Below are 56,515 nucleotides of genomic sequence, written 5' to 3'. Positions count from 1 at the left end.
GCAAGCCGAGACGGCTGCGGAGTTGGGCCCCTTAGCTCCGGTAACCATAGAGACTTGGCCGCTGGCCATGTTGGCGATCATCATCGGGATAAAGAACGGGCTTACGCGGCGCGGACCCTTCTCCATTAAGACCGTATGCTGATCTTCCCAAGTACCCAAACCGCCGATACCTGAGCCAACGACGACGCCCACGCGCTCAGGGTCGGCGTTCTCGCCGATAACGAGCTTGGCGTCTTCGATCGCAAGCTTGCTGGCCGCGACTCCGAATTGCACGAAGCGGTCCATCTTGCGGGTTTCCTTCTTGTCGATGTAGACGCTTGGATCGAAGTCTTTGATCTCCGCGGCTATTTTCGTTGTATATTCAGTCGTATCGAATGCTTCTATGAGACTAATTCCGGATTTGCCGTTTAGAATATTATTCCAGAACGTAGGCAAATCGGATCCGAGGGACGTTACGACCCCCATTCCTGTGACGACAACACGCTGTGTCAAAACCCATTCACCTCTTCAGGGTATTTCAATCCACGCTCCCGTTTCAATCCACGCTCCGGAATGTGAAGCGACGCTTAAATGTGCAGAAGTCCCGTCGCAATAACGGGACTTGGTCGATCATTACGCATGAGATTGTATGTATTTAACGACTTCTCCCACGGTTGTGATCTTCTCTGCATCCTCGTCTGAAATCTCCAAGTCGAATTCGTCTTCGAGTTCCATAACGAGTTCTACCACATCGAGAGAGTCAGCGCCTAAGTCGTCTTTGAAGGATGCTTCGGCTGTTACCTCTGCCTCTTCAACCCCTAGGCGTTCGATAACGATGCGTTTAACACGTTCTTGTACATCGGACATCCGGTTCACCTCCCTTAACGTATTATACGTGAATCATGGACAAAAAGCCAGAGTCGCATCGCACGGAAACCGTGCCAATCCGTACATTCGAGAAGCTGCTTTCAACGCTGCCGATCGATTGCACGGGGCCTTCCTACATATACATCCCGCCATCGACGTGAATCGTTTGGCCGGTCATATAAGACGCCGCGTCAGAAGCCAGGTAAACGACGGCCGCCGCGATGTCCTCGGGACGGCCCATTCTGCCGATCGGAATTTCCGCAAGCAGCTTCTCCCGATATTCGGCAGGAAGCTTATCGGTCATATCCGATTCGATAAAACCGGGAGCCACAGCATTCACCGTAATGCCCCGTGACGCCAATTCCTTGGCCGCGGACTTCGTCAAGCCGATGACGCCCGCTTTAGCCGCAACATAGTTAGCTTGTCCGGCATTGCCTAGAACGCCGACGACGGACGAAATGTTGATAATGCGGCCGGAACGCTGCTTCATCATGGAACGGGTCACGGCTTTCAAGCCGTTGAATACGCCCTTCAGGTTCGTCTCGATTACTTCGTCGAATTCCGATTCCTTCATTCGCATGATTAGGTTATCACGGGTGATGCCCGCATTATTCACGAGTATATCCAGCTTGCCGAAAGCTTCGATCGCCGCGGATACCATCTCGTCGAATTCCGCGGCTTTGCCGACGTTCGCTTTAACCATGATCGCTTTGCGTCCAAGCGCTTCCACCGCTTTGACGGTTTCCGCCGCCGCCGCCTCGCTGCCGGAATAGTTAACGGCTACATCCGCGCCGGCTTCCGCAAGACCGATCGCGATTGCCCGGCCGATTCCCCGGGACGCTCCGGTTACGAGAGCGCTCTTGCCGTTCAGATCCCATTTCGCCATATTGCCGATCACCCTCTCGTCCATTGTCGCTGTTTCAGCTTCATTGTGCAACTTCCGCCGCGGCCGTTGCCGATGTCGCGCTATTCACCGAGATCACTTGCACGGATTTGTCTATTTTTTTGATCAGACCCGCCAATACGGTTCCCGATCCGATCTCGACGAACGTATCGACCCCTTCGCCGATCAAATACTTAATCGTATCCTCCCATTGCACCGGCGATACGACTTGTTTCACGAGCAGCTCGCGAAGCTCGTCTCCCGAAGTAACGGGCAAAGCATGAACGTTAGCGATAACGGGAATCTGCGCATTGCGGAAATCTACTTTCGCAAGCTCGGCCGCCAAAGCATCCGCCGCCGGCTGCATAAGAGAGGAATGAAACGGCCCGCTCACGTCTAATGGAATAACTCTTTTGGCACCTGCTTCTTTGCCTCGTTCGGCTATGGCGGCAACGCCTTCAGCCGTTCCGGACACCACGATCTGACCTGGGCAATTGACATTGGCCAACTCGACGAGCCCTGCCGAAGCCGTAACGTCCGCGCATAGCGTTTGCAACGGTTCGCGTTCGGCGCCTAACACGGCCGCCATCGCGCCTTGGCCGCTCGGAACGGCTTGCTCCATAAATTGGCCGCGCGCCCTTACGAGCCGGATCGCATCTTCGAAAGAGAGCACTCCCGCCGCGACCAATGCGCTGTATTCTCCCAAGGAATGTCCAGCCACGAAATCGGGCTTAACTTGCTGATGAGCTTTATAGGTCTCGAGCAAAGCAATGCTCGTTGCAAGCAAAGCCGGCTGCGTATTAGCCGTTTGGCGCAGCTGTTCGTCCGGCCCTTCGAAAGCCAGCGTCGATAACGCGAAACCTAGCGCCGCATCGGCTTGATCGAAAATTCCGCGAGCAGCGGCATTGCTTTCATAAGCATCCTTCCCCATTCCGACGGCTTGCGCGCCTTGGCCGGGAAATACAAATGCGATTTTACCCAATGTGATCCCTCCTAAGTGCGGCAATCATGAAACGCCTGAGTAGCCATTTGTCGTCACGACTTACCAGACTAAGACGGACGCGCCCCAGGTCAATCCGCCGCCGAATCCGACGAGCACCAGGTGATCGCCTTCCTTCACGCGACCTTCCTCAACCGCTTCGGCAAGCGCTACCGGAATCGATGCCGCGGACATGTTGCCGTAACGATCCAAGTTGATCATACATTTGTCTTCCGACAGGTTCAATCTCTCCAACGCCGATTGAATGATCCGGATATTGGCTTGATGAGGAATGAGCAGATCGATATCGGATTTCTCGATACCTGCCATCGACAATGCTTCCTCCGCCGCGCTTCCCATGACGCGAACGGCGAACTTAAACACGTCGCGGCCGTTCATCTCGATGTAATGGCGACGGTCCGATACGGTTTGCTCCGTTGAAGGCAAGCGAGAACCGCCTCCGCAAATGCGCAGCAATTCTCCCCCCGCCCCATCGGCGCCGAGTTTAAACGACTGAAAGCCGCGGCCTGACGGAACTTCGCCCAGAACGACCGCACCCGAGCCGTCTCCGAAAAGAATGGAAGTATTGCGGTCCGTGTAATCCGTAATCCGGGATAGGCATTCCGCGCCGACAACGAGCACGTGGCGGTACATCCCCATCTTAATGAATCCTGTCGCATTAGCTAAACCGTAAATAAATCCCGAACAAGCGGCCGACAAATCGAATGCTGCGGCCTTCTTGGCTCCAAGCTTTTCTTGCAGCAAACAGGCCGTCGATGGGAAAAACATATCCGGAGTAATCGTTGCCACGATGATCAGGTCCAACTGATCCGCTGTAATACCGGCAGCATCCAACGCCCGAATCGACGCTTCATAGGCGAGATCGGACGTTGCTTGTTCCATGGCGGCGATTCTTCTTTCCCGAATGCCCGTCCGCGTGACGATCCATTCATCGTTCGTTTCCACCATCTGTTCCAACTCGTGATTCGTTAAACGGCGTTCCGGAACGTATTTGCCCGTCCCGAGAATGCCGACCGAAATTTCATTCATGCCGCTTCTCTCACTTTCCGTTGAATTCATCGGTCAGCGCCGCGATCAGCCCGTTGCCGATTGCCGTGCGGGCTTGCCTAATGGCCGTCTTCATGGCAACCGCATCCGATGAACCATGACCTTTAATGACTAATCCATTAACGCCAAGAAGCGGCGCTCCGTTATGCTCGTTGTAATCCATTTTACGCCTGACGTTTCGGAAGTTGGGTTTTAGAACCCCTGCCGCCAGCTTGGATGTAAAAGATGAAGTCAATTCCTGCCGGAGAAGCTTAAAAATCGTAGACGCCGCGCCTTCCATCGCCTTAAGCAATATGTTGCCCGAGAAACCGTCGCATACAAGCACATCGCACTGACGATCCAGCACGGCGCTCGCTTCTACATTGCCTATGAAGTTAATCGGCGCATTTTCCAATAACTCGTACGCGGTTTTAGTCAGTTCGTTGCCTTTGGCAGATTCAGTCCCGACGTTAAGGAGGCCGACGCGAGGCTTCTCGATGCCATGAACCTTGTTGCGGTACAAACTTCCCATCATGGCATATTGCAAAAGGTGCTCCGGTTTTGCGTCCATATTCGCGCCCATATCCAGAGCCAGCACGCCTACGTTGTCCAAAGTCGGAAACATAGGCGCCAGCCCCGGACGTTCAATGCCCTTTAACCGACCGACGACCAGCAAGCCGACGGCCATTAACGCGCCCGTATTCCCCGATGAAATCATGGCGGCCGCTTTGCCGTCTTTCACGAGGCGGCCGGCCACGACCATCGAGGAATCGGACTTGCGCCGAACGGCTTTGACCGGCTCATCGTCATTGCCGATGACTTCCAAAGCGGGTTCGATAGATATATTGGCAGGAGCCGCATTTCCCAATAAAGGCTGGATCACTTCCGGATTGCCAACCAGTATTAAATGGGTATCCGGCCACTGCGCAGCTGCAGACAATGCACTCTCGATATGGGCATGCGGCGCGTGGTCGCCGCCCATGACATCAATCGCAATCCGCATGAGCTACACTCCTTTATGTTTTGGATTCTCCTGCGGATCGATAAATAACGAAGTTTCCTTGGAACACCATTTCTTCGCCTACGTATGTAAACACTTCGACTTTAGCTTTCCCTTTTTGTTCCCCGCCGGCTCTGACATAGGCTTTGGCAAAACATTTCTCGCCTAAACGGGCAGGACGAATAAAACGGATATCCGCGGATGCAGTCAAGGCGATCTCGTCGTTAATAACCGCTACCGCAAGCGAATTCGCTTGAGCGAACACATGATGTCCCCGGGCGATTCCCGTGCGGGAGAACACATGCTCTTCGCTGATCTCGAATAAGGATATTCCGCTCTTGTCGAGTTGCAAATCGACGATATCCCCGATCACTTCGTGCAAAGGCAATGAACGAACGGAGTCGTAAGAGCGCTCGGCCATCAGCTTCAATCTTTCCCTAAGCTCCGGTATGGCTAACTCCAAGCGATCCAATCGAATCGTCTGGATGCTGACTTTCAGTTGACGGGTCAGTTCCCGGTCGGTGAGGAACGGATTTTCGTCCAATAGCCTGCTTAGCTGTTGATGACGCTGACGTTTCGGAAGCCGTTCCATGTTCACCACCGCTTTCTTGTAGATAACCTTTAATACCTGATGCCAAAAAGAAATTAAACAAAAACGCGTCCGTATGCACCGACCGCAAGCAACGCTATGTCGGCCGCATAACAGCCTCATAACGTTCCCCTGTCGAGAATCCAGACGCGCCTTAAAGTTTATTGCTTGATGATTTCACGCGATTTGTACGTGCCGCAAACTTTACATACGCGATGCGATACTTTCAATTCGCCACATTGCTCACATTTCACCATGCCTGGAACCACCAATTTGAAGTGTGTCCGGCGCTTGTGTTTGCGTGCTTTCGATGTCTTTGCAAAAGGTACTGCCAATGCTGCCACCTCCTTATTCAGGTCCGAACGTCGCCAGGCTATGCAAGCCGGACTTATTCTTTCTGAGATTTAAACCAATCCTGAAGCGCAGCCATACGGGGATCAACTTTCTCCGTATTGCAACCGCACGATTGTTCGTTCAGGTTAACCCCGCAATCCGGGCACAGTCCTTTGCAATCTTCCTTGCAGAGGGGAGCGTACGGTAATTGGACCACCAGCTCTTCCGCCAAGTAAGGCGTCAGATCGATCCGCTCTTCCGTAACCGGTACGGCTTCATCATCTTCGCTTAATTCGGCTTCTCCATCGTCGACGACCCTAAACTGTTCCTCAAAGGAAAGTTCGACGTTTTCGTCAAAGTTGTCCAAGCAGCGCGAACACCGCATACGAACATCGCAGGAGAGTTGACCCGACACCAGAATCCGATCATCCGCTGCATGCGCGACGAGATCGTACTTCATGGGCGTGAGCGGTTTGTATTCCGGGCTGTTCCGGAACCATTCCGTCATGTCGAGAGTTCCTTGTAACTCTAACGGCTGCTGCCGGGATACAAGTTCTTGCACTTTTAGCAACATAGAATCACTCCAAACAAACAAAAATTATTATATCGAGTTTAAGGCTCTTTTGTCAACATTTTCGCGCCGTATCCGCTTAATCTTCTCTTGAGGACACTCTGCATGTTATATTGTGGCAAAAGAAAAAACAAATCAAAGCTGCGAAGGAGATAGACATGTCAACGGTCGGCGTCATCGTGGAGTATAACCCTTTGCATAACGGTCATCTCTATCATTTACAGCAATCCAGAAAAATAACGCAAGCGGACCATGTCGTCGCCGTCATGAGCGGCCATTTCCTGCAGCGCGGCGAGCCCGCTCTGGCGGACAAGTGGGCAAGAGCGGAGATGGCGCTGCGGGCGGGATGCGATCTCGTTCTCGAGCTGCCTGTCGCTTATAGTGCCCAACCCGCTCAATGGTTCGCTTATGGGGCGATAGCCCTATTCGAGGCTGCGGGCGTCGTGGATTCCTTCTGTTTCGGCAGCGAAAGCGGGGATTTGGAATCGCTTGAGCTTATGGCTTCCTTATTATCGGAAGAGCCGCCGGAATTCGTTGGACTGCTCGGGACGCGGCTCAAGGAAGGTCTTCCCTATCCATCGGCGTTCACCGCAGCCGCTAAAGCCTATTTGCAAAATAAAGGCTTGGACGGGCTTGCCTTTTCATTAGAGCAGCCTAACCATACGCTTGGGCTTCATTATTTAATGGCTCTGCGGAAAATAAACAGCAACATTACCCCCTACACTCTCCGTCGCGAGAAATCCGATTATGGGCAATCCGATATTACGGATGTTCATATTGCTAGCGCAACGGCCTTGCGCAAAGTGTTGTTAGGGGAATCGGGTTCGTTGGAGCAACTGGCTTCGTACGTTCCGGCTTCAACCCTGGAAATCCTGCAGCGCGAAATGAATGCCGGGAGAGCGCCGATTCATTGGGAGTTGTACGCGCGCCCCCTCTTCCACGAATTGTTTCGTCAGGACGAGCAACAAATTGCGGCTTACGCCGAAGTAACCGAAGGGCTTGAGCACCGGATCAGAAACGTGCTGACGGGTTTGCCGGAGATGACCGTCGCCGCTTTGCTGCAAGCGTTAAAAACGAAAAGATACACCCAAACGAAGCTGCAGCGCATGTTGCTGCGAATATTGCTCGGTCATCACAAGGAAATGCTGAATGCCGAACGGCTTGCTGCAGGCATAGAATATATTCGCGTGCTTGGGTTTAATGAACGAGGACAGCGTTTGCTTCATGAAATGAGGAACAAAGCTAAAGTTCCCGTCGTTACATCGGCCGCCAAGGGGGATTGGCCGTATTTGCGCCTGGATGCCCAGGCGACTGCCGTTTACTCGCTTGCGTATCAAGACGCCGATTCCTCTATGGCCATGCGCGATTACACGAAACCGCCGATTCGACTGTAGCATCGGCCCCCAATTTGGACAAGAAGGTCTATCCCTCCCGTATGGGACGTACATTGTAATGTATTTCTCTGTTGGGGGGCAATGCATTATGGGTAAAGTTTCAAGGCGAAGAGGTTCTGCCTTCCTATCCGTTGTTCTAGGAACGGCAGCGCTGCTTGTCGTGGTCGGAATCGTCCATTCTCCCGGCGAAGCGTTTCGCGCATCGCTTTCGGGTTTGCAAATATGGTGGCAAAACGTATTTCCCGGCTTGCTTCCTCCCTTGATGCTGGCAGAGCTATTGGCCGCGTCCGGCTTGCTGCACGGAATGGCCACTTTGGCGGAGCCGCTTACCCGGGGGATGTTTCGTTTGCCCGGCGCATCCGGATGGGCGATCGCCTTCGGCTGGTCGGCGGGAATTCCCGCCGGCGCCAAAGAAGCCGCACGGCTTCGCGAGAACGGTATGATCGAGGACGAAGACGTCGATACGATCCTGCTCGTGTCCCATTTGCCTAACCCATTTTTAATCATCCTCGTTATCGGCGGCGGGTTTCTTCAATCCCCGGAGCTCGGGTGGGCAATCGCGTTAGGGCTTTGGTTATCCGCGATCGTATCCGGCTATGCATGGGCCAGAATTGCGAAACCCCGCAAACCCAATGTTCCCCGAATTCCGTTTAGCCACCCGCTCGCTTTGCTGCAAAGAGCGCTTCGCGCTTCCGTAGACGCGCGGAAGGATGACGGCCGTCCATTGGGCAAGCAGTTAGCCGATTCCGTAACGAATGCCGTTGGGACGCTAATGACTTTAGGCGGGTTGATGATGATGAGCGCCGTTGTCCTCCGGTTGATTCAATTATTTTTCCCCGGCAACGATATATGGCTTGCCATACCCGGCTTCTATGAAATGCATCTTGGCGCATATGAGAGCAGCAAGTCTGCCTTGTTCTCTTCCTCTCCCGCGCAAGCGGCAGCGCTTCTTGCCGCCGCGCTCGCATGGAGCGGGTGGAGCGGCCTGCTGCAAGCTCGCGCGGCTTTCGGGAACGGAACGCCTTTCCCGTGGGGCAAAGTCGTCACAAGCCGTTTGCTGCATAGCGCAACAGCTTTGCTGCTCACTTATGTACTCGCTTTAGTCGCCCTATCCAATCCTGTAAAAAGCATGGCGGCTAAGTTATGGCCTGATCGTTGGATTGCCGTTGAAGCATGGGCTGCGGAAGGCCCATTGCCGAGCGGATGGGGGCACTTGTCCGATAACCTAATTATTGCGCTTGCCAGCTTCGGAGTGTTCCTGTTATTGGCTTTATTTGCCTTAATCATCCGTCCGAAGCCCCCAGCCAAACGGGACGATACGATCCCGCCGCCATCTTCTTAATCCAACGGAATCGTGAAATCCAATTGCTCCAGCCTATCCCAAGACTCAAGTTGAACGATAGCGAGACTTAACTTTTCTTTGGTCGAAATCGCTGGAAGCTTAACCTTGTACACGTAAGCATCATCTCGAAGACGGGTCTGTTCATAACGGTCTACCCGGTATCGGTCGCCTTGTCCCCTTGCCGAGCAAGATTTACATCGTCAATCCAATCCAATGATTAATCACTCCCCGCGGGACGTTACATAATCTTGCTTAATTTAAGCTTTAACTATTAGATCGGATAAATGTTCAATCGGTTCATTCCCATCCAATCTTTTTTTGTTATTTAAAACAACAAATGGCCGGACAAAACACGTCGGCCATTCATTCGCGGTTACTACGCTATTATTAGTTTGGAGTACCATCCGGCGATGGAGCCACGTACTTCCCCTGCAACGCTACTTCGACCGCAGGAGGCACCAAGTCCTGCACAGGCCCGTTAAACTTCGCGATTTCTTTGACGATGCTGGAGCTTAAATAAGAATATTTAGGATTAGTCATCATGAACACCGTTTCAATGCCTTCATCTAATTGCCGGTTCGTGGATGCCATCTGCAATTCGTATTCGAAATCCGTGACGGACCGGATGCCGCGAACGATAACCTGCGCTTGGCGGGAACGCATATAACGCACGAGCAAATCACGGAAGCTGTCGATTTCCACGTTGGGCAAATCGCGGGTTACCTCCGCAAGCAGATCCTTTCTCTCCTGCACGCTGAACAGCGGGCTTTTGACCGTATTATTCAGTACGGCTACAATCACGCGATCGAACTGCTTGGCAGACCGGCGAATAATGTCCAGGTGGCCGAAAGTAACGGGATCGAAGCTGCCGGGATAAACCGCAATGCGAAACTCATGCTCCATGCGGGTTTGATGAGGGCTCATCGTATGTATCCTCCTCCTTATGCGTATGTATTTCATGCCGGTAGACGGACAACGCTATTTCACCATAAACGGCATATCTTGTGCGATTAAAATCTCCGAATTGTTCCTTGTAAACGACATCGGGATGATGTTCGACGACCGCAATGGCGCCATCGTCTACTATTCCTTTCGAAGACATATCCATTAACAGCTCATCGCAGTCTTTCATTGCATAAGGCGGGTCCAGGAAAATGATTTGAAAAGGCTCTGCCGCGCGCTGCAACACCTTTATCGCTCTTCGCGCATCGTTGCGGTACACTTCGGCGCGATCGGCTAATCTGGTCGACTTCAAATTGTGGCGGATAACTTCTATACTCTGCGCATTGGAATCGACGAACACTGCGCTTGCAGCTCCGCGGCTTAGTGCTTCTATACCTAATCCGCCGGTTCCTGCGAATAAATCGAGCACCCGCTCTTCATCGAAATAAGGGCCGATGATGTTAAATAGCGATTCCTTAACTTTGTCCGTCGTCGGACGGGTATTGCTGCCTGGCACCGCTTTGAGCGGATGTCCCTTGGCTTGTCCCGAGATGACTCGCACGTCCTCAACCCCTGCATATAGTCCATTGAAGGCAATTGTTTCCTTATAGGTTAACTGGTGTTATGTTACCACAATCCACCGTTTTGCAAAAGCGCGGATCTCCCTCATTCGTCCCGCATAGCCCGACCGTTAATTTTTTTTCCACGTAAACGTATATTTTCCTCATCCAAGGTCACACTGATAGTACCGGCGCCGAGAGGTGTCGGGGACAACCGCGGAGAAGACTTACGTTTCCCCATAAGCTCTTCGTCCGGTTTCTCCTCTCCCATGAAGGCCCTCGTCGCGAGACGGGGGTCGACTTTTTGTTTCCGGTTCACATATTTAACAAGTATTCGCAACACACTACCGACATATGAAACCAATCATCCCATTCGAGCCTATCCGTGCGGCGCATGTTCCAGAAGGTAAACAATGGATTTACCAGATCAAATGGGATGGCGTTAGAATCTTGAGTTATTATGATGGGACGTCCATTAAACTGTACAATCGGAAGAAAAATGAGCGCACCTGCCAATTTCCCGAATTGACGACTCCCGATTATTGCTCCGCGCAGTCCTTTATTCTGGATGGCGAAGTCATTGCCTTAGCGGCGGATGGCAAGCCTTCTTTCCATGAGGTCATGAGACGAGACGGCATTCGGAGGCTGGAACGCGTACCTTTAGCGCTTAAAGAAGTACCGATCACCTATATGATTTTCGACGTCGTTTACTTCAATGACGAATGGATGAACAATCGATCGCTCCGGGAGCGCCAACAGCTCTTGCAGGATATCGTCATTCCGAGTCCAACCGTACAACTGGTTGCTTCTCATCTAGAAGGGAACACGCTCTTTGACGTGATCAGGCAGCAATCAATGGAAGGTATCCTATGCAAGGATTTGAACAGTACCTATGCGATTGATGGAAAGGATGACCGATGGGTTAAGGTTAAAAACTATGGGGATGTGATCGCGGTTATTGGAGGCTTTACGCTCAACGGCGGAATTGTGAATTCGCTTCTGGCCGGACTTTACGAGAACGGAAAGCTTTACTTTATTGGCAAAGTCGGTACCGGAAAATTATCTGCAGCAGATTGGCGGGAACTGACGGTAACATTGAAGAGTATAGAAGTGTCGGAAAGCCCTTTTGCAATCAAGCATCCGGATATGCGGGGCGCTTATTGGGCGAGGCCGCTGCTGACGGCCAGAATCCAGTTTGCGGAATGGAGAATACAGGAAGGCCGAACCATGAGACAGCCAAGCATACAAGCGTTTGTGGATGTTTTGCCAGACGAGTGCGTGTTCGAATGAAACGAAAAGAGCAGCGAGCGTTCTCTTCACTGCTCTAAAGGACCCGCTTATTTGACCGGTTCCACCGTTAAGAACCCTAGAACACCGTCGGCTAAAGTTGCCACGGCGTTATTTGTTGAGCGCAGAATAACCTGATCGCCAACTCCATAGGCGATGATGGTCAAGGCTGTCACAGCAATCACAGCTTCGATAAAAGGTACGTCGGCAAAGTACATGAGCAATAATACGACCACAGCACCGTCGAGAATCCATTTCATGACAAACTTCACTGCTGAGAACCTCCTTCCTCCTTTACGGTTAACCTCATAAGAGGGAGACAAGAGAAGGAGAGGGTGAACGAGGGTGAACTCCTGCTCTTGTCTCGACAAAACAAATTAACGAATGAACTGTCCAGCTTGACCAGCCTGTCCAGCCAATTGCTGTTCCGCCATTTGTACTAAGCGGCGTGTGATATTGCCTCCGATGCGTCCTGCATCTTTAGTAAGCATCTCGCCGTGGTAACCATCCTTCGAAAATTGGATCCCGAGTTCCTGGGCTGCTTCATACTTCATTTGATCAAGTGCAGCCCGAGCTTGTTGGACAACGAGTTGATTCGAATTGCGATCGTTTGCCATGTTGTTTTCACCTCCACTATTTACCACCTATTATGCTTCCCTGATTTGACTCCTATGCAAATTTAGAAATTAAAAGCTTCCACTAATCTCCTAGTGAAGTGTATATACGAATCGTATATCATTGGATATAGAGAGACTTGCAAACTTTTGTTTGCACTTTTCTTCATAACCTTTTTACCTCCTTGGAGTCACGGCCAGTGGCTCCCTTTTTGCATCTTTGGAGTTGACGGGAAGGAGTCGGCAAAATGTTTCTGCCTCCTATGTTGCCGGAGAAAAGAGAAAATCCTTTCGATGATGAGCGGTACATATTCGAGCCTAAGATCGACGGACACCGTCTCCTTCTGTCCATGGAGAAAGGAATTGTCCAGCTTTTTACGCGCCATAACAACGATATCACGAGATTGTATCCGGAACTTCATTATGTACCGATCGAGGATAACTCCGACGTGGTCCTAGACGGCGAGGTGGCATGTCTTGATCCCGATAACGGAACGGTGGATTTCGAGTTGGTTATGGACAGATTCAAACTAAAGAAACCCATGAGTATACAAGAAGCGGTTATTAGCCACCCGGTTCATTTTTTCGTTTTCGACATCCTTAGATATAAGGGAGAAGATTTAAGAGAACGGCCGCTTATCGAGCGGAAAATGTTGCTTGAACAGGTTTTGTCGGCTAACAACAGCATGAGTCCTTTAATGTCTGTAGAAAGCGCCGGGGTGTCATTGTTCGAGGCGATCCAGCAGAAGCAGCTTGAGGGGATGGTCGCGAAGGAGAAAACTAGTGAGTACTCAGGCCGACGCGATAGAAATTGGCTTACGGTCATTAACTACACCTATGCCGAAGTTCAGATCGTAGGTTATCGTAAAAATCAATTCGGATGGTTACTGCGGCACAGGAACCGAACTGTCGGCATTCTTGAGCTCGCAGTTCCTTCTTCGCATAAGAAAGCTTTCTACGGCGTTTCTAAAGGACTCGTGACTGGCGAGGATCAAAACTTTGTTTATGTTGAGCCAAGCATTAAAGCGATGGTACGTTCCCGCAATTGGACTCGGGAGGGCATGCTGCGGTCGCCGGAGTTTGTAGATTTCGTCATCTAAACAGACAAAAAAAGGACGCTTTTCAGCGTCCTAAACGACAACTATTCCCATGTTCGCAACTCTCATTTTAGTAAGTATTTGTTTGAAGTGCTTCTGAGAAAGAGTTACCTTCTTTGATTTGTGATTAATTTCATATTCGAAATAGGCATGCGCAAATACTCGATCCATCCGTTTAATCATTGGAACATGGATCACTACATTGCGATCAGCTTTCTCGAACTCGAATCCGCTGCCCTTAAGAGAGTCTGCCCAATAACTCAAAGTGCCCGTAATATAATATTTCGCTTCGAGCGTATGCACAGTTACCCATCTGTCGACCATATCGAATTCTAGAAATAAAATCTCGCTTACTTCTACATTGATAATGCCGTTTTTCCCATGTACATCGTCTGTTACTGAGATTAACATTTTTTACCACTCCATTTACTTCAACAATTCATTCGGAGTCTCATCTTGGTGTATGTAAGCCCAACTTGCCGTGCTGACAATCATAACAGCTAGCGAGCCAAGGATCGTCGCTAGTGCGTACGCTACACGTCTTTTCATCTTTATCACCTCCTTAATTTAATTAACGTTAGACATTGCACCAAGAAAGCCGAAGCGAGAATCGGCGAATTAATAATGAAATTAATTGAGACGATTAGAATGGAGGCGATCTTTAACAACGGATAAAATCTGACTGGGATGCGGGTTTGTTTTTCAATTCGTGAAGGGGCGAAAAGAACTGCGAGAACAACATTGATGGCGTTCATGATAAGTACGACAGAATAATCAAAATTTGCAAAAGAAACAATCGTAACCCCCAAAGTCGATACTACAATACATAACGTTCCGGATTTCAAATGCATTCCGCCTGATACTTGTCTTAAAACGGCATAAGCAACCAAGATTGTTGCTGCCTCGGTAACTTTTCCGGTAAATAGAGAAACGATCAAGGATAGAGAAATAATAAAGAGCGCATTTAAGATAAATGAAATCGCGTAAGCGAGAACGTTCTCGCTTCGCGGGTGATCCGGAACAGTTGTTTTAATTACGGTTGCCAACCTTTTTGATAACAAACCAATCATTCGGAAGCATCCTTTTTAATCGAATAAATGAGTGAAATAAGAAGCGCAAGTAATAAGATTAATAAATTTGTAAATACCGCTTTGAAGTACATCATTAATCCTAGAGCAACCAGAAAAACGGTTCCCGCCGCTACTATTGCTCCTCTTTCCCACTCGTAACGATATTTTTCAAACTCGTAAGAGAACCCTACGCCAAATTTATAGAGAAGCCAGCCTATTCCAAAACCTATAAATCCAGTCAAAGATTGAACTAAGTAGCCTTTCCAAACAAATGATTGCGACTCGGATAACGAAAGATAACCGTCTGAGGATATTATGATTAAGGTTTGGAGCGCTATAAAAGCCAGATAACCGGTTATCGTCATTAATACTGCGCCAATCAAGGGAAGGCGTATAAATATAAGCAGAAAAAATATTGTAATGACTAGATTGATAATCGGTGCAATCGACTGCAATGACAAATCCTCGCGAATAAAGTAGCTCTGTAAATTAATAATGCTGATTACGATCACGAATTTTCCTATATACTTCATGAAATCAATACGAAATATATAAAACATTAACGCATACACTGAAATTCCCTCTAGCAGCGAAAAAAACATATATCCGAGAAAATCAGCCATTCTCTTCTATTCCCCTTACAAAGTTGTTTAATACAATTTTACTTTATGTCAGAATTTCCCGCATCATTTATTTATTATTTTAAAGCTAATTCATGCAAATAATGCTGCGGACATCGTTCAGATGCTACCGGCGGCTTTGCCTCCAGCCCTTAATCATGCCCAAGTACTCCCTTGTGACTCTGGAGGGGGGCCGATCCGACACTCCTCTTCATGCCTGCGCAATTTGCGAAAAGGTACCTTTATCCCTATGTATCAGAAGGAGAATAGAACCACCGCAACGGATCCTACCTCCTTTCCGCAAAATCGTACCATTATCCCATCCGGTCAGGGGGAAAACCCTTGTTCATGCTTTTGAAAACAAACCCGGAACGTTGAAATTTTACCCGACATCCCTTGAAAATAGAACGTATGTTTGGTATGATGGGAATAAGAACAAATGTTCTATTTGAGGAGGGTGTCTATGTTTCCAGATCATCTGACCTTCGAGGCATTTTGCCAGCAGTTCAACTCCGAGCAGGCTTGCGCCGAGGCGCTGTTCGAAGCCCGATGGCCGGACGGCTTCCGTTGCCCGACTTGTCGTCATCCTCACTTTTATCCAAACGCGCAGACTGCCTCTCTACGAATGCTGCTCCTGTCGCCATCAGACGTCTGTCATCGCCGGCACCATCATGGAAGGCAGCTCCACTTTGTTGACCCGATGGTTCCAAGCGATGTTTCTCATCTCCCGGCCTTCCGGCATCAGCGCCTCCCGCCTGTCCCAAGTGATTCAGGTCACCTATAAGACCGCGTGGCTCATCGCAAGAAAAATCCGCCATGCCCTGCAACAAGCCGATGAAGGCGACCCGCTCACGGGTGTTGTGCGAGTTGACCCTATCTCTTACGGTTACACGTATTATAGCGAGGCCCAGCAGCCGCTGTTGATCGGCGGATCCCTCGACGAGCAAGACGAGCCCGAGCAAGTCAAAATCAAACAACCGGATCCCAGCCATGTGAATAACGCGTTGAGGTGGATTGAAAAACCTGGCGTCCAAGCGTTCGTAGACAATCATATAGATGGACAAGCTGTGACCGTTTTAGGGCGCGGCAAACTTCACCCCGCTTTGAACCCCATCAAGTGGAAGGTGACCGCGTGGCTAAACAATACGTTTCAAGGCATCGGAGCCAAACATTTGCAGGCTTATTTAGACGAGTTTTGTTTCCGGTTGAACTTAAAACTTCGCCATGCCCCGGTTTTCAGCCAGCTGTTCCATTGGTGCGCCACGACGCCAACCTTGACTTACAAAGATCTGACCCGCAGCAAACCGGTTCTCACCGTTCCCTGGGTGGTCTGGGGAAGCAAGGCGAAGTGGAAAGGAAAATATCTCACCCTATGGAATACTTGATGCTTAGAATACCTGCTTTTTAAGTTGCCGATAATCCGTTCCGTTCCATTCCAATTCATTAAACGGCAAATTTGTGCGTGGTATCCGGGAATCCGTGGATTGCAACTCCCCGCTCAAGTCATGACATTCGAATATCCGCTAATTGGCAACTCACTTCTGAGGCAAGGGGATAATGGTACCATTTCTCCGAAATGGCACGGAAATTATGTCCATGAACTTTCTGGTAGGTCTAAATAAACCCCGTCATGTATCTTAACGGGGTTTATCCATGGAATGGCTTGTTAACTCATAGGCATATTTTTTAAGTCTTACGCGTATTTCCGATCTCACTACTTCCCGCATAATGCCAAACTTCTCGCTATATCCCCTGCAATAGTATTTGTAATACATAACCATATCCGCTTCTACGTCTTTGTGAACCCTTATATTGCGTTTGCTTAGTTCCCGATTTATTCGGATTTGGTCCTCTCTGACTTTGTTCAGAAAAAGCTGAAGGAAACCTTCGATTAATGACCTCAGTACATTTTTTGAATTTTGAATTTCCACAACGCTGTTATTAGCCATAATAATCATAAATGGCAACAGAACAGAGTCCCTAATCAGGGTCAACTCTTCTTGTGTCGGTCTGTTGTTTTTAGGCGTCTCATTCCGTGCTTGATATTGCTCATGATGTTCCGGGAGCAGCATTTTCGTTTTCCAGCGTTCGTTCCCGTCAAGTTTGCTCATTTGTAATGTCCTCCGATTTTAATCGCCCTTTCGCTTGCTTGGCCGGATCGTAACAAAGATGAAGCTTTCACTATAGATGCAGATCCAAATCGGTTTTTAATGCCGTCCGTTGCCTTCTCCACTTTCCTCAGCTTCTCACGATCGTCGAATAGGGTTAGCTGATAAGTGGAATCATCGGAAAGCTGGGTAAGGTTTATAGCTAACTTCCGGACAGGAAGTCCGTTCCAATGCTCTTGGAACAAACGGCGTGCAGCAATCGCTATGTCATGCGTGATATTGGTCGGATCCGGCAAAGTCATTTGACGGTAAAATCCGGTTGGACGATCAAAATCCGCACCTTGGCAGCCAACCGTTAGAACGCGCCCTTGATAACCCTTTGACCGGCTTCTCCGGCACACTTCCTCGGCTAATTCCAAGAGCACGACTTCGATCTCCTCGAACTTTCGATAGTCGTAGGGGAGCGTCATCCCGTGTCCGATTGCCTTCTGCTCCGGTCTCGTCAAGGCGACTACAGGACTGGGGTCGATGCCATTGGCCGTCTGCCAATAATACTCCGCCTGGATATCGCTCTGACGCCCCATCTTTTGCCGCATGCGCTTTTTGAACTCGCCTAAAGGCATCCGGGCAATTCCCCCGATCGTGCTGAGGCCCATATTCACGAAATGGTTGGCCATTCTGCTTGCGACCATAAACATTTTGCTTACGTGCAGCGGCCAATATTCATCCTCCAAATTATCAGCGCCAAGCCAGAATACCCCGTCATTCCTTTTTTTACTAAAATTGTCTGTTGCCGTCTTCGCGAGAATCTTAGTGGGCCCAATACCAACCCTAGACCAAACGCCAGTGGATAACATGACTCGTGTTTGAATCTGACGAGCAATCTCTTCGGGAGATCCGAAATGGTTGATTGAATGAGTAACATCGAGGAATTGTTCGTCGATACTAAATGGCTCTACAAGTTCGGTGAACGACTCAAAAATCTCGGTAATAAGCAGGGAGACTGTAATATAGGTTTGCATTCTGGGGCGTATAATAACGAGTTCCGGGCATTTACCCAGCGCCTCTCCGAGTCGCTCGGCAGTCGTGACGCCCCTTGCTTTGGCAAGCGGGCAAGCGGCTAGAATGATTCCCGAACGGCGCGCCGGGTCTCCCGCCACCGCAACAGGACGATTCTTATATTCCGGATGCGCCGCCTTCTCGACCGATGCGTAAAAAGATTGTCCGTCGATTAGAAATATGGTTCGCTTAGGATGCATTGCGCGTCACCGGCCGCGCTGCTAAAATCCGGGCAATCTCGAATAGTCGGGGCGCCCGTTTCTGAATATCGTACGCAACCACCTTCTTCTCCCGGATTGTGCGCACGCGAATTACGCGTTGAGTGATCTGTCCATCTTTACCCTCGTAGATAATCTCAACAATCTTGCCGATGTATTTTTCCGGCATGATCTCCACTCTCCTGTGGTTTCATTTGAGAACATTTGTTCTCATCATACTACGAACTAGTGTTCTCATCAATACCACAAATTATTCCTTCATCGTTAAAAGCCAAAAAAAATCTCATCAGAACAATTCCAATGAGATTTTGCATCGCGCTACGACATCTAAACCGGTAAGTTTCGTGCATTTATGATCGCAAGCGACATATATTGACTTCGGATATATGGCGACTCTTCCGTTACTTTTCTGTATTTTCCGCCCGACAGCAACTGGTGAGCCTTCACGTTATCTTTCAACTGGAGCATCAATAGCCGGATAATGACTTGACGCACTCCCTGATCGATTACCGGACACATCACCTCGATTCGGTTGGACAAATTACGGTTCATCCAATCCGCGCTGGAAAGCCATACCTCGGGATGTCCTCCGTTCGCAAAACAAAAAACACGCGAATGTTCCAAATACCGATCGATGATACTTCGGACCGTTATATTCTCGCTTTGGTCGGGGACACCGGGGCATAAACAACAAATACCGCGGACAATCAAGTCGATTTTAACGCCGGCGCGAGAAGCTTCGTATAGTTTGTTTATCATTTCCGGATCCGACAGCGAATTCATTTTGCCGATAATTCTGGCGGGTCGGCCGGATGCCGCGATATTCATTTCCCTATGGATTAACGAGTATAACTTCATTCGCAAGTCCGTTGGTGAAACCGCCAAAACATGAGATTCCCGATGCGGGAGAAAACCCGAGATTTCATTGAATAAATCACCGATGTCATCGGCGATTTCCGCTTGCGAGGTAAACAATCCGATATCCGTATAAATCTTTGCCGTCTGCCCGTTATAGTTGCCGGTGGATACATGGATATACCGTTTCAAACCACCCGGTTCCCGGCGCTCAATAAGCGTCATTTTCGCATGAATCTTTAATCCGATCCATCCATGGATGACATGACAACCTGCTAATTCCAATTTCTTCGCCCAAGCGATGTTTCTTTCTTCATCGAATCGCGCTTTTAATTCAACGACGACAGTTACTCGTTTTCCGCTCTCTGCGGCATGTACTAAAGCACGAATGATTTTGGATTGCTTACTGACACGATATAACGTCATTTTGATGGCAGATACTAAAGGGTCCCTGGCGGCCTGCGCAATAAAATCGTTAAAAGCGTCGAACGATTCATACGGGTGAAATACGGCTACGTCCCGTTGCTGCAAAACCTCAAAAAAGGATTGATGCTTAAACGCTTGCGGATACATCGGTTTTTGTTTGGCGTATCTAAGTTGGTCATATTCCGTCAGCGATTGCGAAAGTTTCATTAAATAACTGATATCTATAGGACCCTCGAGCAGCGCAACATCATCATAAACATCCAATTTCCGCTGCAGCCACTCTAAAGCATAGGGATGAACGCTTTTCTCGATTTCGAGACGGACGGGCGCCCCCCGCAATCTTCTTCTTAATTTCCGCTCCACTTCGTAAAGCAAATCCTCAACGTTTCCTTCTTCCAGCGGCAGGTCGGCATCCCGAATAATTCGAAACAGATGAGCATCAATAACCGTCCGTTCATGGAATAAAGCGGGGATATGCGATTTAATCAATTGTTCGAGCAAAATAAACGTCCGTTTTTTGTCCGGAGCAGCAACGTCAATATAACGTCCAATTTGTAACGGAATCTCTAGCAATGCCATCGTTGGTTGTTCATGGTTGGACGTCTCGCCGGCCGACTTCAAAACAATCGAATAATAAAGTCCGTTAGAAGCGATTAGCGGAAATGGTTGTTTTTCCGATACGATAATCGGTTTTAAGGCCGGGAATACTTTACTGAAGAAAAACGCGTTCATTTCCTCTTGTTGTTCACTTGATAACGAAGCGTATGTCGTAAATACGATGCCTTCGGACTCCAACCGATCGGAAACCTGACGAAAGGTTGCGTATTGATCGGCAACGAGTCGCTCCGTTCTTCGGATCATTCTTTTCATTAACCCGGGCGGTGAATAGCCGCTGAAATCTTTTTCGGTCACGCCGGATTTAATTTGATTTCGAATTCCCGCAGCCCGCACGCTTATAAATTCATCCAGATTAGTGGAAACGATGGCCAAAAATTTAGCGCGTTCCAGCAGCGGCGTGTTTTCATTTTGCGCTTCCTCAAGAACCCGGCGGTTAAATTCGAGCCAGCTTAAATCGCGATTGATATATTTGCAGCTTCCGCTGACCTGATCCTCCGTATAGGGTTCCACAAGCCATGACCTCCACACAAAACGTTAAATTGTCTTTTTTATGCGAATAAATAATTGCCCTAATTTATGAATCAGCTTCCAAGTTGCGCAATAACGAATGGTTATCGTCCCCAAGGACTTTTCTTTTTCCGGAATTTCCATCGCGGACACCTCCTTTTGGAAAAAATCACCCGCCCCCCAGAACGGAAGCGAGTGAACCGATTTTTAAAGAAGATTCATAAAGCATTACTTATTACAAAGCTTCGTCTACCGTTTCGGCTACGCCTTGCGTAATGCGATTGTTGACCAACCTTTTCCCCGCCTCGTTACCGACCTTGCGTCCAACGGTATTGCCAAGCAATCCGCCGCAGATAGAGCCGACAACGGTTCCGACGCCGGGCATGATCGTCGTTCCTAAAATCGCTCCGTATTCGATGCCTGCCATGACACCAAGAGCGCCCGTTACATTTTCAGACGTTTGAATCGCATATTGCGATTTGTCCATCTGTCCGGCAGTCAGACTTTGGGTATCTTTAAGCTGGGATATACCGCCCGATACTAATCCGCCCCAAAGGGAACCCCCTTGGAATATTCCTTGAATCATACGTATTCACCACCTTATTGATCGATATGAGGTTGTTCCGATGAAAGTATGCCCCCGTTCGATGCATGAATTTCATCATTCCCGCTGCGAACATTTACCAACTTCACTTCCTTGATTCCAGCCTTCAATTGATCGTTCAAATCGAGCATCCATTCCGTTCCTTTGACCGCAAACTTCCTTACGGCTTTTCGGGCATCGGGGGAAACGGCGAGAATGACACCCGCGGCGGCAAGCAAAATACCTATCGGTGATTTAATCATGAGCGAGACCTCTTTCCTTTGGGAGTTGTTACCTTTACTTTGCATAAAAAGACAGGTGGTTATTCATATTAACAGCGTAGATTTCATGTTGAGGAGCTGTCATTATGGTGCCCCAGGGAAAACAAAGATTCCTTCGTTCATTACCGGGTCGAATCCGCATCGAGATTACCGGCCTTAAAGAGAACCCGAATACGACGGAGTTACTGCTGAGGCGCTTCTCGACAATGAAAGGCATATCTCGAATTGTACCTAATACCGTCTCGGGTCGAGCGTTAATCGAATACGACGAGGCCAGGGTAAATGTGCAGGAGATTATTCACGCTATTCAGCAAGTTGAACTTCACTTGGAGGATCCGCGTTGTTCGGAAGCGGCCGCAGCCGCGGAAATGCCGCCCTTGCAAGAGCGGTTGAACCCTGCGGGGCCTAAGCTCTCAATGCCGGAACCCGAACCGAAAGAGAAAGTTCCCATTCCGCTTGCAATCGCTATGGGCGGTCTGGCCGTCTTGGGGGCCAAAAGGCTGTTTCTAGGCAGATCGGCTCTGGCCGGAAGCCCGATACCCTTTTATTTGTCCGGATTGGTGTCGGTTGTCACGGGGTATCCCTTCTTAAGACGCGGCTTTGAATCGTTCTCGCAAACGAAAAAATGGAATTCGGATTTATTGCTCGGAACCTCTGCCTTGGCACTTGCTTTGGTAAGGGAAAACCTGGTTGTGCTTGCCGGGCTCGGCGTACTGCAATTCGTCAACTGGAAGCGAAGTCAACTAGCTCTTGGACCTGGTCAGGAGAACAGACTGTCTCCGGAAATACAAAGCTACAGCGAGAAGGCGGCCAAATGGGGGCTGATCGGAGCCGCCGCAACTTGGGCGATTACCCGCAATCCGCTGCAAGGCATAGCTGTATTGCTGGCAGCGAACCCAAGGCCGGCTACCATTCCTGCGCAGTACGCATGGCAGCAGGCTGAAGTCGTCTCTCACGAACGGAACTTTACCGTACCCTCGAATGGCTCGTTATCGCAGTTAGCCCGAACAAATACGATGCTTATCGAGGAAACGTCGCACTTGTTTGATCAAGAGGAAAATCCGGACGAGTTTCAGTGTTTCAGCAAGGAAGAGGATGCCGAGAAAGCCGTATGCTACGCGGCATCATTAATGAAGAGCAGCGGTCATCCTTGGAAGGAAGACGTATGGGAGCATGCCAAACGAACATGCCGTACGATACGCTCGGCTTTTCACGTTACTGAAGAAGACAGCGGCTTAACGGGTAAAATCAACGATATACCTATCTATGTTGGAAGTTCAGCTTATCTGAAGCAGCATGGGATCGCATCCGATACTTATGATTTAGAAGCGAAGCGATTGGAGCGGAAAGGCTTTAACGTGCTTTTCGTCGCCAAAGCCGGCCATAAGCCTGAACCGTGCCTTGGTTTTATCGCACGGAAAGAAGCAGCGGGTTTAAGCGAATGGGGAAAGCAGCTGTCGTCGTTCACGGACAAAGGATGGCGAATCGGCGTGCTGCAAAATCGAGCGAACGTCAGTGAGCAGTCTCTCAAGAAGAGGGGCATCGACTCAAGCTGGCTATCGCTTCAGCCGGGCGAAATTATCGAACGGATCGCCCTTATGCAGCAGCAAGGAGAGAACGCGCTATTCGTAGCCGATTCCGAGCGGAATCCATTAAATGAGTATATGGCGGCAGCCGGCATCCCTGTAATTACCAAGGATCAAGTCCCGCGTTTACTCGAAACCTCCGCTTATGTGAAGCAAGTGGATCGAACCGTTAATAAGCATTTCCAAATTACGAAGAGCTGGAATCTCCTGGGCTCCGCTTTGGCATCCCTTGGAGCGCTTAGCGCGCCTGTTGTCAATTTGGCTGCGGACGCGTTATCGCTTGTTTTCTTAACGAGGTCGAAGAAGGCTAGCGAAAGGGAGTCTCCTCCTTTAAACCGAATACCTGGTGTTCAGGAGATTGCCGCTGCCTCCGATAAGCCTGTATGGCACTCCAGTTCCAGAGAAGAGCTAATGAGCCGTTTCCAGGTCGATGAGTTTTCCGGACTGTCCGCCGCTCGTGTAGCAGAACTTCAAAGCCGTCACGGCAAGAACCGTCTGGAAGGAAAAAAAACGACACCTTGGTTTGTCACGTACTTCGGACAGTTCAAGGAATTTACGACCCTTGTTCTCTTGGGCACGACAACATTCGCTTTCCTAAGCGGCGGTTTATTTGACGGTATCGCGATGGGGGCGATTCTGCTTGCCAATGCCGCAATTAGTACTTTTCAGGAACGGAAAGCCGAGAAAGTCGTTCAGTCTTTAAACCAATTTCAGCCTCCGTTCTGCAAAGTTATCCGGGATGGCAAGGAATCCGAAATCTCGGCGATTGAATTGATTCCGGGCGATATCGTTCATTTGGAGGCGGGCAACCGCATGCCGGCCGACATTCGCCTCTTGCAAGCCTCGAACCTTCGCGTGAACGAAGCCGCGCTAACCGGAGAATCGCTGCCGATTGACAAAAACGAATTGCCCATCGAAGAAAATCTCCCATTGGCGGAACGAACCAACATGCTTTATATGGGAACGGACATATGCGGAGGAAAAGGTATAGGTATTGTCGTCAATACGGGCATGGACACGGAAATGGGCCATCTTGTTTCCCTTTTGAAGCAGGAGGAAAAAGAAGTTACGCCTTTGCAGGAGAAGGTAACTTCCATAAGCAAAACGTTCGTAAAGGGCGCTTTGGCGGCTGGGGTTATCGTATTCGTCGCCGGCTTGCTGCGCGGCATTCCTTTGAATCAAATGGTATCGACATCGATCGCGCTTGCGGCTTCCGCGATTCCGGAAGGTCTCCCGGTAACGATTACGATCGCGCTAAGCGCAGGTATTTTCCGTATGGCCAAGAAGAAAACATTGGTTCGGAAGCTGTCCGCTCTTGAAACGCTGGGGAGGACAACGATTATTTGCACGGACAAAACCGGCACGCTTACCAAAAACGAAATGATGGTAAGGACCGTTGCTTCCGTAAACCGCGCCTGGACCGTCACCGGCAATGGGTACGAACCTGTCGGAGATATTCAGGAGGTGACTGCGGAGGTTGCCGCCACTGCGGCCGCCGGACTGTATAAGGAAAGCAGCGGAGATGTAGAGATGGACACCGATTTGAAGCGGATTCTGGAAATCGGCGTGCTCTGCAATAACAGCAAGCTCGACCAGCAAGAAGGGAAATGGATCGTCAAAGGCGACCCGACGGAAGGCGCGCTCCTGACGCTCGCGGCCAAAAAAGGAATGTGGCCGCAGGACTTGAGCGGTTGGCACAGAAGCCATGAAGTTCCATTCGACTCCAATACAGGAAAAATGAGCGTTGTATGCAAGGAAAATGCGAAGTCGAACAGCGACTGCTATGTCCTTACGAAAGGCTCTGTTGAGGCCGTTCTTCGGCGATGCAGCCGATATCAGGCGAACGGCGAGCTATTCGAGTTAAAAGAAGATCAAAAACGACAAATTTTGCTGCAAAATGAGCAATTATCTACGGATGCCCTCCGAGTGCTCGCTTTCGCATACAGCCCCATTGACGGGGAGCAGGATAAGTCCTGCATAGATGAACAGAATTTGATTTACGTCGGGATGGCAGGCATGGCCGATCCTCCGAAGGCTGCGATCGAAGAAGGGATACGGGACGCGCAAGCGCTTGGGGTAAAACCGGTCATGATTACCGGCGACCACCCGATCACCGCCGTTGCGATCGCCAAGCAGATTGGCATTTACGACGGCACCCAAAAGGTTTTGTCCGGTCATGAGTTGGACCGTATGACGGATGAAGAGCTATCCGAGGTGGTAGAGAACGTATCGATCTTCGCGCGGGTTACGCCGGAGCATAAGCTGCGGATTGTCACGGCATTCCAAAAACGGGGCCATATCGTAGCGATGACCGGAGACGGCGTAAACGATACCCCTGCCATCAAGCAGGCGGATGTCGGCATAGCGATGGGCGAAAAGGGAACGGAAGTGACCAAAGAAGCGGCCGACATGGTGCTTCAACACGATCATTTCGGATCCATTGTCGATGGCGTGAAAGAAGGACGAACGATTATCGGGAACATCCGCAAAGCGTTAGGATGCTTGCTGACCGGCAATCTCGCCGAAATCATCGTCACAAGCGCCGCTGTCATGCTCGGCCTACCCATTCCGCTTGTGCCCGTACAGATTCTGCTGATGAATCTTTTGACTGACGCGTTGCCTGCCATGGTGCTTGCCGTTAATCCGGGAAACAAATCCGGCATAACCGAACGAACCGATATCGTGGATAGAAGGTTGTATCGAAAAGTAGTCGTCCGCGGCGTTCTGTTAGGACTTGGTTCGCTCGGATTGTTCGCGGCCAGCTTAGCGACAGGAGCTCCTATCGCCGTCGCGCAAAGCGTTGCTTTCGCCACATTGGTTGCCGGGCAATTACTTCAAACCTTTTCTTGGAGACAGGAAGGCTCCGAACAAAGCACCCGTGAATGGACGAAGGACCGCTTCTTGATCGGTGCGCTCGGCGTATCTTGGCTTGCGCTGCTGGCAGCTCTTTATGTTCCGCCCGTATCCCGTTTCTTTCACACGGCGCCTTTGTCGTTAACCCATTGGATTCCGGTATTGCTGGTGGCCGGTTCAGTTACTTTGCTTTCAAAACCAATCTTGTCCCTCGTATCGCGCCGTACCATTGGGTCACCTAACTTGCAAGCAACCGGTGCTGCGGCTTAAGCCGCGGCATCGGTTCCATTTCAAATATGGCTGGAGGATGAATCATGATCCAGAAAAATATCGACAAACTTATAGTTGGGGCCGCTCTTGTCGCGGCAACCTCCGTCATTGTGCCAATTGCAAAATCAACGCTGCGTCCCTTGCTCGCCAACGGACTAACCGCGGGAGAGGGACTGCTGAATCGAGCCCGATCATACGTCCAAATCGCGAAGGAAGAAGTAGAGGATATCGTGGCGGAGGCCCAGTTCGAACGGATGAAGAAGCAGCTTGATAAAGAAATCTCATCGATGGAAAACCATTACGCCAATGGCGCGAGGAGCGATTAGCAATGGAAGAACAATCCGTCGATTTTCATTTGCGACAGGCATTATCGCATCTTGATGCTGCACTGGACAAAAGCATACGACTTATTCACGATAATCAAGAAGAAAAGCAAATCGTCGGGAGCAAATGGGAAAAGTTTTTGGGTGAATTTTTTGGAATGGTTCGCGAAAAAGGAAAACAATCGAAAATGAATTTGCTGACGTGGATTTCATTTCCGCGTATTCGGTAACAAAGTAGTTTAATAGAATCCAAGCCGTCGTTTCATACTCTTGTATACATAGTCCTTTTCGTTGAGTTCGATTTAATCAGGCAATTGAAATAGCACGTTCCCTTTCCGGCTCGCATCGAATATAGGAGCTTCAGGAAAAGAGGTGATTACTTCATGCCTGTTACGATTCCTCACGAACCCGATCTTGTGCTTATAAGTTGGACAAGAAATCCCTTGCAGCCCGGCTCTCCGCGCAGAATTACGGCAGTTCGCGTCATCGGCAGCGCCAGCCCTTGCAGAAATTTGCTAAGGCCAAATTTATTGCTGCGTACAGCATTAAGATGTTTAAAAGATAACGGATTCCGTATCGTTGTCAGCAGAAAATCCACCGACGTTAGCGGATTCGTGCTCTTGAAGCGAAGTTAATTCGAAAGAGGATCGGGCTTAAACATCCGTTCCGAAAAATTCACGGATTGACTTGCTCGACCATCCCCCGCTGCCGGGATCGCTTACCGATCCGGCAAAGCCGGGCTTGGCCGGCCGGCCGGGCATCGAGGGTGCTCCAGGCGCCCCGCTCATCCCCGGAATGGACGGTAAACTGGAACTCGCCGACCTAGTAAATGCGATTATGTTACCCGAGCGATCCCTCAACACTCCTTTATCCAACCAGCCGATTGGCTGTCCCGTCAATGTGAACACCTGCTTCTCCTGGTAAATCCAACCCAAATTGCGCCCGTTTCGGCTAACGAATCGATCACCCTCTGCCAGCACGAAAGCCGCTTGTCCATACCGATCGAAGTACCAATCGCTCATCTTATAATTCCTCCGGTTTTTAAGTAATTATAGCATAATGCAAATACATATTTTAAGAGAACCCGCGGCCTTAGAGGCCACGGGTTCTTTGATCGAAATTCCATCCGTAAAAATTTCTGCTGTTATCATTCACTGCCTTAGTAACATTCCTTACATCCAGACCTCGAAGCAATGAGATTTCACGGATGACATCTCTGACCATGCCAGGCTCCGTGTGTTTGCCGGCAAACGGACCTTCGAAAGGCCAAGGGCCGTCCGTCTCGACCATCAGGCGATCGATCGGGAATGCCGCCACCAACTCTCGAATTTCCTGCTCATACAGCACATCCGGAGTTACAGAGATATAGTATCCGTTACGAACGATACGCGTTACCGTATGCGAGCTACCCTTGAACCAATGAAAGTGAGCTTTGCGGATGGAATGGCGTTCTAGCAAGTCAAGCACCGTATCTGCGTCCTCATAGACCGCATGAAGCGCGATTGGCCGGTTCAATTCCGATGCTAATCGGATAAAGCCTTCCAACTGCCTCCTATACGGCGACAGATCGAAAACCTCCCCCTTTTCCTCCGCTTCCTTGCGCGTGTAATAAGGAAGGCCGACCTCTCCGATGGCGAACGATTCCTGCTCTTTTCCCCGCTCCTGAATCCAGTCGCATAAAACCTGCAGCCCTTCCTCATCTAACGGCGGCTGCTCCGGGTGATGGCCGTAAGCGGGCATTATCCGTCCGTCATGCCGTAACGCGAACTCGCGGTTGACAAGACAAGACTCCAATCCCATAGACACGGATACTACGCCTTCTATGCCCGATCCCCAAGCCGCTTCCAGCATCCGATTTCGCTCTTCAGCCTCATAAAGGTCAAGATGAATATGAGTATCAAACACGAGAGGTATCCCCTTTTTCCAACAACTCCGGCACTTCCCGCTTCAGCTCCACGAATGCCGGATCCGTCCATACATCAGCGCGGCGAGGACGTTCGAAGGGTACGACAATTTCACGTAAAAGGGTGGCCGGAGCAGGAGACAGAACATAAATGCGATCCGACAGCATCAACGCTTCTTCGATGCTGTGCGTGACGAACAATACGGAACGACGATTAGACTCCCATAACTCCAACAGCCACTTCTGCATATCCGCTCTTGTTAAAGCATCCAAAGCTGCGAACGGCTCGTCCAAGCACATGACATCGCGACGCATGAGCAATGCCCGCAAGAAGGACACTCGCTGCTGCATTCCTCCGGACAGAACATGGGGATATTCCTCCGCCACGCTTCCGAGATGGATGCGATGAAGCCACTCTAGCGCCTGTTCCTTCGCTTCTTTCTTCGCGGTACCCGCGGTCACCAATGCCGAAGAAATGTTGTCGGCAACGGACAACCAAGGAAACAGCGCCGCTTGCTGCGGCATGTAGCTGATAAGGCCGCGTTCGCCGGTCACTACCTTGCCGCCGATGGCAATATGCCCCGAATCCGGGCGTTCCACCCCGCCAATGAGACGAAACAGCGTCGACTTACCGCTTCCGGAAGGTCCGATGAGCGTTACGAACTCACCCTCTCGAACATGCAGCGATATATCGTTCAGAACGGGAACGCGCAATTTCCCCCGTCGGTATGACTTGGAAATCCCGGTAAGCTCCAGCATCTTATGACCGTAATCCTTCATGACGATTCACCTGCCCAGTCATCGGAAGATCGTGGACGCCAACGGATGACAAGACGCTCCAACACAACCACGGCGCCATACAGCAATAGACTGAGCGTGACAATGCAGACGATTGCTCCGAATACGGCGGAAGTATCGTAACCTTTGAATTTCAATACTAAATAGTAGCCGATCCCCTTGCTGGCCCCGAGCCATTCCGCTACAACCGCCGATGAAACCGCGTAGGTTGCCGTAATCTTCAGGCCCGAGAACAGAAAACTAAGCGAAGCCGGAAATTCCAACCGTTTCATCCGTTCCCATCGAGATGCGCCGATCATCCCCAAGTATTCGCGCAGCTGAGGCTCGGCTTGTCCAAGCCCCGCCAGCATCGATAAGGCAATCGGAAAAAAACAAACGATGATGAGCAATATCAATTTGGGCATTAGACCGAAGCCGAACCAAATCATGAGCAGCGGTCCAAGCGCAATAATCGGAACATTCTGCGAAAGAACCAATAAAGGAGATATGGCGATACGTAAAATAGCAACGGAATGAATAATCAACGCGACGATAATTCCTACAGCCAATCCTAGTCCAATACCCATAAGCGCGAGCTTCAGCGTCGATAGGGAATGTTTCCAGAGAAGCGCGGAGTCTTCCGCCATACGCAGCGCGATCGTCCACGGATCGGGTAAAATCCACGGATCCATCTTAAATACGGTGCAGCATGCTTGCCATACCCCGATGAAGACGATCAGAGTCGCTAACGGAATCAGTACACTTCGTAGAGCCTTATTTCCCATCCGGATACTTCTGCAGCAGACGCGCCATCGAAGCGCCTTCCTGTCCGTCCACGACCAATTTGATTTGCGACATGACCGAGGGACTTCCCTTCTCGAACATTGCGGTATTCATTTGCTTCACGATATCGAGCAGCTGGTCGAGGTCACCCTCCATCGTCGTCTCCAATGGTCCGACCCGATAGAGGACCCCGGATGCCTTAATAATTTCGATTGCCCGGTCTACATAAGGAATGACCTCTTCCCCGGCGTTCACTTTCGGCAATATTTGGATGCTTAACAAAGCTTGTGCCAAACGTCCCATCTCCTTTGGATCCTGCTTAATTTAAACTTTATTTAGGTAAAAATTCGGTCGTGAACATCTCGTCGTAGTTCAGCTCTTTTTTCAACAGTCCATTTTTTGTCATCCAATCCCCATATCCGGACCATACTTCTTTCTTCTGTTCACCCCAACGCGGAGCATCGTCTTTGTATTTGGGGCTTAACCACTTCTGGCTTGCTTTGACCAAATCCGCATTCAACTCCGGAACCGCCTTAAGCAGCAGTTCGGCAGCGGCATCCGGATTGTCGATCGCATATTGATAACCTTCCGCGGCCCCTTCCACGAACGCGCGAACGAGATCCGGCTTATCTTTGATCATCTTTTCGCTCGTCGTCAAAAGCGGGGTGTAGTAATCCAACTGTTTGCTGTAATCGGACAAATATACCATATTGATCGGCTCTTTGCGCAGCTCGGCTTCGATTCCCGTCCACCCGTAGAAAATCCACTCGAAATCGATATCCTTCTTCACCGCCGTGAAAAAGTCGGCCGACCCTGCATTAACGAAAGTCACCTTATCGACATTGGCGCTTTGAACGTTCATCAGAGACTGAATGACCGCTTGCTCCGCGGGAGAACCCCATCCGCCATACGTTTTGCCTTCGAAATCTTTGGGCTCCTTGATATTCTTGGCTGCCGGAGAAGCAAATCCGGACGTATTATGCTGAATGATCGCGGCTACGGATACGATCGGCAAGCCTTGCTCCCGAGCTAGCATCATGCTTTCCTGAGCGCCGACTCCGAATTCCGCGGCGTTGCTTGCCACCATCGCATCCGAACCTGTCTCAGGCGGTTGTATGATGTTCACCTTCAACCCGCGTTTCTCCCACAAGCCTTGATCCCTTGCCGCATACAGCCCGGTATGATTCGTATTCGGCGTCCAATCCAGCACGAGCGTCACTTCTTGCAGCGATCCCTTCTTGCTGCCGCACCCCGTAAGCAACAACGTTGCCGCTAACACCATCAATCCTAACCCTTGCCAACCTTTTCTTTCCGCTTTCATTTTTCTCTCCCTCTCTGATCTTGCCAATGGATAAGAAGAGAGTTTCCCACAAATCAAAAAACGCCCCCCGATTCCGGAGGGCGCCCTATATTTCACGGACGAATGACACAACGGCTAGCCGTCGCGTTCCCACCTTCCTACGCTGGTATTAACCAGATCAGGTATAAGGGTCTGCATCATAATGGGATGCACTCTCAGCCGGCCTTGCTCCAGCTCCCCCGGGGCTAATTCAATTGTAGAAACCCGCTTCTTTCAATCCTTATTATAGCAAAGAAGCGCCGATTGTCTATGTTTTAACAAAAGTGCGGTCGGACGAACGGAGCCTGGTCAACCGCAAACAATCCGCTAATCTTGCCTGCCGATTCGTCGTCGGTAAATTCGTGCTCGATGCTGCCTGCGGAGCGGGCTTCGGCGCCAAAATGCTGGATATTGACCCGTTTAAAGAACCAAACGCTCCGGATCCGGATAAACCTGAACTCGGAGCGTTCTTTTTTACCGGAACATCGTGTACAGTTTGATCAGATGCAGCATATTATTGGGATCGATTTTCTGAGCGATAATGAAATTAACCAGTTGATCCTCTTGCGTTTCGGTTAGTGGTTCATTTAGGATTCGCGCGAATTGTTTGACCCATCTGCGTACTTTGGCCCTGTCCTGCAGATCGTATTTCGTGACTCCATCCAGCAAACCTTTAATTCGCTCTTTGGTCGCAGCATTTTTCATCTTCACTTTGACGCGTTCCACGAACTCCGCCTTGATGCCGAACTTTTGCCAGCTTGGGCTCAAAGAGGTCACGCTCCTTCCGGCAGCTATTCGGTACATCATATGCCGCCGGAAGACGTGCAATGACAAAGTCGCATGCCCAAGAAAGTATCAACTAATCCAAAGGCTCCCCTTGGTGCTTGGCGTCACGCGCAAGGTTATCCCTTAATTCCCCATAAACGGGCGAAGACCAGAACTCTTCAAGCGACGTTAACGCAGCCGCGTCGTCCCTTGCTTGCTCAAGCACCTCAAAGTCGTTCAGCAGATTCGCCAGCCGGAACTCCGGCATTCCGCTCTGCTTCGTTCCGAAAAACTCTCCCGGACCTCTGATTTCCAAGTCGCGCCGCGAAATTTCGAAGCCGTCGTCGGTTTCCGTCATCGCTTTCATTCTTTCCTGCCCGTTCTCCGATTTAGGATCCGCGATGAGAATGCAATACGACTGGTGCTCCCCCCGTCCGACCCGGCCTCTGAGCTGATGCAGCTGCGACAATCCGAATCTGTCGGCATCCATAACGATCATCAGCGTAGCATTCGGAACGTCGACGCCTACCTCGATAACAGTCGTGGACACGAGTACGTTCGTCTCGCCGGCTGCGAATGCCGCCATCGTCGCCTCTTTCTCGGTGGGGGTCATGCGCCCATGCAACAGCCCGATCTTCAAATCGGGCAATGCCTGAGTGAGCTGCATATGCAGGTCGATGGCGTTCTGTACGTCAAGCTTCTCCGATTCTTCGATCAGCGGGCAGATGAAGAACGTTTGCCGCCCCAACTCCGCTTCCTTGCGAATAAACCCGAGCACTCGGTCCATCATATCGTGCTTGACCGAATAAGTTTTAATCGGTATGCGGCCCTTCGGCCGTTCCCGAAGAGTCGAGACGTCCATATCTCCGAACACGGTAATAGCCAGCGTGCGGGGAATCGGAGTGGCGGTCATCGTCAGCACGTCCGGATTCATCCCTTTGCGGCGCAAAATGCTTCGTTGGTTAACGCCGAAACGATGCTGCTCGTCCGTTACGACCAAACCAAGGCTGCGGAAAAATACGTCCTCCTGTATGAGCGCATGCGTGCCGACGACGATATCGAGCAATCCCATTTGCAAGGAAGCGATAAGATCGCGGCGTTTGCGTTCGGTCAAGCTCCCCGTCAGCAGACCGACCTGGATGCCGTATGGCTCGAACATCTTGCTCAGCGAACGCGCATGCTGGTCCGCCAATATTTCCGTCGGGACCATGAGCGCGCCTTGGTAACCGGCTTTGACCGTAGCGTAAAGCGCAACGGCGGCGACAACGGTTTTACCTGCGCCAACGTCCCCTTGCAGCAATCGGTTCATCACGTAAGGCTGTTTCATGTCATGAAGGATCTCGTTAATTACTTGTTTCTGCGAATCCGTTAGCGAGAAGGGCAGCACGCTTACGAATTGGCGAATTTCCTCGTTATTAACGGGATGAGCCACGCCGTCCGCCTGCTTGAGGTGGGTGGCTCGGTAAGCTTGCAGCTTAAGCTGGAACAAGAACAGCTCTTCATAAACCATTCTGCGCCGGGCTTCCTGTCCTTCCCGCGTATTCTCGGGGCGATGAATGCGCGTGATCGCTTCCCTCCGAGGAATAAGCGAATGCCGGTTCAAAATTTCCGAAGGTAAAAGCTCCGGAATAAGCGCGCCGAATTGCGTTAATGCCCTGTCGATTAATTTCCGTATCGCGGTCTGCGTAATGCTGCCCCCGACGGAATAAACCGGCTGAAGCGTTCCGGTCTTCGCTGCGCCCCGATCGGGAAATTCCGAATCCGCCACGGTCAAATATCGACGCCGCTGATCCCATTTGCCCGTTAAAGTGATCTCGCGTCCCAACGTTAATTGATCCTTCAGGAATGCCCGATTAAACCAAATAGCGGTAACGAGCATAGATTGTACCGTCACACGGCAAATAAGCCGCGATTTGCCCCCGTATCGCTGCATGGTCGGCAGGGAGGCAATCGTTCCTTGAATCGTGATCTTTTCCCCGTCCTTCACCTCATGCAGCTCGCGAATTCTATAATCCTCGTAACGAAACGGATAATATTCAAGCAAATCTCCGACCGTGGAAATACCTAAGGCGTGGAACTCCTCCGCTTTCTGGGGGCCCACGCCTTGCAGCTTAGTCAGAGGGACTTGGAACAACTGAATAGTCATTAGACCAACCTCTTTAAGTACTGTTACTCCCTACCGGCTCGCCGGGGTTGCGAACAATCCGATCGTTCCAGGACCGGCATGCGTTCCGACGACCGGACCGATCTCGGTTTCCAGATAGGTTTGTACGTTTAATTGTTGTTTGAGAAGCTCGGATAATTCGGATACGCCTTCTACATATCCGGGTGTAACGGCCATCGTTAAATTCACCGGACGGTCTTTAAAGTCGGCTTCAAGCAACTCGGCAATTCGCCCCATTGCCCGTTTCTGTCCTCTTACCTTGTCGAACGGAAATACAAAACCCTCTTTATCTATGGACAATATCGGTTTGATATTGAGCAGCGATCCGAGCACGGCAGACGCTTTGCCGATACGGCCGCCTTTTTTCAAATATTCTAACGTATCCACGAGAAAATATAGCCGAAGTTCCCCCCGCAGTCGATGTACCTCCGCAATAATCTCTTCCTTCGATGCCCCGGCTTGCGCCATCTCGGCCGCTGTGACGACCAGCATTCCATAGCCATAGGAAGCCGATTTGGAATCAATGACCGTAACGTCCGCACTCTCGTCAAGCATGGACCTGGCGATCGTTGCCGATTGATAGGTTCCGCTTACCGCCCCGGACAGCTGTATGGAAATGACCGTATGGCCTTCGTCCGTCAACTTCTTATACACTTCGTAAAAATCGGAAGGAGAAGGCTGGGATGTCGTAGGGAGCCCATTAAAGGCAGTAAGCTTCTCGTAAAATTGCGTTGGCTGCAGCGTAATGTTGTCCAGGTACGTTTCATCCCCGAAATTAACTTTCAGCGGCACCATAGCGATATCGAGTTTGTCTCTCACTTGGGCAGGGATGTCCGCCGTGCTATCCGTAACCAGAACAATCGATGCCATAGCCTGTCCCTCCATCTTTATTAATTGTTTTCGCTAGGGTTCGACGGCAAATAAATAAGGGTAAAGCGGCTGGCCGCCTTCATGGACCTCGACTTCGGCGTTCGGGAACTGCATGGACATCCACTCTGCGAGTTCATCGGTCTTCTCGGCCTCGGCCCCCTCACCCGTCAGTATCGTAACGATCTCCCCACCGGATACGAGCAGCGCGGCAAGCAGCGACCTGCAAGCTTCCATCTGGGTAGGGGCGGAAACGACGATCGTTTTGTCCTTGATTCCGATGTAATGCCCTTCTTTAATTTGCAAGCCGTCCATCTCCGTGTCCCTTACGGCTTTCGTGACGGATCCCGTCACGACCCGCTCGTAAGCTTTGGTCATCCGGTCGATGTTCACGGCCTCGCTTTCGTTTTCCTGAAAAGCAAGCATCGCCGCCATCCCTTGAGGCAGCGTGCGGGTCGGCAGCACCGTTACCGGCCTATCGGCCAGCTCCGCCGCTTGCTTGGCGGCCATGATGATATTAGGATTATTCGGCAATAGGAAGATGTGATGGGTCGATAAAGAAGCAATGGCCCCGAGCAAATCTTCCGTGCTTGGATTCATGCTTTGTCCCCCGGAGAGGACGATATCGACGCCAAGGCTCCTGAACAACTCCGCGTTGCCTTCTCCGACGCTAACGGCTACAACGCCATAGGATGCCATTTCGTATACGTCGGGATTTGGTTCGCTCTCAGGCGAAGCCGTAACAGAGGGCAGATCAACGATTCCCGGCAGCGCATAATCTACGACGGGTGCGATGGGTATGCCGGCAGCTGACTCTGCGGGACGAGTCATTGACGTTATTGCTGCTTGAGGCTCGGTTTGCTGGGCAAGCAGCTCGCGGTGCTGTTCCTGCATATTCAGAATATGAATGTGGGTAATCTCGCCATAGGTTATCGCCATATTAAGCACATCGCCTGGACGGCGAGTATGGACGTGAACCTTAACGATGCCTTCGTCTTCGATGAGGATAATCGAATCGCCGTCACGCTCCAACGCCTGACGGAAAGTCCGCTCAGGGAAAGGTGCGGAGGCTGCAATTCTTTGAATGAAAAATTCCATATCGTAAGGAAAGGCGATGCTTTCCGTCGTTATCTTGGATTGTGCAGTTGCAGCCTTAGCTCCAACAGATCGAGCGGCAGCAACGTTCGAGGCCGCCTGGGAAACCGGAGTTGCCAATGCGGGTGCGATCGGTTTCGATTGTTGATCTAACTGTACTGGTGCCGTGAAATTCCCTTCGCTTAAATACTCGACAAACCCTTCATACAAATACACAAGCCCTTGACCGCCGGAATCGACGACGCCGACTTGCTTCAGAATCGGGAGCATTTCCTGCGTGCGCGCAAGCGTTTCTTGCGCCTTGGCATGTACTTCAAGCATCCATTCCGTCAGATCGTTAGTTCGGCGCACAGCCGTAAGTCCATGACGCGCCGCTTCCCGGGCTACAGTCAGAATCGTACCTTCTACAGGTTTAACAACAGCCTTGTAAGCGGTATCAACACCCTGTTGGAGAGCATTCGCGAATAAAGGCACCGTCAGTTCCCGCTGCCCCGTAATCGCCCGCGCAAATCCGCGGAACAATTGGGATAGGATCACTCCCGAGTTGCCTCTTGCGCCCATCAGAAGTCCTTTGGAAAGCACTTCTGCCGCCCGGCCGACATCCTCCGACGGTTTATGTTTTAATTCGGCCACGCCGGCCGACATCGTCAAATTCATATTCGTTCCCGTATCTCCATCAGGTACGGGAAACACGTTCAGGGCGTTCACCCGGTCCACGTTGCGGGACAACCGCTCCGCGCCGGTTAATACCATAGACGCCCATTCGCTGCCATTCAAGAAGCGCTTACCCAATGATGTATTCCCCTTCCTAATAAGCTACTTCAATACCCGTACTCCCTGAACATATACGTTAACCAAATCGACTTTCAGTCCCACGACTTCTTCCAATACGTATTTCACCTTGGATTGGATATTGTGGGCCACTTCCGAAATTTTAGTTCCGTAGCTAACGATGACATAAAGATCAAGATGGAGGAGTTCCCCTTCTCTACGCACTTCCACGCCACGAGACAAGTTCTCGCGGCCAAGAAGTTCCGCGATGCCATCCTTCAATCCTTTGCGGGATGCCATGCCGACTAGCCCATAACAATCCAACGCTGCCGAACCGGCTACTACTGCAATGACTTGATCCGCCACATCAATCTTTCCGTTCTCCGATACCAACTGCAGAGGCATGGAAATTCACTCCTTTATGCCTGTATTATGGACCATACCTCATTGTACTATAAAAAAACGGGAGAAAGAAGCCGTTTCCTTGGTAAATCTAACGATTAAGAGGCCGGAGGTGCTTTATGTCCTCTTTTTTCGTTGCATCAAACTGCACGCTGTGCTAAGATAGTGAAGTATTTGTATGGACGTGGCAGGGAGGTGTATTTTTAGTGGCTCGTAAATGTTATATTACAGGGAAAAAGCCGGGTTCCGGCAACAACAAATCTCACGCGAATAACACTACCCGCCGTTCTTGGGGGGTTAATGTACAAAAAGTGCGCATTCTGGTGAACGGTAAACCTAAACGTGTTTATGTCAGCGCTCGCGCCTTGAAGTCCGGAGCGGTCGTACGCGTATAATTCACGTTGCTTAATCGATCATTAAGAAAACCGTCAGGTCCTCCTGACGGTTCTTTTTGTGTATGAATGCCTTTTAAGGCGTCAATTTTTGTGAAACGTGTTGAGAATCGCTTTGACGAAGCCACCCAAAAATTTCGGCAGCTTGATGGTGTAAAATTTCATCTTCCCATCCCTCCTCCGCAGGCTGAACCCTTACCGACTCTTCTGGAATCGAAGCGCCCTATTGATTCAAATGTATGCGGTTTTCTATTTGTCCTAGACCAGACAAATCGGAGGGAGTTATACAATAATTATTACAGGCATTAAGAACGCAAGGCGGCTATTGCGGCTGCCCGATCTTCGTGACCGAATATATAAGTACCCGCAACCAGTGAATTCGCTCCCGCTTCTCTAACTAATGCTGCGGTTTGGGCGTTAATGCCTCCATCGACTTGGATGAAAATATCGCTGCGGCCATGCCGCTCCAGCATTTCCCTTAGCTGGCGGAGCTTAGGCAGCATAGACGGCAGAAACGATTGCCCGCCGAACCCCGGATTAATCGTCATAGTCAACACCAAATCTATCTCGTCCAATATATATTCAAGAACGGATAATGGCGTATGCGGATTTAATGCCACGCCCGCTTTCATTCCAAGCTCGCGAATTTCCGATAACGTGCGGTCAAGATGCACGCAAGCTTCGGCGTGTACGGTCACTCGGTCCGCTCCGGCGGCAGCAAGTGCCGGAAATAGCAGCTGCGGAGCCTCGACCATCAGGTGCACATCGAAGAAAAGCTTCGTAACGGGGCGGATCATGGAAACGATAGGCGGCCCGAATGTCAGGTTGGGAACGAAGTGTCCATCCATTATATCGATATGAACCCAATCCGCTCCAGCGGAATCTATGCTCCGAATTTCATCCCCCAAAGACGCGAAATCCGATGCCAGGATAGAGGGCGCTATTATAGTCATGTTAATACCTCCGCTTTGTTTCTTTCCACTCTGTCATAAAGCTAACGTAATTTGCGTAGCGGCTTTCCGAGATTTTCCCTTGTTCTTTCGCTTGCAGGACGGCGCAATGAGGCTCATGGATATGCGTGCACCCGCGGAATTTGCATTGCGATGACAACGCCCTGAATTCACGGAAGCAGGAACCGATTTCGTCTATTCCAAGCTCGGCGAAATCGAGCTGACTAAATCCCGGCGTATCCGCCATATACCCCCCGCCGGAAATCGGAATCAGTTCGACATGGCGCGTCGTATGTTTGCCTCGTCCCAGCTTCACGCTGATCTCGTTCGTCTCTAGCTTTAAGCCAGGGACAAGCGCGTTGACGAGTGAGGATTTACCGACTCCGGACTGACCGGCGAGCATATTGATATGTCCCGCAAGCGCGGACCGCAGCTGTTCCAACCCTTGACCCTCGTGGGCGCTAGTGAGAATAACTTGATATCCGATGGAAGAATACAGCGAACGAGCTTCTTCTACCGTGCGGCGGATGCTCTCGCCCTCTTCCCCTCCCGGGATTCTGTCCATCTTCGTCAGCACAAGAAGAGCATCCATTCGGGCATGCTCCGTGTGCACTAGAAATTTATCCAACAGAACGAAGTTAAGCTCGGGGCGCACGACGGAAAAAACAAGCACGGCTAAATCGGCGTTCGCGATTTGCGGTCGGATCAACTCCGATACGCGAGGCAGGATTTCCTCTACCGTGCCTTCCCCGTTCTCGGTTTCGCTATATACGACGCGGTCGCCGACCAGCGGCGATTCGCCTCTTTTTTTGAATATGCCGCGTCCCCTGCATTCCACCGTAGCTGAGCCATCTGCGCTTTGCACGTAATAATATCCGCTTAGAGCTTTCACGATCAAGCCTTCGGGCATTGGGATCCAGCTCCTTCTCCAAGCCCGAATCGGCTCATGAAATCATTTATGGCTAGTTTGATCATTGCGTGGTCGTTCCATCGCCGGTTCCCGGATCGGTACCTGCACCCGTACCGTCTCCAGTGCCGTCGCCGGGAGCGTTAGGGTCCGGAGCCGGTGAATTGTCCGCAGGAATGACAAGGTAAGGCACCGGCTCTTTCTGCAAAAATTGTCCGTCGCGGTAGACGGTAATTTGGCCGTCTTTGCTTGGGGACAGAATTAATGTGATCGGTATCGATGTCGTCGAGCTGATTTTCTTGGAGCCCCACTTGATGTTGTCGCCCCTAGCGTCGGAGTATTCGATAGAAATCGTGCTTACCTCTCCTTCGACCGCAGGTGACACGGTTACGCTTAGCTTCTGTTCTCTGGAATCCGCAGGATAACCGCTGCTAATATAGATCGTAATCTCGGTTTGAGCAGTCACCATCTCGTTCGGCTCGGCAGGATACTGCTTAAATACTTTCCCCTTCTCGGAATAACTCGGTTCCTTCAGGACCTGGGACAGCTTTAGATTATTTTTCTCAATTAACGCTTTGGCCTCGCTTTCCGTCTTGCCGATTAGATTAGGCATCGGAAAAGATTCTTCTCCTTTGCTTACAGTAAGCGTAACTGTCTGGGTCGCCGGGTCGAACGGCTCCTCGAATTTAGGAACTTGATCCAGCACGGTTCCCGGCTCGCTTTCGTCGAACTTCTCGCTTGGAAGGATGCTGTCCTCCTTAACGCCCATATCCATGAGCATCCCTTTGGCGTCATCGAAAGATTTGCCTTTCAGGTCCGGCATAGACGAAAGTTCCTTACCGGTGCTGACCGTCAGTTGAATCGGCGATCCCTCTTTGGCATCGACTTCCTTCTTCGACTGCTTGATGACGTGACCTTTCTCGACCGTTTCGCTCGACTCTTTCAACGTCGGTTCCATGATCGTGAATCCGGCTGCGATTAGTTTTTGAGTCGCTTCGCCAATCTCCAACCCTTCAACGGTTGGCACGCGAACGTCGTTGGGCTTGTTCTCTTTCAGAGCCGTAACCGCCCATACCAATACGCTTATTAGCACGATTGCCAATATGGAGAGTATGGTCGGAACGATCCATTTACGCTTCGGCTCGCCTAGTCCATCGGAATTCCAGCGATCCTCGTTGTTGCCCGTCTTAACCGCGGGAGCTTCCAACGTATTGCGCATATCGGGACGGATGGCCGGAATAACCCTCGTCTTGTCCGCTTCGTCATCCTCGTCGCTCGTAAAATACACGGGCTTCTCGTTTAATCGCTGCGGCTGCAGGCACGTTTCCAGATCATTATGCATTTCCCGCGCGGATTGGTAACGCTCCTGAGGATTTTTACGCATCGCCCTTAGAATAATATTTTCGACGCTTTGCGGGATATGCGGGTTTACTTTCCGAGGCTGCTCGAACGTATCCTGCAAATGCTTGAGCGCTACGCTGATCGGACTTTCTCCCAAGAAGGGCAGCCGTCCCGTCAACATCTGGTACAACACGATCCCGAGCGAATATAGATCCGATTTTTCTCCCGTAATTACGCCTTTGGCATGCTCCGGCGAGAAATAATGAACGGAACCGACGACGGAACCCGTTTGAGTTATCGTCGAAGAGGTCACGGCTCTTGCGATACCGAAATCGGTAACTTTAACTCTGCCGTTATTGCCGATTAGAATATTATGGGGTTTAATGTCGCGATGGATGATTTGATTATGATGGGCATGCTCTAAGGCATCGCAAATCTGCGCGGTAATTTTAACGGCTTCATCCGTCTGCAGAGGAGCCCGATCGCGAATAATTTCGTTTAAGTTGGCACCGTCGATATATTCCATGACAATGTAGTGCGTATCTTCAACTTGCCCGACATCATAAATGCTTACGATGTTCGGATGGGATAAAGAAGCAGCCGCTTGCGCCTCGCGGCGGAAACGTTTCACGAAATCCTCGTCATGCGTGAATTGCTGACGTAATATTTTAACAGCGACAAAACGATTCAACAATAAATCCTTAGCTTTATATACAAGCGCCATTCCGCCGCCGCCAACACGAGCCAGCAGTTCGTAACGCCCGCTTAGCGTATGTCCGATCATGCTGTACCCCCTCCTGCAGCGTAAGCCCCGCCATCGTCCGAGACGAGCACGACGGTCACATTATCGTCTCCACCCGCAGCCAATGCCAAATCGACTAGCTTCTGCGCTTGCTGCTCCAATATCGCGCCTTCTTCTTCCAAAGTGGATTGCAGCAAAGAAGTGTCCACCAATCCGCTCAATCCGTCGCTGCACAGTAATAGCGTGTCGCCGACTTGCCAATCGATGACCACAACGTCCACTTCGACTTCGCGGTCGGTACCTAACGCTCTTGTTAACACGTTCCGTCTTGGATGACGCGCTGCCTCTTCCGGACTTAATTGTCCCGATTTCGTCAGTTCGTTAACGAGCGTATGGTCCTCCGTCAATTGCTCAAACTGTCCGTTACGTAATCGGTAAGCTCTGCTATCGCCGATGTAACCGATCAACCCGGTACTCCCGTCCAATAAGGCCATAACGACCGTCGTCCCCATGTTATGGTATTGCTCGTTCAGAGACGCCGTTTCGTATACGACCGCATTGGCTTTGCGGATGATATCCCGAAGTTTAGAGGCCCCTTCCTTAGCGGAGGTCGTTTCCTCCCATGCTTTCAATGACTGAACCAAGCTGTCCACGGCAAGACTGCTTGCCACGTCTCCCGCGCGATGACCGCCCATCCCGTCCGCAACGATGGCGACCATCAGGCCGCTGGGCAAGCGGCCGCTCCATGCTTGATCTTCATTGATTTGCCTTACTTTACCGACATGACTCCGCAATACCGTCTTCACACCTATCACCCCGTCGTCGTCTCCATATGCTTCGCCCGCAATTGCCCGCAAGCGGCAGCAATGTCATGCCCCTGCTCCCTGCGGATCGTTACATTTACGTTTTTCTTCTGTAAAATGCGCTGAAACTCGAAGATATCGTCACGAGGCGTTCTGACGTAATCCCGCTCCGGAACGTAGTTGACCGGGATGAGATTGACGTGGCACAGTAAACCTTGAAGTACGTTTCCGAGCTCCTCGGCATGCTCCGGCCGATCGTTGACTCCGCCGATCAGAGCGTATTCGAACGTAATCCGCCGTCCCGTCTTCTCGATGTAATATTTGCAAGCGTTCATCACGTCCACGAACGGAAACCGTCTATTGACCGGCATCAGTTTCGAACGCAGCGCGTCATTAGGCGCATGTATGGAAATAGCCAGGTTGATTTGCGTATTCTCGTCGGCGAATTTAAGCATGCTCGGCACGATTCCGCTCGTCGATACGGTAATATGCCTTGCGCCGATGTTTAGCCCTTTCGGGTGGATCATCACGCGCAGAAATTGCATCGTTGCCTCGTAATTCTCGAAAGGCTCGCCAATGCCCATAATGACGATGCTCGAAACGCGTTCATTGAGAGGATCGAGAATCCTCTGCGATTGCACCACTTGCGCGATGATTTCTCCGGCTGTCAAACTTCGTTTCAGCCCGCCTAGCGTGGAAGCGCAGAACGTGCAGCCGATCCGGCATCCGACCTGTGTCGTCACGCAGACGCTATTGCCGTAATTGTGCTTCATGATGACCGTTTCGATCGCATGGTTGTCATGCAAGCCGAACAAGAATTTCACCGTGCCATCCTTGGATTCGAACTTCGCGATTTCCGTCAGCGTCACGAAACGGAAGCTAGCCTCCAGCTTATCTCGTAAAGGCTTAGGCAGGTTCGACATTTCCTCGAAGGAACCTACCCGTTTCACATACAGCCAATCGAATATTTGTCCGGCGCGAAAAGCAGGCTCTCCCTGCTCCTTCGTCCAGTCCTGAATTTGCTCCAGCGTAAAGTCGTAAATAAAAGGTTTGTTTTGTTCATTATCCAATTCCGTCACCACCATTCGTCCTATTTTACCATAAAATTAACCGGTATGCTTCCGTAAACGGGCAATGAAAAACCCGTCGCTGCCGAAGGTTTGGGGCAATAGCTGAAGCATGCCCGGGAACACATCGGGAAGCGCGCCCCTTTCCCGAAGCGGCGCCAGCACCTCTTCCGGCCACTTAGGATCGAGCGAGAATTCCGGGAACTCCGCCAGAAACTGTCGGATCGTGCCTTCATTTTCCTCCATCGCAATCGTACAGGTGCTGTATACGAGCACTCCCCCTGGCTTGACCAAGGATTGAACCTTCCTTAATAACTGGCTTTGCAAAATAGACAAGCTTGTAATATCTTCCGCAGTTTTGTTCCATTTGATTTCCGGCTTGCGCCGAATGACTCCGAGTCCCGAGCAGGGAGCATCGAGCAAGACGACATCGCAAGATTGCGGCGGCAGTCGCTCTGACAGCTCCAAGGCATCTTCCGTCATCGTTTCCACGCTAGTCAATCCGAGACGTTCTGCCTGCTGCCTGATCAATTGTTCCTTATGAGCATGCACGTCGTTGGCTATAACCTTGCCTTCATTACGCATGATTTCAGCTAAATGGGTCGTTTTCCCTCCGGGAGCCGCGCAGCAATCGAGCACCAGCATCCCGGGTTTAGGATCCGCTGCCGCCGCGACGAGCATGGAGCTTTCGTCCTGCACCGTAATATAGCCTTGCTTGTACCAATCCGAATGGACGAGATTACCCGCTTTCGAAGCCACGATCCCATCATGAAAGAGTTCGGACGGTTTGACTTCAAGCCCGGCATCGGTCATCCCGCGTATGACAGCATCCCTTGAGGCGCGCAAAGGGTTAATCCGTGCGGAAGCATGGGGATGCTCGTTGTTCGCTGCACAAATATCCTCGGTTATCTGCGCGCCGAACTCGCTTATCCAACGCTCCACCAGCCATAAGGGATGACTATGAATAAGAGAGATCCTTTCGGCTACCGTTAGGTTGCCCGGCAAAGTCGTTTCAACGCCTTCCCGCAGCAGCCCCCGCAGTACGCCGTTCACAAGCCCGGCTATTCCCGCATGTCCCCGTTTCTTGGCGATCCGTACCGCTTCGTCCACGACCGCATGCGGCGGTACGCGGGTAAGCCATCTCAGCTGGTAATAGCTCATTCGAAGCAAGCTCCGTACCCACGGCTCGACTTTCCCCGGCCATCCTTTAACCCGGCTTTTCAACTCATAATCGATCGTATTGAGCCGTTGAATCGTACCGTAGACCAGTTCAGTGGCAAGCGCCGCATCCGGACGCGACAATTCGGACGATTGCAATGCCTGATTAAGCTCAAGTCCGCTGTACGCGCCTCTCGTTTCCACGTTATGCAGTACGTTCATGGCCACTTCCCTTGCCCCTTGCGGCTTGCCGCCGGGCAATCGGTTTGGTTTTTTCATTATTCGCATCCTTATCTATAATGCTTATACTTTCCGTTAATCGTACAAAAAAAAGCCCGGGGTCACCCGAGCACCTTACCGGGAGCGAGTCTCGCGCCTCTGGCAAACTCCGTTGCCGCTAACGCTTTTTTGCCGGCTGGCTGTACTTCCGTCAATACAAGGCTGCCGTCGCCCGTGCGTATGCGGATACCGAAGCTGCCTGTTTCCAGCACCGAACCCGCAACGAGACCTGTCCATTCCGGGCGCATCATCGTGTCAGAGCCTTGCGGAATACGGCATCCCCAAACCTTGAATACTTCCCCGTCCAAATAAGTAAATCCCCCAGCCATCGGATTGAGGCCTCTAACCCGGTTGAACAGCTGCCGGGAGGACTGTCTCCAATCCAGCTTCTCATCTTCGCGGGTGAGGTTGGGAGCGTAAGTCGCCTCATCGTTCGCTTGGGGCGTCCGGCCTGCCGTGCCCTCGACTAAACGCGGCAACCATTCCAGCAATAAGTTGGAGCCTGCATCGCTTAGCTTATTGAACATCGAACCCGCCGAGTCTTCGTCGGTTATCGGCACTTCCACCTTGGCGATCATATCGCCTGTGTCCAAGCCCTCCGCCATGTACATCAAAGTAACGCCGGTGACGGTTTCCCCATTGATGATGGAACGTTGGATCGGCGCTCCTCCGCGATAGCGGGGCAATAATGATCCATGAACGTTAACGCAACCCAAGCGCGGTAAATCAAGGACCGACTTCGGTAAAATTTGACCATACGCAGCCGTGACGATCAAATCCGGAGCAATCGCCGTCACTTCCGCGACCCCTTCCGGCGATCGCAGCTTTTCCGGTTGCAAAACCTTGAGCCCATGCTCTAACGCGAAAACTTTAACCGGAGAGGGAGCTAGCTCCCTCTTCCGGCCCTTGGGCCGATCCGGCTGTGTAACGACTGCCGCCACTTCATACCCTTGTTCAAGTAGTAAACCTAACGAGGGCACGGCAAATTGCGGCGTGCCCATAAACAATATTTTCATGCTATTCCCCATCCTGGTCCTGCTCGGTCGGCTTGCGAGCTTCGTACACCGATTCGGCCATATCGATAAACAGTACGCCGTTCAAATGATCTATCTCATGCTGGAACGCCCTGGATAAAAATTCGGTGGTCTCATATTGTATCGGTTTACCGTTGCGATCCTGGCCTCGAATGATGATCCGGTTCGACCGGCGAACATCTCCTTGAAGCCCGGGTATGCTAAGGCAGCCTTCCGGTCCAAGCTGTTCGCCTTCCTTAAGGATGATCTCCGGATTTACCATCTCGATAAGCTCATGCTCATCACCCACGTCAACGACAATGACACGTTTCAAAATTCCTACCTGAGGCGCGGCTAACCCGACTCCGTCGGCGTCATACATCGTTTCCGCCATGTCGTCCAGCAATTTGTGCAGGTTGGCATTGAACTTCGTCACTTCCTGTGCCCTTTCGCGGAGCACCTCATCTGGGTGTTTCACAATTAATCGAATCGACATAACGGCATCCTTCCTTTTCGTTAAAGCATCATCTGCGGATCCACGTCGACGCTCACCAGCACGCCGTTCCGTTTAACCGCCTCTCCCATCTCTTCCAGCGCCTGCGAAACCAAGAGGCTTGCATCGACGTCTCCCCGATATTTTACCATACATTGAAAACGGTAGCGATCTTTCAATCGGGCAATCGGCGAAGAAACCGGGCCAAGCACCTCCAAAGCGGTTCTTTCGCCTCTATCGAAATCATTGCGAATGCCAAGCGCTGCCGCCTTTTCCCGCATGCCTGATGCAAACCGCTCTCCGGTAGAGAGAAGCATAGGCACGGATTCGTGGGAAAATGTGATGGAAATGAGACGGCCGTAGGGTGGATAACCGAGCTGCTTGCGCAGCACCAGCGCTCTCTCCACAAAACCATTGTAGTCATGGCCTTGAACGGATGTGATAGACTCGTGCTCGGGATCGTAGGTTTGAATAATGACTTCGCCGGGCAATTCATGGCGCCCCGCCCTGCCCGCTACCTGGGTTAACAGCTGGAACGTCCGCTCCGACGCCCGGAAATCCGGCAGCCGCAGCGCTGCATCCGCGGCTAATACGCCAACCAGCGTCACGAAGGGAAAGTCCAGCCCTTTGGCAACCATCTGGGTGCCGAGCAATACGTCCGCGCGCCGCTCGCGGAATTCCGTGAGCCACTTCTCATGGGAGCCTTTCTCCGTCGTCGTATCCACATCCATGCGGATGACGCGAATGCCCGGGAACGTCTCGGCCAACGACTCCTCGACTTTCTGCGTCCCCGTGCCGAAAAATCGGATGTGCGGACTTTCGCAGCTCGGGCAAGTTTTCGGTTCGACTTCCGCATATCCGCAATAATGGCAACGCAGGTTCTGCGATCCCTTATGGTGCGTCAGCGATATTTCGCAATGCGGACACGCCGCGGTATACCCGCAAGAACGGCACATGACGAACGTGGCGTAACCCCGTCGATTGAGCAACAGAACCATTTGTTCTTGTTTCTCCAAGCGGTCTCTGATCGCGTCAGCCAAAGGCCTGCTGAACATTGCGCGATTGCCCAGCTTGAGCTCCTCGCGCATATCTACGATACTAACGCCGGGTAAAGGACGATTCGCCACTCTTTCCGGCAATGAAAGATATATTGTATCTCCGAGTCCCGTCTCATGCCCGCCATGAGCTGCCGCTTCATAGGTTTCTAGAGCAGGCGTCGCCGATCCAAGCACTACAACGGCTCCGTGCAGGCGCGCGCGTTCCACCGCGACGTCGCGGGCATGGTACTTGGGGCTTTCTTCCTGCTTGTAAGAAGTCTCGTGTTCTTCATCAATGACAATAAGTCCGATACTTGCGAACGGGGCGAAAATAGCGGAACGAGCTCCAACCGCCACCTGCGCGCGGCCTTCCCGTATTTTGCGCCATTCGTCGTAACGCTCTCCTTGGGACAATCGGCTATGCAGCACGGCAACTCTCGCCCCGAACCGGCTTTTGAACCGCTCGACCATCTGCGGCGTCAGGGCGATTTCCGGAACAAGAACGATCGCTTCCCGGCCTAATTCCAGACAACGCTGAATCGCTTGCAAATACACTTCCGTTTTCCCGCTTCCGGTTACGCCGTGCAGGAGAAAAGTCTCGTTGCCGCCTTGATCGAGCGCAGATTGAATGGGAGTAAGCACGTCCGACTGCGCTGGCGTAAGTTTCATCGGGGCAGTAGCCGGAAAATCCCTGTTGGCGTATGGATCGCGATCCTCGGTTATGGAACGAATCTCAATCCAGCCTCGTTCGGCGAGCGAACGAATCGTGGACGAAGTCGTCGCCACGGCCTCCGTAAGCTTAAGAACCGCGAGAGGTTCATTATGTTCGGCTAAATAAAGAAGAACTTCCCGTTGCTTGTGCGCTCGTACCGGCAACTGTTCGATCGCTTGCAGCAGCATTGCCGGCTCAGACGGAAATACCGTTTGAACGGTTTTAACGGATAATCGGTCTTCTACCTTCTGTCTTTCCTCGAGCCGCCCTTGGCGAAGCCAACGCTTAAGCAAATCCCCTTGCTCTGGAAATTGCTGCAGCAGCCAGGTCAGCTTTAACGGCTCGCCCTTCTTGAAGGCAAGCAAGAGACCGCCGCTTTGGGCGGTCTCTTCATCAGACCACTGGGCGCCTTCGGCCGGAAACACGTATTTCTCCGAACGTCCTTTAAGCGCAGCGGGCAGCATCGCTTGCAGCACGATCGTTAATGGACACAGCCATCTCTTGCTGATCCATTCCCCGAGCGTTATAAGCTCTTTAGAAAGGGGAGGAATGGCATCCAATAGATCGTCTATCGGCTTCAGCTTCGTATATTCGACGTCCGCATCGTCGGCTAAACCAGTCACGATCCCTTGCAGCTTGCGGGGTCCGAACGGTACGGCGACACGGCTTCCGATCTCCACCCAACCCTTGAGCCGGTCAGGAATTAAATAATCAAACGTTCGATCCGTATCACGGCTAGGAACATCTACAATAACTCGGGCAACCGTCATCCTGCCGTCCCTTTCCCATCTCCCTGCGCGTTCGTGACATTCATTCGGATTTCGGCCAAATCCCACAGTCGCTCCGCCACGGCTCTCTTCGGCATTTGCGGAATTTGTTCGACAAGCCCCTGCGGCCCGTACACGCTGACGATATTCGTCTCCGTCCCGAAGCCGGCCCCAGACTCGGCAACGTTGTTGGCAACGATAAGATCGCATTTCTTGCGATTCAATTTATCGAGCGCATGCTTCTCTACGTCCATCGTCTCCGCGGCAAAGCCGATGACGAACGGTTTGCCGCTATCAGGCTGGATAGCTCTCCAGTCCCCGATCGCCTGCAAAATATCGGGATTGCGAACAAGCTCCAATGTAATTGCCTCCGAAGTCTTCTTCATTTTATGAGCTTCTTGATGCATCGGACGATAGTCGGCAACCGCGGCCGCTTTAACGACAAAATCCATATTCGGAACAGACGCCATCACGGCATCATACATTTGCCTGGCGGAATTTACCTTTACGATATGAACTCCATTAGGCGCTTCTCCATCCGTTCTACCGCACACGAGCGTCACTTCCGCCCCTCGATCCCGCGCGGCCTCCGCGATGGCAAACCCCATTTTGCCGGAAGAATCATTCGTTATATAACGGACGGGATCGATTCTTTCCACCGTCCCCCCCGCTGTCACTAACACGCGTTTCCCCGACAACGGCTTCGGTCCGACTAGCATCGCCGTAATGGCATCGACGATTTCATCCGGCTCCGCAAGTCTTCCTTTACCTACATAGCCGCATGCCAATTGCCCCGTTCCCGGCTCCACGAAAGTGACGCCGCGCGAGGCAAGCTTATTCACATTATCTATAACAGCGGGATGCTCCCACATATGAACGTTCATAGCCGGTGCAATTAATAGCGGGGCCGTCGTTGCCAGTAAAGTCGTGCTGAGCATATCATCGGCCAGTCCGTTTGCCAGTTTCGATAAAATATTCGCGGTTGCGGGAGCGATAACGGCCAAATCCGCCGCATCCGCCAAGTCGATATGCTGTACCCCTGTCGCATCGCGTTCATCGAATACGTCCGTTGCGACGGAATTGCGAGTTAGAACCTGCAAAGTTAGCGGAGTAATGAATTGCGTCGCCCCTTCAGTCATAATCACCCTAACAGAAGCGCCCAGACTAACTAAGCGGCTGCATAACGTTGCTGCCTTATAGGCGGCAATCCCCCCCGTTACGCCTAACAGAATTGTTTTCCCCTTAAGCGGCTTGTCCATAGTTTCCCCTCCTCCAAGTAAAACGGCTAGAAAAAAAACAACCGCAGGGGTTGTCCTTCCTTTGGAACTTATCCAATTTCAAAAGCCTAATCCCTGTTTAACGTGTTTGTCTTCAGATGCTCGACTTTAATCGCTTCGTGGAAAATTTCTTCCAGCGCTACGCCTACATACTTGTGGGATTTAGGTGCTCCCAAGTTGCACATAACGCCTTCGCGCAATGCACGCGCTCTCTTAGAGGCAGCTACGACCAACGTATATTTGCTGTCTACTTTTTTAACGAGTTCATCAATGGATGGATATAACATGATATCACCTCTTTCAGACGTTATCGGCGGCTTTGACGGCTTCAAGCTGCTGAAACAGCTCGCCTAGAAATCTTTCCCGCTTGCAGTGCTCCGCGGTGATGATGGAGCTGATCCGGTTACACGCCTGATCGATCTCGTCATTGACGACAGCGTAATCGTAGTGGTGAAGCAAATTCATCTCTTCCACGGCTACCGACAGCCGATTGTCTATCGTCGCTTGGGACTCCGTCCCTCTGCCTACGATTCTCTGTTTCAATTCATTAAGGGAGGGCGGCATCAGGAAAATGAACACGCCTTCGGCAAATTTCTCCCTAACCTTCAAAGCTCCCTGCACTTCAATCTCAAGAATGATATCTTTACCTTCGGAAAGTGTCTTCTCCACGAAATCGCGCGGCGTTCCATAATAGTTGCCGACGTACTCCGCATACTCAAGAAGCGCGTCTGTTTCTATCATATGGCGAAACTGCTCGCGCGATTTGAAAAAATAGTTAATCCCGTCCTGCTCGCCTGCCCGGGGAGATCGGGTAGTCGCGGATACGGAATAGATTAATTGCGGAAGCTTACGGCGCAACGCTGCGCACACTGTTCCTTTGCCAACCCCGGAAGGACCGGAAAGCACGAATAATATACCTCTGTTCATGGTGTTCCCCAATTCATTCATCGTGTTCGTCGTCTTTAGTAGACAACCGGTGCGCAACCGTTTCCGGCTGTACAGCCGATAAAATAACGTGATCGCTGTCGGTAATAATAACAGCTCGGGTGCGGCGGCCGTAAGTGGCATCAATAAGCATGTGCCGGTCCCGCGCTTCTTGGATAATCCGTTTAATCGGCGCCGATTCCGGGCTGACGATGGAAATAATCCGATTCGCTGAAACGATATTGCCAAATCCGATATTAATCAGCTTGATCGCCATGGTTGACACTTTCCCTCCGGTCATTCCTACCAAACAGCATGAGAGCAACCGAACTACGCTTCATTGTTTCCGAAAGCGGTTCGCCGCATACTGCAGGCTTGAAAATGCCTAATTTCTTCTTCTATCGATTTATTGCTTTATTGTACTTCAAATCCCCAGGTGGGACAAGAGGATGCGGCATGTTACTTGCCGGATGGACTGCTCTTGCTTTTCTCTCTCACGTATTCGGTCAGAGATACTGTCATTTCATAGGCCATAAAAGGAGTCATTAAATAGATTCCGTTAAAATGGGCCATCGCGACATCGAGCAGCTCTTCCGCGATTTTGATCCCTTCCGCGCGTCCCGCCTGTCCCTCCAAACCGTTCATCCGCCGACGAACCGAATCGGAAAGCTGAATTCCCGGAACTTCATTGTGCAAGTATTCCGCGTTTCGGCCGTTGGCGAGCGGGAAAATACCGATGAATATCGGAATGCTCAAATGTTTAGTCATATCCGCGATTCGTACGATGAGCTCTGGGTCATACACCGGCTGAGTCATAATGTAATCCGCACCGGCCGAGATTTTGCGCTCCAGCCTTTGCACCGCTTTGTCCAAATGTTTAACGTTGGGATTAAAAGCGGCGCCGATAATAAATTTGGCTTTCTGCTTCAGAGGTTTGCCGGAGAAAGCCACTCCCTCGTTCAACTGCTTGATCATGCGAATGATTTCAAAAGAACTAAGATCGTAGACCGAGCTTGAGCCAGGCAGATCGCCAAACTTGGCCGGATCGCCGGTAACCGCCAGTACGTGGTCGATTCCGAGCGCGTCAAAGCCCATCATGTGGGACTGCGTGCCGATCAGATTGCGATCGCGGCAAGCAATGTGCGCGAGCGGGCGAATGCCAACACGTTCTTTAAGCAGCGCGGCCAAAGCCATGTTGCTCATTCTCGTGACGGCCAGCGAATTGTCCGCCATGGTCAATGCGTCGGCTTTGGCGTCCTTCAACGCTTGGGCGCCCGCCATGAACTTCGTAATATCGAGGTCGCGCGGCGGATCCAATTCGACGATGACCGTATGCCGCTGGCGAACTAGATCGACGATGCTCGGTTCCGCGTCTTGCGGAGGCAAATCGGCTGCCGACTTCCGTGGACTCGCTTCAATAACTTCCGTTGACGTTTGGGTTGATGTTTTTGGAATGACTTTAGCTTGCGCAAGCGGCGAGTAGCTTTGCAGCGCATTGGCAATAGCCGCGATATGCTCCGGCGTCGTGCCGCAGCAGCCGCCGATTAGCCGTGCTCCCGCATCGGCGAATTTAATGGCTGAGGAGGCGAAATACTCAGGCGTTGCCGAATAGATCACTTTACCGTCCACATAGTCCGGTATTCCCGCATTAGGAAACACGCTTAAAGGCAAGCCCAAGTCATTCGGGATCGTCTCGACCGCGCGAAGAATGCCATTAGGGCCGCTGCGGCAATTAAAGCCGAGAACGTCGGCGCCTTCACCCTTGAGCCTCCGGAATGCTTCTGCTAGAGGAATGCCGTCGTGCGTTCTCTCTGCATCCTCAACCGCGAACTGGCAAATGACGCTGATGTCGCTTTTTTTACGAATAATTCCCAATGCCAAAGAAAGCTCTTCAAGATCAAAGAAAGTTTCCAGCAATAAGCCGTCTACGCCAGAGGCAAGCAATATGCCAACTTGCTCTTCGAAATCCCGTTTCACGATAGCTGTTCTAACGTTCTTCCCGGCGCCTCCGCGAACGGCTCCTATAGATCCAACCACGTAAGCGTCATTACCGACTGCCTTGCGGGCAATCGCGACGCCTGCGGCGTTAATTTCTTCGGTTTTTTTCTCCAAACCATATCTGGACAATTTATTATGCTGAGCGGAATACGTGTTCGTTTCAATTATTTCTGCTCCGGCTGCCGCGTATTGGCGGTGAACGTCGGCGATTACGTCAGGCTTAAGCAAATTAAACTCCTCGAACGAAACCCCTACGGGCAAGCCGAGCTGATATAAGTAAGTAGCCATCGCACCGTCGCCGACCCGGGGCCTTTGAGCTAGCGCCGTGCGCAAGTCCGGTTTCATGAAGCTTCCCCATCCATTCCATCCATAAAGTACTCTTAATGTAGCACAATTTCTCCTTCGGGAAAATGGAAAAACCCGATCTTATTCGATCGGGTTTAATGGATTTCAGTTCTTAATATTAAGAAGAGGCTTCGGGATCCGCTCCCGCCAACCGTAATTTATGCTCGGCAATCCGGGATCGGCTTCGCGATAATCCGAACGACGCGGAAGCCAAAATAGCGGCAACGGCTACAAAAGCGGCCCCGAGCCAACCGACCGCCGACAGCGACACGCTTTCGACGATGACGCCGCCGATCCCGGCCCCAGCCGCCATGGCTAGCTGCAGAACCGAGGTATTCAAGCTCAGCATGATGCCGGAAGCTTCCGGCGACAAGGTCATCAAATAGTATTGCTGCGTCGGTCCAGATGACCAAGCCGAGAATGCCCATAACATAAGTAAAGGGAACATGAACACCGCCGATTGGGAAAAAGCGGATAACAGGAACAAAATCCCGGAGTGAAGCAGCATCCCTCCGATCAACGTGCGCGGTATCCCACATTTATCCGTGCTGTAGCCGCCTAACTTGGAACCGATCAAACTTGCGACGCCGAATGCGAACAACCCGATGCTCACGGCCCTCTCGCTCATGCCTGTGATCGTCAACAGAAACGGAGAAATATAGGTGTAGACGATGGAGTAACCGAAAATCCAGAAAAAGGTGATCGACAACGCGATGGCGATCCGAGGATTTTTCAGCAGCGCGAACTGCTTGCCGATCGGAACGGGCTCTTCCCCTTCCGACTTAGGTATCGTACGCAGGATGGCGAATACGGCAAGCAGTCCAAGAATGCCGATCCCCGCGAAAATAACTTTCCAATCGTACGCCGAAGCAATAACCCTTCCAAGGGGAACGCCAACGATTAATGAAGTGCTGAAGCCCATGACTAATGTCGCTATGGCGCTACCTTGCTTGCCTGGCTCCGCCAGCTTAGCCGCGACCGTTAACGCGACCACTATGAACACCCCTGTGCTAAGCGCCAATATGATCCTCGAGCCCATCAATGATAGAAACCCCGATGACGTTACCGCGATTATGTTTCCGATGAAAAATACGCCGAGCGCAGCCATCATCAGCTTCCTTCGCTCCATTCTGGCCGTCAAAACCAACAGAATCGGCGTACCGAAAGCATAAGCAAGCGAGAATACGGTAATGAGCTGCCCAGCCGCGGCCAATGACACCCCCATGTCCTTCGCGACCATATCCAAAATGCCGGCGATAATGTATTCCGACGTTCCGACCAAAAAGCTGACAATGGCCAGCATGTAAATTTTCCATGAGTTCGGCATGCGTTCAAATCCCTTCTTCTTCCAGTGATTTTATATTTCTAAATGTATAGAAATATAATCTAAAAAAAATTACACCAACAAATAGGGCGCGTACTTCTGTGCCATGTCGCGGTTTACGCTATAGTAAATATACGTACCGTCCTTACGGAGAGTCAGCAATCCGCAATCCGTGAGCTGCTTCAGATGATGCGACAGCGTCGAGCCGGCTACGGATTCAAGCTTGCCCCCGATGTCGGAACAGCAAAGATTTTTCTCCTCGGTTAACAGAAGGGCGATCTTCAGCCTTGTCGGTTCTCCTAGCGCCTTATACACTTTAACCGCTTGATGGATATCCGCGTTGTCTTCGATCATCTTCTCCTCACCTCGGCATCGAATGTGTATATTTCTATAACTATCGAAATAAACAATAACATATCGGCTATCGATTGTAAACCCGTTATCTTTTTATTTAGTAAGATGGGACCTGCCATTCAAATAGTGTCAATGTTGGGTGGGATTGGATTGGCCAATAGCACGTTCACGGCGTTTTTGCGAGGTGCCCCTCCACGCGCGAATTACTCGATTTTTTAGCACAATTCCTCCTCCGTTGCCCCTTTACGCATGAATTACTCGATTTTTTAGCACAATTCCGCCGCCGAACCCCCTCCACGCGTGAATTACTCGATTTTTTAGCACAATTCCGCCGCCGCTCCCCCTCCACGCGCGAATTACTCGATTTTTTAGCACAATTCCTCCTCCGCTGCCCCTTTACGCATGAATTACTCGATTTTTTAGCACAATTCCGCCGCCGCTCCCCCTCCACGCGTGAATTACTCGATTTTTTAGCACAATTCCGCCGCCGCTCCCCCTCCACGCGTGAATTACTCGATTTTTTAGCACTATTCCTCCTCGGCTGACGGCGGGCGCGTCAGCAGAGTCCAAAGCAACATTAGCTTCAAAAAGTGAATTTACAATCTAAACCGGAGCACCAAAAACGCCAATAGGTTCAAAATGTGAACCTACAACCCCGAACTCCGCGCTGAAAGCAGAAGAGGCTGTCTCATAAGTAAGCTTATGGGCAGCTTCCTTACTGTTTCTATCGATTATGGTTTTTGCGGGGGTGTATCTCCTTCCGGTTGCTGTTGGAATTGTGAAATCTGAATAGGTAAACTCGTAACAAGGAGATTTCACGATTCCAAAGGCAAACGCTGTCGCTCCTACAGGAGATACACCCCCTCTTTTTTTCATCGATTAAAGCAAAATAAGCCCATAAGAAC

62 protein-coding genes and 1 riboswitch (1 of these 63 cut by a window edge) are annotated in these 56,515 nt (G+C 51.1%); of the genes, 11 read left to right on the top strand and 51 right to left on the bottom strand.

Going from position 1 to position 56,515, the window contains the following annotated elements:
* The 9 genes from fabF to K7P76_RS15915 form a co-directional block, all read right to left on the bottom strand.
* A protein-coding gene (gene fabF, locus K7P76_RS15955; protein ID WP_232186306.1) for a beta-ketoacyl-ACP synthase II crosses the window boundary here: on the bottom strand, nt 1-492 show its beginning. 747 nt of this gene lie to the left of the window's left edge; only the first 492 of its 1,239 coding nucleotides appear in the window; the start codon lies at nt 490-492; the stop codon falls past the left edge of the window.
* Nucleotides 493-612: 120 nt separating this feature from the next.
* Nucleotides 613-846 (bottom strand): acyl carrier protein, encoded by a 234-nt coding sequence (gene acpP, locus K7P76_RS15950; RefSeq protein WP_115990925.1) that lies wholly within the window; start codon nt 844-846, stop codon nt 613-615.
* Between the two features lie 133 nt (nt 847-979).
* Nucleotides 980-1,732 (bottom strand): 3-oxoacyl-[acyl-carrier-protein] reductase, encoded by a 753-nt coding sequence (fabG, locus tag K7P76_RS15945; protein ID WP_232186305.1) that lies wholly within the window; start codon nt 1,730-1,732, stop codon nt 980-982.
* A gap of 40 nt (nt 1,733-1,772) precedes the next feature.
* A complete protein-coding gene (gene fabD / locus K7P76_RS15940) occupies nt 1,773-2,711 on the bottom strand; it encodes an ACP S-malonyltransferase (RefSeq protein WP_232186304.1) in 939 nt (312 codons plus the stop codon).
* A gap of 60 nt (nt 2,712-2,771) precedes the next feature.
* Nucleotides 2,772-3,758, bottom strand: a complete 987-nt coding sequence (locus K7P76_RS15935) for a beta-ketoacyl-ACP synthase III (protein WP_255678580.1) — start codon at nt 3,756-3,758, stop codon at nt 2,772-2,774.
* 10 nt (nt 3,759-3,768) lie between these two features.
* Nucleotides 3,769-4,758: a phosphate acyltransferase PlsX gene (gene plsX / locus K7P76_RS15930; protein WP_232186303.1), complete on the bottom strand. Its 990-nt coding sequence runs from the start codon at nt 4,756-4,758 to the stop codon at nt 3,769-3,771.
* Between the two features lie 13 nt (nt 4,759-4,771).
* Entirely contained in the window at nt 4,772-5,347 is a 576-nt protein-coding gene (gene fapR, locus K7P76_RS15925) for a transcription factor FapR (RefSeq protein ID WP_232186302.1), read from the bottom strand.
* Nucleotides 5,348-5,505: 158 nt separating this feature from the next.
* Nucleotides 5,506-5,679: a 50S ribosomal protein L32 gene (rpmF, locus tag K7P76_RS15920; protein WP_144705109.1), complete on the bottom strand. Its 174-nt coding sequence runs from the start codon at nt 5,677-5,679 to the stop codon at nt 5,506-5,508.
* Between the two features lie 53 nt (nt 5,680-5,732).
* Complete coding sequence (locus K7P76_RS15915) at nt 5,733-6,251, bottom strand: YceD family protein (RefSeq protein ID WP_232186301.1); 519 nt, start codon at nt 6,249-6,251, stop codon at nt 5,733-5,735.
* Between the two features lie 155 nt (nt 6,252-6,406).
* Here K7P76_RS15915 and K7P76_RS15910 point away from each other — a divergent pair, with 155 nt between their 5' ends.
* The gene (locus tag K7P76_RS15910) at nt 6,407-7,642 is read left to right on the top strand and encodes a nucleotidyltransferase (protein WP_232186300.1); all 1,236 of its coding nucleotides are present in this window, start codon (nt 6,407-6,409) and stop codon (nt 7,640-7,642) included.
* 88 nt (nt 7,643-7,730) lie between these two features.
* Nucleotides 7,731-8,984 (top strand): nucleoside recognition domain-containing protein, encoded by a 1,254-nt coding sequence (locus K7P76_RS15905; RefSeq protein ID WP_232186299.1) that lies wholly within the window; start codon nt 7,731-7,733, stop codon nt 8,982-8,984.
* A gap of 387 nt (nt 8,985-9,371) precedes the next feature.
* On the opposite strand, the gene coaD is transcribed toward K7P76_RS15905, so the two are convergent.
* On the bottom strand, nt 9,372-9,908 hold the full coding sequence (gene coaD, locus K7P76_RS15900) for a pantetheine-phosphate adenylyltransferase (RefSeq protein ID WP_232186298.1): 537 nt from the start codon (nt 9,906-9,908) through the stop codon (nt 9,372-9,374).
* Nucleotides 9,877-10,488, bottom strand: a complete 612-nt coding sequence (rsmD, locus tag K7P76_RS15895) for a 16S rRNA (guanine(966)-N(2))-methyltransferase RsmD (RefSeq protein ID WP_232186297.1) — start codon at nt 10,486-10,488, stop codon at nt 9,877-9,879. Before rsmD ends, coaD begins: the two co-directional genes overlap by 32 nt.
* A gap of 352 nt (nt 10,489-10,840) precedes the next feature.
* Between rsmD and K7P76_RS15890 the strand changes: the two genes are divergently transcribed.
* Entirely contained in the window at nt 10,841-11,776 is a 936-nt protein-coding gene (locus tag K7P76_RS15890) for an ATP-dependent DNA ligase (protein WP_232186296.1), read from the top strand.
* 47 nt (nt 11,777-11,823) lie between these two features.
* On the opposite strand, the gene K7P76_RS15885 is transcribed toward K7P76_RS15890, so the two are convergent.
* Nucleotides 11,824-12,045, bottom strand: a complete 222-nt coding sequence (locus tag K7P76_RS15885; RefSeq protein WP_232186295.1) for a DUF2512 family protein — start codon at nt 12,043-12,045, stop codon at nt 11,824-11,826.
* Between the two features lie 105 nt (nt 12,046-12,150).
* Nucleotides 12,151-12,390: an alpha/beta-type small acid-soluble spore protein gene (locus K7P76_RS15880; RefSeq protein ID WP_232186294.1), complete on the bottom strand. Its 240-nt coding sequence runs from the start codon at nt 12,388-12,390 to the stop codon at nt 12,151-12,153.
* A gap of 245 nt (nt 12,391-12,635) precedes the next feature.
* Here K7P76_RS15880 and K7P76_RS15875 point away from each other — a divergent pair, with 245 nt between their 5' ends.
* The gene (locus tag K7P76_RS15875) at nt 12,636-13,487 is read left to right on the top strand and encodes an ATP-dependent DNA ligase (protein ID WP_232186293.1); all 852 of its coding nucleotides are present in this window, start codon (nt 12,636-12,638) and stop codon (nt 13,485-13,487) included.
* A gap of 30 nt (nt 13,488-13,517) precedes the next feature.
* Here the strand turns inward: K7P76_RS15875 and K7P76_RS15870 are convergent, their stop codons facing one another.
* From K7P76_RS15870 to K7P76_RS15855, 4 genes are read right to left on the bottom strand one after another with little or no spacing between them, the layout of a single operon-like run.
* The gene (locus tag K7P76_RS15870; protein ID WP_232186292.1) at nt 13,518-13,895 is read right to left on the bottom strand and encodes a LytTR family transcriptional regulator DNA-binding domain-containing protein; all 378 of its coding nucleotides are present in this window, start codon (nt 13,893-13,895) and stop codon (nt 13,518-13,520) included.
* 15 nt (nt 13,896-13,910) lie between these two features.
* Nucleotides 13,911-14,033, bottom strand: coding sequence for a cyclic lactone autoinducer peptide (locus tag K7P76_RS15865; RefSeq protein WP_232186291.1), 123 nt, complete (start codon nt 14,031-14,033; stop codon nt 13,911-13,913).
* 5 nt (nt 14,034-14,038) lie between these two features.
* A complete protein-coding gene (locus K7P76_RS15860; RefSeq protein WP_232186290.1) occupies nt 14,039-14,554 on the bottom strand; it encodes an accessory gene regulator ArgB-like protein in 516 nt (171 codons plus the stop codon).
* Nucleotides 14,551-15,177 carry a hypothetical protein gene (locus K7P76_RS15855; RefSeq protein ID WP_232186289.1) on the bottom strand — a complete coding sequence of 209 codons (627 nt, stop codon included), beginning with the start codon at nt 15,175-15,177 and terminating at the stop codon, nt 14,551-14,553. Before K7P76_RS15855 ends, K7P76_RS15860 begins: the two co-directional genes overlap by 4 nt.
* A 436-nt stretch (nt 15,178-15,613) precedes the next feature.
* On the opposite strand from K7P76_RS15855, the gene K7P76_RS33670 reads away from it, so the two are divergent.
* Complete coding sequence (locus K7P76_RS33670; protein ID WP_373692416.1) at nt 15,614-15,958, top strand: transposase; 345 nt, start codon at nt 15,614-15,616, stop codon at nt 15,956-15,958.
* A complete protein-coding gene (locus tag K7P76_RS15850) occupies nt 15,864-16,559 on the top strand; it encodes a hypothetical protein (RefSeq protein ID WP_232186288.1) in 696 nt (231 codons plus the stop codon). Before K7P76_RS33670 ends, K7P76_RS15850 begins: the two co-directional genes overlap by 95 nt.
* Nucleotides 16,560-16,811: 252 nt before the next feature.
* Here the strand turns inward: K7P76_RS15850 and K7P76_RS15845 are convergent, their stop codons facing one another.
* The 6 genes from K7P76_RS15845 to K7P76_RS15820 all read right to left on the bottom strand — a co-directional run bounded on the left by K7P76_RS15845 (nt 16,812) and on the right by K7P76_RS15820 (nt 21,811).
* Nucleotides 16,812-17,285 (bottom strand): YhjD family protein, encoded by a 474-nt coding sequence (locus K7P76_RS15845; protein ID WP_232186287.1) that lies wholly within the window; start codon nt 17,283-17,285, stop codon nt 16,812-16,814.
* Nucleotides 17,282-18,541, bottom strand: coding sequence for a DNA polymerase IV (locus tag K7P76_RS15840; RefSeq protein ID WP_232186286.1), 1,260 nt, complete (start codon nt 18,539-18,541; stop codon nt 17,282-17,284). The genes K7P76_RS15845 and K7P76_RS15840 overlap by 4 nt, the downstream gene beginning before the upstream one ends.
* Nucleotides 18,531-18,728 (bottom strand): hypothetical protein, encoded by a 198-nt coding sequence (locus K7P76_RS15835; protein ID WP_232186285.1) that lies wholly within the window; start codon nt 18,726-18,728, stop codon nt 18,531-18,533. The genes K7P76_RS15840 and K7P76_RS15835 overlap by 11 nt, the downstream gene beginning before the upstream one ends.
* A gap of 158 nt (nt 18,729-18,886) precedes the next feature.
* Complete coding sequence (gene ppk1 / locus K7P76_RS15830) at nt 18,887-20,968, bottom strand: polyphosphate kinase 1 (protein WP_232186284.1); 2,082 nt, start codon at nt 20,966-20,968, stop codon at nt 18,887-18,889.
* A gap of 232 nt (nt 20,969-21,200) precedes the next feature.
* Nucleotides 21,201-21,551, bottom strand: a complete 351-nt coding sequence (locus K7P76_RS15825; RefSeq protein WP_232186283.1) for a glycine zipper domain-containing protein — start codon at nt 21,549-21,551, stop codon at nt 21,201-21,203.
* A 14-nt stretch (nt 21,552-21,565) separates the two neighbouring features.
* The gene (locus K7P76_RS15820) at nt 21,566-21,811 is read right to left on the bottom strand and encodes a hypothetical protein (RefSeq protein WP_232186282.1); all 246 of its coding nucleotides are present in this window, start codon (nt 21,809-21,811) and stop codon (nt 21,566-21,568) included.
* Between the two features lie 104 nt (nt 21,812-21,915).
* On the opposite strand from K7P76_RS15820, the gene K7P76_RS15815 reads away from it, so the two are divergent.
* The 4 genes from K7P76_RS15815 to K7P76_RS15800 all read left to right on the top strand — a co-directional run bounded on the left by K7P76_RS15815 (nt 21,916) and on the right by K7P76_RS15800 (nt 27,496).
* Nucleotides 21,916-26,538, top strand: coding sequence for an HAD-IC family P-type ATPase (locus K7P76_RS15815; protein ID WP_232186281.1), 4,623 nt, complete (start codon nt 21,916-21,918; stop codon nt 26,536-26,538).
* A gap of 44 nt (nt 26,539-26,582) precedes the next feature.
* Nucleotides 26,583-26,864: a DUF5132 domain-containing protein gene (locus K7P76_RS15810; RefSeq protein WP_232186280.1), complete on the top strand. Its 282-nt coding sequence runs from the start codon at nt 26,583-26,585 to the stop codon at nt 26,862-26,864.
* Between the two features lie 2 nt (nt 26,865-26,866).
* The gene (locus K7P76_RS15805) at nt 26,867-27,091 is read left to right on the top strand and encodes a hypothetical protein (RefSeq protein ID WP_232186279.1); all 225 of its coding nucleotides are present in this window, start codon (nt 26,867-26,869) and stop codon (nt 27,089-27,091) included.
* Nucleotides 27,092-27,244: 153 nt separating this feature from the next.
* On the top strand, nt 27,245-27,496 hold the full coding sequence (locus K7P76_RS15800) for a hypothetical protein (protein WP_232186278.1): 252 nt from the start codon (nt 27,245-27,247) through the stop codon (nt 27,494-27,496).
* A gap of 18 nt (nt 27,497-27,514) precedes the next feature.
* Here K7P76_RS15800 and K7P76_RS15795 read toward each other — a convergent pair whose 3' ends face one another.
* From K7P76_RS15795 to K7P76_RS15745, 11 genes are all read right to left on the bottom strand, one after another.
* A complete protein-coding gene (locus tag K7P76_RS15795) occupies nt 27,515-27,883 on the bottom strand; it encodes a 4-fold beta flower protein (RefSeq protein ID WP_232186277.1) in 369 nt (122 codons plus the stop codon).
* A 70-nt stretch (nt 27,884-27,953) separates the two neighbouring features.
* Nucleotides 27,954-28,766: a TatD family hydrolase gene (locus tag K7P76_RS15790; protein WP_232186276.1), complete on the bottom strand. Its 813-nt coding sequence runs from the start codon at nt 28,764-28,766 to the stop codon at nt 27,954-27,956.
* On the bottom strand, nt 28,759-29,544 hold the full coding sequence (locus K7P76_RS15785; protein ID WP_232186275.1) for an ABC transporter ATP-binding protein: 786 nt from the start codon (nt 29,542-29,544) through the stop codon (nt 28,759-28,761). Before K7P76_RS15785 ends, K7P76_RS15790 begins: the two co-directional genes overlap by 8 nt.
* A complete protein-coding gene (locus K7P76_RS15780; RefSeq protein ID WP_232186274.1) occupies nt 29,541-30,326 on the bottom strand; it encodes an ABC transporter permease in 786 nt (261 codons plus the stop codon). The genes K7P76_RS15785 and K7P76_RS15780 overlap by 4 nt, the downstream gene beginning before the upstream one ends.
* The gene (locus K7P76_RS15775; protein ID WP_232186273.1) at nt 30,316-30,618 is read right to left on the bottom strand and encodes a thiamine-binding protein; all 303 of its coding nucleotides are present in this window, start codon (nt 30,616-30,618) and stop codon (nt 30,316-30,318) included. Before K7P76_RS15775 ends, K7P76_RS15780 begins: the two co-directional genes overlap by 11 nt.
* 37 nt (nt 30,619-30,655) lie before the next feature.
* Nucleotides 30,656-31,645, bottom strand: a complete 990-nt coding sequence (locus K7P76_RS15770; RefSeq protein ID WP_373692414.1) for an ABC transporter substrate-binding protein — start codon at nt 31,643-31,645, stop codon at nt 30,656-30,658.
* A 117-nt stretch (nt 31,646-31,762) separates the two neighbouring features.
* A riboswitch (TPP riboswitch) is annotated at nt 31,763-31,875 on the bottom strand.
* Nucleotides 31,876-32,137: 262 nt separating this feature from the next.
* Nucleotides 32,138-32,431: a stage VI sporulation protein F gene (locus K7P76_RS15765; protein WP_255678579.1), complete on the bottom strand. Its 294-nt coding sequence runs from the start codon at nt 32,429-32,431 to the stop codon at nt 32,138-32,140.
* A gap of 91 nt (nt 32,432-32,522) precedes the next feature.
* On the bottom strand, nt 32,523-34,574 hold the full coding sequence (gene recG, locus K7P76_RS15760) for an ATP-dependent DNA helicase RecG (RefSeq protein ID WP_232186272.1): 2,052 nt from the start codon (nt 34,572-34,574) through the stop codon (nt 32,523-32,525).
* Between the two features lie 30 nt (nt 34,575-34,604).
* Nucleotides 34,605-35,462, bottom strand: a complete 858-nt coding sequence (gene fakB / locus K7P76_RS15755; protein ID WP_232186271.1) for a DegV family protein — start codon at nt 35,460-35,462, stop codon at nt 34,605-34,607.
* Between the two features lie 33 nt (nt 35,463-35,495).
* Nucleotides 35,496-37,346, bottom strand: coding sequence for a DAK2 domain-containing protein (gene fakA, locus K7P76_RS15750; RefSeq protein ID WP_232186270.1), 1,851 nt, complete (start codon nt 37,344-37,346; stop codon nt 35,496-35,498).
* 24 nt (nt 37,347-37,370) lie between these two features.
* Nucleotides 37,371-37,730, bottom strand: coding sequence for an Asp23/Gls24 family envelope stress response protein (locus K7P76_RS15745; RefSeq protein WP_232186269.1), 360 nt, complete (start codon nt 37,728-37,730; stop codon nt 37,371-37,373).
* Nucleotides 37,731-37,933: 203 nt separating this feature from the next.
* On the opposite strand from K7P76_RS15745, the gene rpmB reads away from it, so the two are divergent.
* Nucleotides 37,934-38,122: a 50S ribosomal protein L28 gene (gene rpmB / locus K7P76_RS15740; protein ID WP_232186268.1), complete on the top strand. Its 189-nt coding sequence runs from the start codon at nt 37,934-37,936 to the stop codon at nt 38,120-38,122.
* Nucleotides 38,123-38,203: 81 nt separating this feature from the next.
* Here rpmB and spoVM read toward each other — a convergent pair whose 3' ends face one another.
* From spoVM to K7P76_RS15655, 17 genes are all read right to left on the bottom strand, one after another.
* Nucleotides 38,204-38,284: a stage V sporulation protein SpoVM gene (gene spoVM, locus K7P76_RS15735; RefSeq protein ID WP_041064529.1), complete on the bottom strand. Its 81-nt coding sequence runs from the start codon at nt 38,282-38,284 to the stop codon at nt 38,204-38,206.
* A gap of 140 nt (nt 38,285-38,424) precedes the next feature.
* Nucleotides 38,425-39,072, bottom strand: a complete 648-nt coding sequence (rpe, locus tag K7P76_RS15730) for a ribulose-phosphate 3-epimerase (protein ID WP_232186267.1) — start codon at nt 39,070-39,072, stop codon at nt 38,425-38,427.
* A 1-nt stretch (nt 39,073) separates the two neighbouring features.
* Nucleotides 39,074-39,979, bottom strand: coding sequence for a ribosome small subunit-dependent GTPase A (gene rsgA, locus K7P76_RS15725; RefSeq protein ID WP_232186266.1), 906 nt, complete (start codon nt 39,977-39,979; stop codon nt 39,074-39,076).
* Nucleotides 39,980-40,040: 61 nt separating this feature from the next.
* The gene (gene pknB / locus K7P76_RS15720) at nt 40,041-42,101 is read right to left on the bottom strand and encodes a Stk1 family PASTA domain-containing Ser/Thr kinase (protein ID WP_232186265.1); all 2,061 of its coding nucleotides are present in this window, start codon (nt 42,099-42,101) and stop codon (nt 40,041-40,043) included.
* Nucleotides 42,098-42,865: a Stp1/IreP family PP2C-type Ser/Thr phosphatase gene (locus tag K7P76_RS15715; RefSeq protein WP_232186264.1), complete on the bottom strand. Its 768-nt coding sequence runs from the start codon at nt 42,863-42,865 to the stop codon at nt 42,098-42,100. Before K7P76_RS15715 ends, pknB begins: the two co-directional genes overlap by 4 nt.
* A gap of 5 nt (nt 42,866-42,870) precedes the next feature.
* The gene (gene rlmN / locus K7P76_RS15710) at nt 42,871-43,932 is read right to left on the bottom strand and encodes a dual-specificity RNA methyltransferase RlmN (protein WP_232186522.1); all 1,062 of its coding nucleotides are present in this window, start codon (nt 43,930-43,932) and stop codon (nt 42,871-42,873) included.
* A 36-nt stretch (nt 43,933-43,968) separates the two neighbouring features.
* Entirely contained in the window at nt 43,969-45,366 is a 1,398-nt protein-coding gene (rsmB, locus tag K7P76_RS15705) for a 16S rRNA (cytosine(967)-C(5))-methyltransferase RsmB (protein ID WP_232186263.1), read from the bottom strand.
* A gap of 62 nt (nt 45,367-45,428) precedes the next feature.
* Nucleotides 45,429-46,382 carry a methionyl-tRNA formyltransferase gene (gene fmt / locus K7P76_RS15700; RefSeq protein WP_232186262.1) on the bottom strand — a complete coding sequence of 318 codons (954 nt, stop codon included), beginning with the start codon at nt 46,380-46,382 and terminating at the stop codon, nt 45,429-45,431.
* 1 nt (nt 46,383) lies between these two features.
* The gene (def, locus tag K7P76_RS15695; protein ID WP_232186261.1) at nt 46,384-46,875 is read right to left on the bottom strand and encodes a peptide deformylase; all 492 of its coding nucleotides are present in this window, start codon (nt 46,873-46,875) and stop codon (nt 46,384-46,386) included.
* 20 nt (nt 46,876-46,895) lie between these two features.
* Nucleotides 46,896-49,391 (bottom strand): primosomal protein N', encoded by a 2,496-nt coding sequence (priA, locus tag K7P76_RS15690; RefSeq protein WP_232186260.1) that lies wholly within the window; start codon nt 49,389-49,391, stop codon nt 46,896-46,898.
* Complete coding sequence (gene coaBC, locus K7P76_RS15685) at nt 49,388-50,647, bottom strand: bifunctional phosphopantothenoylcysteine decarboxylase/phosphopantothenate--cysteine ligase CoaBC (RefSeq protein ID WP_232186259.1); 1,260 nt, start codon at nt 50,645-50,647, stop codon at nt 49,388-49,390. The genes priA and coaBC overlap by 4 nt, the downstream gene beginning before the upstream one ends.
* Nucleotides 50,648-50,733: 86 nt before the next feature.
* Entirely contained in the window at nt 50,734-50,952 is a 219-nt protein-coding gene (gene rpoZ, locus K7P76_RS15680; protein ID WP_232186258.1) for a DNA-directed RNA polymerase subunit omega, read from the bottom strand.
* Nucleotides 50,953-50,965: 13 nt separating this feature from the next.
* On the bottom strand, nt 50,966-51,592 hold the full coding sequence (gene gmk / locus K7P76_RS15675; RefSeq protein WP_232186257.1) for a guanylate kinase: 627 nt from the start codon (nt 51,590-51,592) through the stop codon (nt 50,966-50,968).
* A 13-nt stretch (nt 51,593-51,605) separates the two neighbouring features.
* On the bottom strand, nt 51,606-51,866 hold the full coding sequence (remA, locus tag K7P76_RS15670; protein WP_027084220.1) for an extracellular matrix/biofilm regulator RemA: 261 nt from the start codon (nt 51,864-51,866) through the stop codon (nt 51,606-51,608).
* 182 nt (nt 51,867-52,048) lie between these two features.
* Nucleotides 52,049-53,932 carry a bifunctional homocysteine S-methyltransferase/methylenetetrahydrofolate reductase gene (locus K7P76_RS15665; protein ID WP_232186256.1) on the bottom strand — a complete coding sequence of 628 codons (1,884 nt, stop codon included), beginning with the start codon at nt 53,930-53,932 and terminating at the stop codon, nt 52,049-52,051.
* 118 nt (nt 53,933-54,050) lie between these two features.
* Complete coding sequence (locus K7P76_RS15660; RefSeq protein ID WP_232186255.1) at nt 54,051-55,259, bottom strand: MFS transporter; 1,209 nt, start codon at nt 55,257-55,259, stop codon at nt 54,051-54,053.
* A 69-nt stretch (nt 55,260-55,328) separates the two neighbouring features.
* On the bottom strand, nt 55,329-55,610 hold the full coding sequence (locus K7P76_RS15655) for an ArsR/SmtB family transcription factor (protein ID WP_232186254.1): 282 nt from the start codon (nt 55,608-55,610) through the stop codon (nt 55,329-55,331).
* Nucleotides 55,611-56,515 lie beyond the last annotated feature (905 nt).

The sequence above is a fragment of the Cohnella silvisoli genome (assembly GCF_021190915.1).
GTDB classification, from domain to species: domain Bacteria; phylum Bacillota; class Bacilli; order Paenibacillales; family Paenibacillaceae; genus Cohnella; species Cohnella silvisoli.
The sequence above is the reverse complement of the archived record's forward strand: the minus strand, read 5'-3'. Positions and strand labels throughout refer to the sequence as shown.

Excerpts from the sequence above, each read along its gene's own strand:
- K7P76_RS15660 (WP_232186255.1), bottom strand. The coding sequence starts at position 55,259 with ATGCCGAACTCATGGAAAATTTACATGCTGGCCATTGTCAGCTTTTTG.
- remA (WP_027084220.1), bottom strand. The coding sequence starts at position 51,866 with ATGGCGATCAAGCTGATTAATATCGGATTTGGCAATATCGTTTCAGCG.
- rpe (WP_232186267.1), bottom strand. The coding sequence starts at position 39,072 with ATGACTATAATAGCGCCCTCTATCCTGGCATCGGATTTCGCGTCTTTG.
- K7P76_RS15855 (WP_232186289.1), bottom strand. The coding sequence starts at position 15,177 with ATGGCTGATTTTCTCGGATATATGTTTTTTTCGCTGCTAGAGGGAATT.
- K7P76_RS15935 (WP_255678580.1), bottom strand. The coding sequence starts at position 3,758 with ATGAATGAAATTTCGGTCGGCATTCTCGGGACGGGCAAATACGTTCCG.
- K7P76_RS15795 (WP_232186277.1), bottom strand. The coding sequence starts at position 27,883 with ATGAGCGATTGGTACTTCGATCGGTATGGACAAGCGGCTTTCGTGCTG.
- recG (WP_232186272.1), bottom strand. The coding sequence starts at position 34,574 with ATGACTATTCAGTTGTTCCAAGTCCCTCTGACTAAGCTGCAAGGCGTG.
- rpoZ (WP_232186258.1), bottom strand. The coding sequence starts at position 50,952 with ATGTTATATCCATCCATTGATGAACTCGTTAAAAAAGTAGACAGCAAA.
- K7P76_RS15905 (WP_232186299.1), top strand. The coding sequence starts at position 7,731 with ATGGGTAAAGTTTCAAGGCGAAGAGGTTCTGCCTTCCTATCCGTTGTT.
- K7P76_RS15835 (WP_232186285.1), bottom strand. The coding sequence starts at position 18,728 with ATGCCGGAAAAATACATCGGCAAGATTGTTGAGATTATCTACGAGGGT.
- K7P76_RS15815 (WP_232186281.1), top strand. The coding sequence starts at position 21,916 with ATGGTGCCCCAGGGAAAACAAAGATTCCTTCGTTCATTACCGGGTCGA.
- fmt (WP_232186262.1), bottom strand. The coding sequence starts at position 46,382 with ATGAAAATATTGTTTATGGGCACGCCGCAATTTGCCGTGCCCTCGTTA.
- K7P76_RS15840 (WP_232186286.1), bottom strand. The coding sequence starts at position 18,541 with ATGCATCCTAAGCGAACCATATTTCTAATCGACGGACAATCTTTTTAC.
- K7P76_RS15810 (WP_232186280.1), top strand. The coding sequence starts at position 26,583 with ATGATCCAGAAAAATATCGACAAACTTATAGTTGGGGCCGCTCTTGTC.
- priA (WP_232186260.1), bottom strand. The coding sequence starts at position 49,391 with ATGACGGTTGCCCGAGTTATTGTAGATGTTCCTAGCCGTGATACGGAT.
- K7P76_RS15800 (WP_232186278.1), top strand. The coding sequence starts at position 27,245 with ATGCCTGTTACGATTCCTCACGAACCCGATCTTGTGCTTATAAGTTGG.
- K7P76_RS15915 (WP_232186301.1), bottom strand. The coding sequence starts at position 6,251 with ATGTTGCTAAAAGTGCAAGAACTTGTATCCCGGCAGCAGCCGTTAGAG.
- rsgA (WP_232186266.1), bottom strand. The coding sequence starts at position 39,979 with ATGCCCGAAGGCTTGATCGTGAAAGCTCTAAGCGGATATTATTACGTG.
- K7P76_RS15655 (WP_232186254.1), bottom strand. The coding sequence starts at position 55,610 with ATGATCGAAGACAACGCGGATATCCATCAAGCGGTTAAAGTGTATAAG.
- K7P76_RS15825 (WP_232186283.1), bottom strand. The coding sequence starts at position 21,551 with ATGATTCAAGGAATATTCCAAGGGGGTTCCCTTTGGGGCGGATTAGTA.
- K7P76_RS15805 (WP_232186279.1), top strand. The coding sequence starts at position 26,867 with ATGGAAGAACAATCCGTCGATTTTCATTTGCGACAGGCATTATCGCAT.
- K7P76_RS15820 (WP_232186282.1), bottom strand. The coding sequence starts at position 21,811 with ATGATTAAATCACCGATAGGTATTTTGCTTGCCGCCGCGGGTGTCATT.
- pknB (WP_232186265.1), bottom strand. The coding sequence starts at position 42,101 with ATGATCGGACATACGCTAAGCGGGCGTTACGAACTGCTGGCTCGTGTT.
- fakB (WP_232186271.1), bottom strand. The coding sequence starts at position 35,462 with ATGGCATCGATTGTTCTGGTTACGGATAGCACGGCGGACATCCCTGCC.
- K7P76_RS15865 (WP_232186291.1), bottom strand. The coding sequence starts at position 14,033 with ATGAAAAGACGTGTAGCGTACGCACTAGCGACGATCCTTGGCTCGCTA.
- coaD (WP_232186298.1), bottom strand. The coding sequence starts at position 9,908 with ATGAGCCCTCATCAAACCCGCATGGAGCATGAGTTTCGCATTGCGGTT.
- gmk (WP_232186257.1), bottom strand. The coding sequence starts at position 51,592 with ATGAACAGAGGTATATTATTCGTGCTTTCCGGTCCTTCCGGGGTTGGC.
- coaBC (WP_232186259.1), bottom strand. The coding sequence starts at position 50,647 with ATGGACAAGCCGCTTAAGGGGAAAACAATTCTGTTAGGCGTAACGGGG.
- K7P76_RS15875 (WP_232186293.1), top strand. The coding sequence starts at position 12,636 with ATGTTTCTGCCTCCTATGTTGCCGGAGAAAAGAGAAAATCCTTTCGAT.
- spoVM (WP_041064529.1), bottom strand. The coding sequence starts at position 38,284 with ATGAAATTTTACACCATCAAGCTGCCGAAATTTTTGGGTGGCTTCGTC.
- def (WP_232186261.1), bottom strand. The coding sequence starts at position 46,875 with ATGTCGATTCGATTAATTGTGAAACACCCAGATGAGGTGCTCCGCGAA.
- acpP (WP_115990925.1), bottom strand. The coding sequence starts at position 846 with ATGTCCGATGTACAAGAACGTGTTAAACGCATCGTTATCGAACGCCTA.
- K7P76_RS15780 (WP_232186274.1), bottom strand. The coding sequence starts at position 30,326 with ATGGGAAATAAGGCTCTACGAAGTGTACTGATTCCGTTAGCGACTCTG.
- rsmB (WP_232186263.1), bottom strand. The coding sequence starts at position 45,366 with ATGAAAAAACCAAACCGATTGCCCGGCGGCAAGCCGCAAGGGGCAAGG.
- K7P76_RS15665 (WP_232186256.1), bottom strand. The coding sequence starts at position 53,932 with ATGAAACCGGACTTGCGCACGGCGCTAGCTCAAAGGCCCCGGGTCGGC.
- fapR (WP_232186302.1), bottom strand. The coding sequence starts at position 5,347 with ATGGAACGGCTTCCGAAACGTCAGCGTCATCAACAGCTAAGCAGGCTA.
- plsX (WP_232186303.1), bottom strand. The coding sequence starts at position 4,758 with ATGCGGATTGCGATTGATGTCATGGGCGGCGACCACGCGCCGCATGCC.
- K7P76_RS15745 (WP_232186269.1), bottom strand. The coding sequence starts at position 37,730 with ATGCCTCTGCAGTTGGTATCGGAGAACGGAAAGATTGATGTGGCGGAT.
- K7P76_RS15845 (WP_232186287.1), bottom strand. The coding sequence starts at position 17,285 with ATGAGCAAACTTGACGGGAACGAACGCTGGAAAACGAAAATGCTGCTC.
- K7P76_RS15910 (WP_232186300.1), top strand. The coding sequence starts at position 6,407 with ATGTCAACGGTCGGCGTCATCGTGGAGTATAACCCTTTGCATAACGGT.
- K7P76_RS15785 (WP_232186275.1), bottom strand. The coding sequence starts at position 29,544 with ATGAAGGATTACGGTCATAAGATGCTGGAGCTTACCGGGATTTCCAAG.
- K7P76_RS15870 (WP_232186292.1), bottom strand. The coding sequence starts at position 13,895 with ATGTTAATCTCAGTAACAGACGATGTACATGGGAAAAACGGCATTATC.
- K7P76_RS15860 (WP_232186290.1), bottom strand. The coding sequence starts at position 14,554 with ATGATTGGTTTGTTATCAAAAAGGTTGGCAACCGTAATTAAAACAACT.
- K7P76_RS33670 (WP_373692416.1), top strand. The coding sequence starts at position 15,614 with ATGTTCTATTTGAGGAGGGTGTCTATGTTTCCAGATCATCTGACCTTC.
- K7P76_RS15880 (WP_232186294.1), bottom strand. The coding sequence starts at position 12,390 with ATGGCAAACGATCGCAATTCGAATCAACTCGTTGTCCAACAAGCTCGG.
- K7P76_RS15890 (WP_232186296.1), top strand. The coding sequence starts at position 10,841 with ATGAAACCAATCATCCCATTCGAGCCTATCCGTGCGGCGCATGTTCCA.
- K7P76_RS15770 (WP_373692414.1), bottom strand. The coding sequence starts at position 31,645 with ATGAAAGCGGAAAGAAAAGGTTGGCAAGGGTTAGGATTGATGGTGTTA.
- fabG (WP_232186305.1), bottom strand. The coding sequence starts at position 1,732 with ATGGCGAAATGGGATCTGAACGGCAAGAGCGCTCTCGTAACCGGAGCG.